This window comes from Paenibacillus pseudetheri (assembly GCF_924513355.1).
GTDB lineage: Bacteria > Bacillota > Bacilli > Paenibacillales > Paenibacillaceae > Paenibacillus_AQ > Paenibacillus_AQ pseudetheri.
Window position 1 is genome coordinate 1 of the sequence record NZ_CAKMAB010000043.1, and the last position, 54796, is coordinate 54796.

A 54796-nucleotide genomic window follows, 5' to 3' on the forward strand; every position below is an offset into this window, starting at 1 on the left:
GAGGAAACCCTTCCCAAATATTGTGGGACGGTTATTTGTTGTACCCTTTTTCCAGTATAACATCCTTCATTCCGTTCATTTATTATTAAATATTGACAGCCTATTAGCTGGTATAGCTTAATGAAGTACAACTAAAATTCTGCATTATCAAGATTGCTTTTTACATAAACCAACATTCGCCACAATGTAGGTAACTTTGTGTCTAATAACGATAATGTAGGCACATTTGTGCATTTTTCTTTAACACAAATGTGCCTACATAAAAAAAGAAAAGCCTGATTTAACAAGCTCTTCTGAAATAAGTTATGTGGGTACTTTTGTGTCATTGGACAAAATTGGTTTAAATAATTTGTTTTTCGATTTTTTCCACATTACTAGCTATTATATTAGACTTTTCGTTCTGAAAAAGTCTTGCGTTGGTGGCATTCTGCGGAGATCATAAGAACCCCGTCTAGCTTACTTAGTGGGGTTCTGTTTTGGGTTATTGTTTAAATTAATATAACGAGCATGTATTAATTCAATTTAGCTCTATTATTTCACCAACCATTAGCAATACGCTCAATAATATTCCTAGTGCTAGGCTGAGTATTATTGAAAATAGAGAAAGAAAAAATAACGACTTGCCTGTTATTTTATAGAAACTTACAACACCTAAAATAAAAGATAATACAGTCGGAATTAATAAATAATAATAAAAATACATAGAATTGAAAGTGGAGTTCATAGTTAAAAAACAGAACCAACTGATAAGTGATAGTATTACGGCTATTAATCTAGTTTTATTCAATTTGCGTCCTCCTTTACCTTTCTATATTCTATTATAACTAATTTACCCAAATTTAACTTTACTTATCATAGTTTTCAATGTAAACTATAATTTTAGTTCCAAATATTTCTAATTATAGGAGGTTTATGTTAAAAAAGGTATAAAATCCATTCTACTGTCCATTGTGTTTTTATTGTCGGTTTCTACTAGTGTCCTTGCAGCAGATATTACACCTTATGAGGATCCGGTAGAGAATATCACTTCCGAGTTCTCAGGGAAAATGCGCAGCAATGCAGCATATATTGCATATTATGCATACACTGAACAACATGACTTTGGAACGTATCCTCTTATGACTGGCGAAGAATTCGTAGCCAAAGTCAAATCGGGAGCTCCTTGGGATTATAAATTACCTTATGGATACAGTAAAAAATGGCTTTTTGGGGGTCTAGTCACAACTGGTGAAGATCTCGGTAATATTCATTATGGTTATGTAGGAAGAGCAGCTGGCTTCTCAGAAAATGTTTTAAAGACTGCAGCTGGAGTGTATCAAATATATTCTGGTACTGCTCATATTGGATGGGCCTCTTCTTATTTCGATGATCCTAAAGATCAAATTGCAATACAACGTGGACTTAACTATTGGACTAACAGCAACCTACCAAGTACTTTTACATTAACTTTAGAGAGACAAGAACTAATTGATACCCTAACTCAAGATCAAAAAGAAGAAATTGAACAAAGCGTAAAAGAAAAAGCAGATGAATTGGGCATAATCTCAAATGAATCTGTTGAATAATTAATATTAAGCTGTTATAAACAACCCGCCAAGTACAAGCCTGGCGGGTTGTTGCATATATGTTCAAATCCTCCAGGTTAAACTTTCTACCAGCATTAGTCATTAGCTCTATTTTATTGGGTAAGGCAACATACTCTGCGATGTTTAATAAGCCATTGACTGGTTAACTACATTAACAAAGATCACATACCTATGAGAACAAACAAATAAATGACCTTCCTGCGTACGATATAGGCAGGCCTTCTTGTATGATAGTTTGATAATGCAAAACTTAGTTGTTATTAAATGGATTAATGCCTAAATTATTTTTCACAAGATAACTCTGAACGTTACCTTAGCGAATTATAGATGCAGAAAGAAACCTGTACTCATAAAGAGTACAGGCTTCTTTCTAGCAGTTTTATCCCTATTCATATAATAATATAAGCATTCATCTATTAAAATATACATTAGTATACTATTATCCTTCGAAAATATTATTAGATAATCAATTTATAGGCATCGGGATCATTTATTTTATCAATAAGATATCTGCTATACATTAGCGCTAATACTATTATCTATTTTGATCCAATCATAGTCATCGTTTGGCCATCTCATTTTGATTTGATTCAAATTTTTATCGATCTTTGTAGCAATTCCTACCATCACTATATTCTCAACAGGGTCGAACATAGTTAATGCAATCGCACTATGATCCTCAATTGACTTAGCCACAATTTGATGGATTTCATCCCATGATTGTGGATCAAGCTCGGGTTTGTAGCGAATCTCTTGATTCCGATGATCTGCAATTATGCGTTGTCCGAGTTCAGGCATGATCATTCGGCTACTCTCCCAAAGACCATTTCCTTCTAGTTTTTTTCTCACTATTGCATCCTCCTAATACTTAGTCCAGTATTCGATATTACCTCCATCCAAGCCCCACCCTACCTCGTGTGCACATGTCTGAGAGGTTTTGAATCTCGGATCAGGACGTTCCCAACCTTCTATGATTACGGCACTCTCTAAGGCGGAGTTTAGCTCCCATTCGATATAATCTTCATCGACCAGTTCTTTAAATTCCTTATAAATCTTATCGGCAGTGCGCCCGCTTTTGATCTCTAGTTCTTGAAGAGTTGGCATATGAGAATGATGGACCGAAGAATGCCTCATAATCATAAAGGTGTTCTACACATTTTTTTGTAGCTCAGTTAAATCAGTTCTTAAATAACCCAAATCTATTTTCAATTCCATTATTAATTGAATAGTATTATCCCGTAATACAACAATATCAGGTGTTATACGTTTATTATTACCTAGGAAGACAATAGGATAATCAACTAGAATACGTAGTTTTCATGCAGAATTTTATGTAACAATAAAATTATCTGATTCTCAAAAACACTGGAATTGGATACATTTGTTCCTCGAATGACCTTTTGACCAGGTACTAAGACTTTTTCTTGGTTTTGATCTACTTATGCCTTGAAAACCTTCGATAAATAATTCTGACATGGGTTTTTGAAACATGGCTACTCCATCCTCATTTCCGAATAATCTACCCAATAGTAAGTAATCGAATTTTAACTTTTGAAAGCGTTCAGCTTGGTATTCCTTTGTTACTTCTATCCATTTGTCATACGAGAGAGTAATTTCCATCTTCTTTTCCCTAGATCTCTCGCAACTGGATAGATCTACAGGTTCACATTGGACTTCAAAAGGGTAATCAGAATCAAACTCAAAACCTGACGGATACGCAACCAACTTCATTCTTTTATCTGTGCCCCAGCGCCCCTCATCTTTATTACAAAATGGGAGATAGATCTGATACATAAAATTACTAAATTGAGAGTAAACCGGCAATAAGGTGCGGCTGTTCTGAATTTTCACGACGAAAATATAAAAAGTATTGAATATTGGTGAATGCTGGTCCAGGAATAAAAGTGTAGAACCTTATTAAGGGGTGAGGTGTTTGTTGACCGCGCGCATTGATCGCTCTCCAATATCCATTGAATCGTATCTTGAAAATGAATAAGTTGATCTTCAGGCATGGAGTAATGGCGATTTTTACTAATATTTTATATATAGCGGCTAGGGTATACGGCTTAACTCTAACACTTATTTAACCTGAATTTCAAAAGCCCATAACATCAAGCCTTATATCAGCCGCACTTGGCTCTATTAACGCATTCAGCCTTCTCATGTAATAACGATACGTAATTACTTTATAAGCTTTATAGATAATTTTAGATAATCCATATTTTCGGATTTTCTTAATTTTTGCTTTCTAGAGTCCTGTTAGATATACTCATTCATACCTAGCTCCTTGAGCATATCTACCATGCTCTTAACTTCTTGGGCATTATCTTTGGAACAGATAAGTAAGGCATCGCTTGTTTCCGCGATAATTAGATTATCCACACCGATTGTTGCGATTAATCGTTCGTCTCCAAAGACAATGCTATTCTTGGTTCTGAGGCCGAGATGCTTGGCTTTCACGATATTTCCTTCGTCGTCCGGCGAGAAGATACTTCCAAGTGCGTCCCAGCTTCCAACGTCATTCCAGCCAAAGTCCCCGGGAACGATAATGACTTCATCACTTCTCTCAAGAATCCCGTAATCGATAGATATATTCTGCAGAGAGGGATATATCTCCGAAATAGCTTCCCATTCCTTATCTGTCCCTAGATGCTCATACACTTGCATAAAGCTCTTGTACAATCTAGGAAGATATCTGCGGAAGTTCTCGATAATAATACTCGTCTTCCACACGAACATGCCGCTATTCCACACGTAATTCCCGGATTCAAAGTACATCTTGGCTTTCTCGAAATTCGGCTTCTCGACGAATTCCAACACATCGAACGCTTCGTCTAATAAATTGCTTTTATTAAAGTTAATATAGCCATATCCCGTTGATGGAAAGGTCGGCTTAATTCCAATTGTGATCAGTTTGTCCTTCTCTTCTGCAATAAGACAAGCCTTGTCCAATACCGCCCTAAAGCTTTCTTCGTTCGTAATATAGTGGTCAGAGGGGAGTACGACCATTACGCAATCCTTATACAATTTATCCAAGACCAAAGCAGCATATAAAATACATGCTGCTGTATTCTTACCGACCGGCTCCCGTAAAATATTATTGCGAGGAACTTTGTCCAATAATATTTCTTCAACAAGTGAAGCCTGAGTTTGGTTGGTCACAATCATGGTGCTCTCAACCGAGATTATGCCCTCGTATCGGAGAATTGTGTCGTTAATCATAATATCGTTACCGCTAAGATTTAGGAGCTGTTTGGGCTTATTCTGTCTGGATAACGGCCAGAAGCGTGTTCCTCCGCCACCCGCCATTATCACCGCAAATCTATTCATTTTGAAACACTCCTATACTCATTACAAATTTTGCAGATAGTTATGGTAAGTGAACTGAATTCCATCTCTCAACTTCGTTTTTACCTGCCAACCTAGCTAATGCAGTTTAGAGACATCCAATAACTTTCGTAGAGTTCCATCCGGCTTTGTAGGATCCTTCGTAATCTTTCCATTTTTGCTATTATGTTGAGTTGTCCAACTTTGTTTGTAGGGATGGGAACTAACTCAAAAACGGCCTCAAAATCCATGGGAGAATGAGGCCACTTTTGAACAATTTTCTGTTAAATAGAGGCTTAAAATGACTTTTGAACAGCCCTTATAAAGTTGTTCCTGCATGAATATCTGAAGAAATTTCGCCCTACTTATGATACGGTTCACCGCGCTGTTTAAAACGGTAAGTTTTACCGCAAAAAAAGAGGGCATGCAACGATCATAGTCTCTGCAAATCCTGCACCCTCTCATTTATAGAATATTTGTTATTTCATCCAAGGTATAGACTGTATAGTCCGGAGCCTGCTCCTGGTTCCAAGATTGCTGTTTTCTATTGATCCAGCAGGCCTGAATCCCCGCCCTCTGTGCACCCAGAATATCCGAGGGGGTATCACCAATATGGATAATTTGCCCAGGTTCTACTCCGTACATTTTGATAATCTCCTGAAACATCATATTGTTGTGGTCGTTCTTGTATGATTTATAGGATTCCGAAGCAAAGAGACGAATCCTATACTCCCCGTAAAATGGCGGCAGCATATCTTCGTCCGTATCACTTACAATACAAACCTCATATTTAGCAGTAATATATTCAATAAAATCCAGGGTCTCCTTGTAAAATTCCGCTTTTGTATGTTCATGCACCAATATACTTACTGCAGCGGAACTATCATACGTCATATTCAACTCGGCAAAAACCCGTTCAAAACATTCTTTGTAAATTTCTTTCGTCAGTACAAATGTCTGTTCAGTTCGGATACGTGACACAATATCAAAATAATGAGCAAGCAGCATAGACTGGTACTTCTGTGCAGTCGCTACATTATATGGATCCCCCAGAATCTCCTCCCACATTTTTAATGTCCGGTTATCCAAATTGACCAAGGTTTGAAACATATCCAGACTGATGACTTTGAAATTATTCATTACGGCTCACCTCTTTCAGACTGTCATGTAGAAGCTCAAAAGGTTCCATCTGCCCGCTAATTTCGGATAATGCTCCATCAACTAACTCATATGCCAATACCGCTTCATCTTTATTCCCCCCTACTATTCCCACATGCGGAACAAAACCCATCTCTTGATAGAAATCCGCATGTCCGCATACAAATACTGTTGCGTAGCCATGTTCTCCCGCCGCCTGCAAGCCGTATTCGATCATTTTTCTTGCTATTCCCTTTTTCTGAAATGCCGGGGCAATAGCCAAAGGGCCAAGCAGAAGCGAGTCATGGGGGATCCCGTTCTCCCTAATGATCAACTTGCTGAACATCAAGTAACCAGCCAGCTCATCATCGGCGTGTGCGATAAAAGCCAATTCCGGTATGTAAAAGGGGGAGCTTCGAATATGCTCAATCACCCATGACTTATTGAATTCAATACTCTTCCACTGTTTGGAATCCATATCAACGATGTGGCTGATCTCGTTAAAGTCAGATTCTTGTTCTTGCCGAATATAAACACCAGAAGCAAATAGTTTCTTTTCATTTGTTTTCATGGGTTATCCTTTCCCTATATGATTCTTGATTCTGTTTGCCATAAATCAACATTCCCACCCGTTGCGGTTTTCAACGGGTGGGTGATTTCCTCCAAACGCCGCTGGGTCTCGGGTCTTAAATGTATCTCGCTCGCATCTGCATTGGCTTTAATTTGTCCGGATGATCTTGCACCCACAAGAACGCTGGTTATCCCTTTGAAAGATAATAGCCAGGCCAGGGAAAGATGGGCCATGGAGATTCCGGATTCCCGGCTGAGTTCCTTCAATTGGTCCAAGGTCAGAAAAACAAGATGTTCAAACCCCGGCTCATGATGTCTTGCTCTCTCCCTATCACTGGAGAATAGTCGCGTACGCGCCCTATTGCCAGGAACTGCATTGGCATTCTGAAACTTCCCCGTCAGCAATCCTTGGGCGAGCGACGAATACGTAATAATGCCTATTCCTTTTCCAGCACACAAACTTTGCAACCCGGTCTCTATAGCTCTCCATAACAGGTTATACGGAAGCTGATTGGTCGAAGGCATACAAACATCAGGGATTTGAGTGAGCAGCGAAGCTCCAAAATTGCACACTCCATAGCTGCGGATTTTACCCTTTTCCTTCAACTTCTGCAGGGCACCCAATGTTTCGGCAACAGGGATGTTCTCGGCAGGCCAGTGAACTTGATAAAGATCGATATAATCCGTTTTCAATCTGCAAAGAGAAGCGTCACAGGCAGATTCCATCGAATATTCAGACAAATGTCCACCGCTGGCTTTAGTGGCAATAACCACCTGATGCCTGGCGATATTCTGTCTGATCGTTGTTCTCAGTAATTCTTCTGCCCAGCCGGAGGCATACGACTCTGCCGTATCAAAAAAATTCACGCCTTCCCGCAAAGCCGATATTATGGTTTCATGAGACTGCTGCGGGTCTTGATACCCCCAAGTATTGCTGCTGAACAAAGAACCGCAACCCAGCCCAATCCTCGATAAAGGCGTATCCACTCCCGCAATCCGGCAATAGTCCATTTTTTACACGCTCCATATTTAAGCTAATTGCACTTTATAGGTCTTGACGGCGAAAGGTTGAATCATTATTCGGATGTATCCTTTATCTGCTGTAATATGGCCGGTTGCTTCCTCTTTGAGGTTCGTTTCCTCTATTTTCGTGAAAACAAAATTAAATTTAACCCTCTGTTCTATGGCATGACTGAACGGGTTGAAAAACCTGAGAATTATTGCTTTACCCAAGCCTTCGTACACCTTTACCGTCTCCAGAATGATTTGCGGGTTATCCATTTCCATCCATGCTTGTGTTGGGATGAAATCCTTGCCGGCGGATGCTGCGGGATTACCGGATGCAATTCCCATACCACATTCATGAGATAGGAGCTTGTATTGATTACCGATGCGGATAAACCTGGAAAATGTATACGTGCAGGATGCGGGAAACATGTACCTGCCTGAATTTCGGAATGAATCCGTTGTACGTTTGAGTGTATCTCAAGTCGGGGACGACAGAATTGAAGACGGAGTACAGAGGATTTCGGAAGGGATTCAGAAGCTGTTGAAATATAAGAAAGAGATCCATTTCATTTAAGCCATAGCCAAGGCTGAATGATTGACAGTTGATTTACTTCTTTAGATCTTTTCGAATCGATTCCAGATGAATATTATCCACTGGATTTGGTATTTTATAGTCATAAACGTTAACATTCATTAAAATGTAATATATATATATAAAATATGAATGAATGCAAAAATATAAAGAAGAGTTCGTTGAAAGATTATGCAGCTAAAAGATTCAGTCAACGGAATAACTGCGATCTTCTCATCATCAAACACTATTACGATATTTACTCTGAACTCCATCTGGACAATATACATGATAAAACAACTTCATCCGCCTCCTGTCTCCTACATAAATTCACAATAAAAAAAGGACGTTCTATTCAAAGGAAACGAGAGTCCTCTATATAATGTGACACAAAATATAAAAATATAGTACTATCAATGCTTTTTCAATAAAACTTGTAATTTACTATACAGTATTTTTCATGAATAGACTGTTGTAATAAATTGAATAATGGAGGTATCCCAGATGACCTTTGGGAACGAATATGAGGAAATAGGTAATTAATTCCAAGCTTATTTGATGATTATCGAATCAGTAATAGGACCATGTTCCTGTCCATTAACGGCTAAGGGATCAAGTTTTTGTCTGGAGTAAAGGACAAGAACTTGATCCCTTAAAATACAAAAACCGCGCGGGGCTCGGGTTCTTATAGGACTATGTTCTTGTCCCATGACAACAATGACACAAAGTTATCTACATTGTTATTAATTCCATCAACATATCCTTCAATCCATTCCACATTCTTTTACCATTAATTAGGTTTGTTATTCATGGTAAGAAGGAATGTGGATTTCGGGCATTTAAGTGGCTATTAGGAATGTGTCAGCTTAGATAACAATAACGTTAACCTCGACTAACGAAAAATTAACGTGACCCCACTTCTCAGTCATCATTATTATCCCAATCCCAATCAAAAGGCTCAGGCTTGAAATTAACGATATTTTCTTCAATTAGATTGATACATTTTATCGACCTCTTCAGTCGATTCTAACTTACTGTATTTTATAGCCCTGTCTGAAGAGCCGTTCACAGAGTGAAGGGCTCCTTGTTTCCGTATCTCCCTTAAGATTTTTAATCCCGCAAAATGCTCTTCATCCGGTAATATTCTTCCTCCGTGATTTCACCTCTTGCAAAGCGTTCATCCAAGATTCTTCCTGGAGTATTGTCAATAAATCGTGAGTTCCCATCTCCCCTAACCCATTTTATCACCAAATAGATTACACCTACGATCAGTAAAAAATTGATGACTAATCCAAATATTCCAAATCCAGAGCCATAACCCATCATCATTTTCTCTCATCCTTTCATCGAATTAATGGAAGACGAACACGAACGGTAGTTCCTTTTTCTATCTCACTTTCAACATGAATAGAACCGGCATGTGCATCCACTATGGCTTTAACAACCGCAAGTCCTATTCCGGCTCCGCCAGTTTTCCGGTTCCTTGACTTCTCTCCGCGGTAAAAACGTTCAAAGATATAGGGGAGTTCATCTTTAGATATTCCCATTCCGGTATCGGAAACGATAACGACGCCTTCTGCTTTCTCTTTTAACACTTCAATATGAACACTTCCAGAACTCGTGTATTTGAAAGCATTGCTTATCAGATTTACAAAAACCTGAAGGAGGCGCGAACGGTCCCCAGTGATCCAAACGTCACTTGTACTTATCAGGTCAGCTGAAAGTCTTACCTGCCCAAACTGGCTGGATACCGAATTTAAAGACTCATCAACGATTTCGTTAAGTGAGACGATCTCCGTTATAAGCTGAACCATTGGATTCTCTACAGCAGCCAGATTTTCCAAATCACTGATAAGCCTGACAAGTCGCAGGACTTGATCATGGCACACTTGTAGTTTATCCGGCGTCGGTTCCCAAATGCCATCCTGAAAGGCTTCCAAATGGCTTTGAATTGTTGTTAAGGGTGTTCGCAACTCATGTGCCACATCAGCGGTCAGTGATTTCCTTAATTGTTCTTGCTTCTCCAATCCATCAGCCAAATGATTGAGTGTACGCCCCACGTCATCAATTTCTGTATTCTGGTTTAACATTTCAACCCGGGAGCTGAGATCCCCCTCCCTCATTTTCGAAGCGATATCTTTAATCTCTAGGAGAGGTTGGCTAATGCTTTTGGCCATATACCGGCTGAACAGATACGTCCCGACAATTACGAGTATCATTGCGGCCCATAATAAGGTATTAAACATTCTCAGAAATTTCTGATTCAGACTTTGCGACGTTTCTTTCACTGGTAGAAATTCCAATGTTCCTACCTGCTGATTTCCTTTTACGATTGTTTTTTTAATGGTGTCTTGCGCAGACTGGGAATTCACTTGTATCTGCCTGCCCATTTGACTAGTATCCCAAATCAAGCGACGGTCTCGATCATAAACACGAACCATATAATCACTAATCATCGCTTGGTGCGAAATGGTCATCCAAACGTTTGTATTCCAGTGGCCGGTAGACACATTATAAGCGTCTTCTAAATCGTCCAGTAAACTTTGTATTTCTGTCTGCTGCTGGTTCTTCTGATATTGGTTAAACGAGATGTTCATTACCAAGTTCACAAGCAAGACAATAGACAGAAGCGCAGCAAGGGCCACACCGACATGGGAAATAAGAAGCTTTCTGCTCAATCCGCCTCTATTAGACATCATGACTCACCAAGAATTTATACCCCACTCCAAATACAGTGCCAATAAAAACAGGGTGTTTAGGATCATCGCCAATTTTTTGTCTAATATTCTTAATATGAACATCGATGGTCCGCTCGAATCCTTCATAGGTATCACCCTGAGTAAGGTTAACAAGTTCAAGTCGTGAGAACACTCTCTTCGGATGCTTCGCTAAAATTTCAAGTAGTTTGAACTCCATAAGGGTAAAAGATACTGGCTCCTCGTGAATTCTCACCTCATATCGTTCCAAATCCATAGTTAAATCGCCTTGGGCATAAGACATCAGTGACATATTCCCCAATTGCGGCTGAATGGTTCTTCTTAATAGACTAATCACCCGAGCGAGCAGCTCTCTTGGGCTGAATGGTTTAGTAATATAATCATCGGCTCCAATCATGAGCCCATTCACCATATCGTCCTCACTGCTTTTTGCAGTCAGCATGAGGATCGGAACATTCGATGATTTGCGTACCATTCTGCATACTTCCTCTCCAGTCATGTCTGGAAGCATCAAATCCAGCACGATCAGATCGGGCTTTAAGGTTTCAAAAAGATGAATCGCGCCTCTTCCTGTATCGGCTTCGTACACAATATATTTATTCTTTTCCAAATAAGCCTTAATAACCTGCAAGATATTTTCTTCATCATCCACCACTAAAATTTTCACCAACTTCATCACCTACTTTGTTGTTAAAATGAGACAGACCTCATATCAATGAGGTCTTATCTTATCATGATCGGATTAGAAGTTCATCATACCCCTGCTATATTGAGAATTTTGCATCATTCCTGACATTTCCGTCCCGCTTGAAGTACTGCAATTTTCATGCATTTTCTTGATTTGTTCCTCTGAAAGGTTGGGGTGCATTTCTTTTGCGAAAGGCAGCATTTTCTCAAAAAAGCCGCTGTTGTTATAATCATTGTTTGCTGCTGCGTAAGCGCCAGCGGTTCCAATCCCCATAACAAGTACCAATGCCGATAATCCAATCCAAAGTTTTTTCATTTGTATCTCCTCCTTATAGTTACACTATATATTGTAGTTATGAAGAACCAATTTGCAGCTTATGAAGAAGTTATGAAGATAGCAGAGGATATGAATACGAGAAATAAGCCTTTCACCCAACTTTTTCCAGAGAAGGGATCTTTTAAGTAAGAGAGGACTTAATTGATTTCGAGCGGGCTTAGCTGCTTGCACTGCTATAATTACGCAATCCTTTATTCCACATTAATCTCATCAAGGATATCAATATAAATGGAACACCGGCTGCCCAGAAAACATCTGAGACTTTCAGTTCATCATATAAAAAGAGCGGTCCGAAATTGGTGATGATAAAAATCGGTATAAGGTACATCCCAATAAAATGCGCCCATTTAGGGTATAAAGTCATAGGCATATTATTGAAGTCCCATAGTGAATTGGAAACATCGTCAATGGCTGACGTTTTGACAAACCAAAACGATAAGATTTGTGGAATTAAGAACAAGAAATAGGTAATGATTACTCCAATAACAATAAAGAAAATGAATCCACCCACGTTGTAGAAATTAACATCCAGATTTACTTTATTCCATGATATGACAATCATTATAATTCCACCGATGATATTGGGTAATGCCAGACCCATATCAACATGCCTCAGGGTAACTAGAAATTGTAGCGAAATTGGCTTTGTCATTAGCAGCTCAAGCGTGCCATTTCTGATGTGCTCCGGCAATTTAATAAAGTTAATTCCAAACAGTCCCCAATAGATCCCTGTTAAAAATGTATACGTCCCGATAAACATCAATATTTGGTCAGGACCGATGGAGCCGATATGTAAATCAGTTTGATACACTACGATTACATATAAGCATTTGGCAAACAAATATGCCGTCTCCACCAATATTCCGGTGATGAAATTTGTTCTATACTCCATTTGTGCGATTATCGAGTTTTTTATGAAAAGAGCATATAACCTAATGTATTTCTTAAGTAGTTGCGCTAAACTCATTCCGATTACCCCCCCACGGCGATGTACCTGGTCATTGCACGTCTCCAAACCAATTTGGCTAACAAGTAGATAACAAGTATCCACATCCATTGAATAAACAACGAGCTTGTAATAGCAGCCCCGGATAAATTGCCGTTAAGAGTATTCACGGGAAAATAAATAGTATATTTGAACGGTAAAAAATCAAATATCCGATTCACGGTATTTCCGAATATCTCCAATGGAAATATACCTCCACTTACAATGTTGACCAATAGAGTAGTGACCACAAATAAATAGGAGACATCTGTTAACCAAAAAGCTATCGCGCTAATGATATATGAAATCAAAAAATTCAGAATACATGAGCTGATCAAAATAAAAACAGACACCAGGATTTTATGAACACCCAGTTCATATTCATCTGTATAAAAAGAGGCTCCACTTACAATGATCACTATTAATATAGACAATACAATATATTGCAGACATTTACTGCCGATAAACACGCTTAGCTTATACATAAAATAGTTGATTGGACGTATTATGTATTTGTTTAATCCGCCGTTCTTTATATCTTCATTAATCTCATATTCAATGCCTGTCGCGACCAAGCGCGAAATTAACGCTGCTAACAACGTATAAAGCAACATTTGAGTAAAATTATATCCGTATAATGTCGACTCACTGGAATGGTTAAATGCCGCTATCCAAATGGAAGTCTGAATAATAATAGGAAATACGATGCTGATCAAACTCAAAAAGAAGTTGAATCTATATTCGATAGCATTCTGAATTCCCATATTGAAACTCAGCAGATACTTTTTCATTGATCTTGTTCACCTTTCTGATACATAAGAGATATGCCTTCTTCAAGTGGAATATCTTCAATTGTGAGATCTTGAACAGGATATTGTTCCAATACAAGATGGGCTATTTCTTTAAAGCGTTCGTTCTCCACTTCTAGTACTACATCATAGCCGTTGTACTCTTTTATAGAACCCAGCTTTTCAAATTGTTCCCTTGCCAGAAGCTCCGACAACGAAATTTTCATTCTTTTTTTCCTTTGAAAAGCGCTTTGGATCTCACTTATTTTCCCATCATAAATCAGTTTGCCTTTATTAATGATAATACTCCTGTCACATAAATCTTCTATATCCTTCATGTAATGACTGGTCAGTATGATAGTGGTTTTTGTATCCCTATTATACTTTTTCAGAAACTCCCGAATGTTCTTTTGAGAGATGAAATCCAATCCAATCGTTGGTTCGTCAAGAAACAGAACCTTTGGACTATGAAGCAAAGCTGCTATGAGCTCAAGCTTCATACGTTCCCCCAACGAAAGCCTGCGGACCTGTATATTCAGTACATGCTTTACATCCAATAGTTCAACCAGTTCATTTAGGGTATTATTGTAATTCTCATCGCTTAAATCATATATATTTTTCAAAAGATAAAAGGAATCAATCGCCGGAAGATCCCACCACAACTGGCTTTTTTGTCCCATAACAATGGACATCGCTTTTTTAAACTCATTTTTCCGTTCCCAGGGGGTAAATCCCATGATACTTGCAGCGCCCTCAGAAGGATGCAAAATACCTGACAACATTTTTAGAGTCGTAGTTTTACCTGCTCCATTTGGACCCAGAAAAGCTACCATCTCACCTTTTTTGATTTCGAATGAAACTTGTTCAACGGCTGCCTTTACCATTTTCTTTCTGTGAATCAAGTTTCGGAACGAACTTTTCAGCCCCTGCTCCTTTTCATAGTATTCAAAATGTTTAGTCAAATTTTGTACAGAAATCAATGTCATTTTGTTCCCACCTCTGAATTTAACGTCTCTTTTGCAGAATGGTATATTTTCCTCATCATATCAATCCGTTCAAACGATTCCTTTAAGGATATATTTTCTGCTTTGCCTTGAATGACTTCTATAAAGAACTTCATTTGATTGACATAATAGTTTTCAGGTAAAAACTCCATGACAGAATGCTCACCTGTTTGGTGATCTTGAATATTAAATTTAATTTTATATTTGCCATAACAGGGTTTAAAAAAATTATGGATCTTTATTTCCCCATTTTCGAACTCCAACCAATGGGTTGCATTGGAGGCCCGGTCAAAAGATGCATTAAATTCGGCTTGCACACCCTCTGCATAGGTTAGAAACGCATCAAAATTCCAGTCACAGCCATTGACTCCGTCAAACTTGGAACTCCCTTTATAATCTACCGGGTATAGACCGACCATATATTGAATGAACTGAAGCCAATAGGAAGATTCATCTATAAAACAGCCTCCACCATTCTCGGGCTGGAAGCGGTAATTATCCGCCTCAAATTTACCACCCATGATTTCAAACGAAATCCTTGTTTTAATTTTCTTTAGGTTTCCGTATTTTTGGCTTTTAATAATGTCTTTTAGCTCTTTCTGCCAGGGATGATGCTGCACCATTAAGGCTTCCAGAACATGCACATGGTTCTCAGATGCAGTTTTTTCGATTTCTCTAACTTCTTCAGGGAACAAGGTGATCGGTTTTTCAACCAAGACATGCTTTTTATGCTTTAATGCTTGAATGGCCCACTCCTTATGTTGGGGATTGGCAAGCGGGATATAGACAACATCCACATGCTCATCTTTAAGGATGGCATCATAACTTTCATAAACCTTTTCTATTTTGTGCTGATCAGCATATATCTTTGCCCTTTCAAAACTGCTTGAGGCTATGCCGCATACATCTATTCCATCTATTTCTTTTACGGGATTTAAAATTGAAAAGGGGGCTATTTTAGAACAACCTAATAAACCAATATGAATAGTATTTTCCATTTCAAATACTCCTCTGAATTAATTTCCGTTTAAATATAGAAGGATGCATTTTGAGCATACTGGCATTAGTCCACAATTAATCGTTTTTCTGACCTCATTAAATTCTTCACCCTGCCAAACGGCTTTAATATCATCGGCAAGATTTAAATCAGCGACAGCTAGTTCAGAGAAATGCTTGCATGCTGTTACTTTTCCATCCGCCAATACATCCATTCTGCTGTTCAAAGCCAAACATTTCTCTTTATTTTGCACTGGTTCACTTGAGCCAACGATATAATCTTTTACTTGATTGGTTTCAAGTCCAGGCTGATAGCGAACCCTAATGGACCAGTTCTTTTGATTTATTTGTTCCATCTGTTGAATCAAAGGCTCAACGAAATCAGGTTCCAAATTGAATTTGAATGAGTGCCAACTATGTCTATGGTGTTCGTCAATATTATTCGCCAGCCATTTAAAGTTCTTATTATAATATTGATCCATTTCGTTCGAAACTTCCTCAGGCAAATACCAAGGGAGTGTTAAATAAAGCGTATCTATATCCTTATTTTCAAAAAAGTCGACAAAGTCATATAATTTATCAACCATGTATTCACTTATTGTCATATGAACTGAAACTCTTCCCTTGTATATCCCTTTTCGCTGTAAGTCCAGTAAAAGATCAATATTCCTCATTACGTTTTGGAATGTTCCTTTACCTCTAATGCGGTCATTTTCTTCTTCAAATCCTTCAAGGCTGATTAAGCAGGCCAGATTCTCCGAAATTTGCAGCAGTGATTCGATTTTTTTCTCAATCAGCAGACCGTTTGTGCAAAGTACCGTCCATCTGGGGTCTTCAGTTAACAATTCAACGAGCTCATTCCATTTATTATAGATAAGAGGCTCTCCCCCCCATAAATAGAGATTGGACTTCACGGATTGCGTTTGCTTCAATATTTTTTTTATGATATCAATATCCAATTGAGCTTTTTGTTCCTGGAGATCCATATCCCGATGAAAACCTTCATCATTCCACTCAAAACAATGTTTGCACCTTAGATTGCAGCCGTTAGTCAGCTTCAACCCAATCTCTACAGGCAGGTCCGTACAATAAGAAGGGTCATTGATGATACTTTTTCTGCTGATTGACATATGTTTTATCGTTTTTTTCAAGCGGTTTAAACAATCCTCATCTAGTTTTTTCGATGTTTTTGGTTGTGACATTATTCATTCCCTCCTGGATTGGTTTAATTTTTTCTTGATACTCCAGCAAATTATTGTGAAGCTCACTCAATATAGAATTGGAAAAATGGCTTTTCTCCCAATCCTCTATAGATATTCCAAACCCATATTTCATCCAGATTTCCGCGTTTCGCTGCTCATGCTCTCCCAGCGGTTCTAACATAATCAGGGGTGTGGCTGAAAGGATTGAATCCAATAAAGTGGCTCCCCCTGGTTTAGATACAATTCCTTTACTGCGTCCGCTAATTTCCAACATGCTGTGGTAATTCCGAGCGTCCATCTTGGACAGATTACTTCCTTTACCGTAAAGCATAGGCGGAAACTCATAGCTCTCCCATGGAACCCACGCCGGATCTATCCTATAGTAAGATCCATCATCTTCATCCATTTCATATTTAACGATATCCAATTCGTATTCACAGTTCGCCAGACAAGATGCTTTTTCCTTAAAATTCCCCATCCCCCATCCTCCGCCATGAACAATCAACCTGTTCTCCCGTTGCTCATAAGCAGGAATTTCAAAGTCACTGCCGGCCGGAATGGTCTTGATGCATTCGTCCCCCCAGATCCAGAAATTGTGATATATATCACATGATTTAGCGTAAGGCTTCCACGATGGCGACAAGCCGGCGTCCATATGAATACACTCCACTGCTATATCTTCCCGGCCCGATTTACCGATGTATTCTTCCAATAAAGGAATCCAGAATCCGGAGAAGACGGTAAAGTGGGATCTTTTTTCATCCATCCACTTCTCCAGCAAGTTATCAACCTTTTGCTTATCATATTGTTGCGACATTGCAGGAGGCAGGCGGTGGGCGAGTTTAGCAAGCTTGAAATTCTTGTGGAACAAAAGCTTATTTCTCTGTATTTGCTCCTGTTTTTCGGTTAAAAAAATACTTTCCAAGGCCACGATATCCGCCGTTTTATTCTCATTTTCTAAATTTTTTTTAAACAATAACGCAGGAGTATATACGCCTAATGCAATTCCGGAACAAAGTATTGTGTTCGTATCATTCACACGTCAATCTCCTTACCTAATATGTTTTTATATTCATCTCATTCATCAATACTTTAATGTCTGACAAATATTCAGGGGATTCGTTCGGCTGATAGGGTATCGATAAATATAATCTGCCTTTGCCAGAAGAACCATTACTCATGACCGTATTGGAAGTTAAGGGGATCACCCCTCTTTCGTTTGGACTGAATAATAGTTTATTCCGATGAAGCACCTCCAAAAATTGCTCGTACGTAAAGTGCGCATTCCATTGTAAATCTAAGAAAGTTAAGTAACTTGAATATCCATGCTGAGTTAAGTAATGATCCAGCTTCGTATTAATAAGTCCCATTGATTTGCGTGCGTTGATCTCAACTACCGGATATATTGAACCGTCTGCTAATATCATTGAATCAATACATACTTCCCCATGATATCCATGTTTATAAATGGACTTACAAGCATGAAATACGGTGTCAAAATAGCCTGCTGCGTCCAATTTGTCAATAAAGGAAGAGTTGTGCACATGCCTTGAACCTTTGTAACTTAAGCCATTGTTATCGATATATTGAACGGACAATATCTCAGGTTCGCCATTCACATCAATGCTTAGGTGGCAGGAAAAATCTGTTTCTTTTTGTAAAAAGGGTTCCACAATCAGTTGTGTAGCCATCCCTCTGTCTTCTTGTTTCTTGATATGCCTAAAAACGCTTTCTAAAATGCCCTTTGAATGGACCACCAAATTGCCTTTACCGGAAACTCCGAAAAAATCTTTTATTATGATGCCGTTAGATAATGAATCCTGGCTAATAGTTAACAATTGATCTGCTGAATAGCATAATACACCTTTATAGTTGGCATCCCACTGTTTGCTAATCTCATATGAAAATAATTTGGAGTTTACCCTAACCGCTGCTTCATAGCTTGGCAAAACATTTTTTAGTGTGTATTTCTTCTCAACTTGTGAAGTATTATCCAAAATTGAGTAAGGTGTTATCTCAGATACGTTAATGTAAACGTTCTCTTTTATAAGCATATTTTCGAGCGATTCTTCATCATGGCGGGGGCTGGCTGCAATATTTTCAAATGAAAAACCAATACTGCGCAAATAATGGATATGGGCTAGATTCATTTTGCGTCTAGTGAACAACTTGTCATCTCTATTACAAAAAACAAATAACAGCTCGTCCATATGTTTAACATAATCTGCGCTGTAAGATTTTATCGCAGGGAGCGAAGCTATGTTTTTTTCTCTCCATAAACTTTCAGAATCGAAAATACCATATACCAGTTTCGCCCTCATCTCAACGCGTCATCCTTTTGCTTAAATTCCCTTTCTTGGATACTCTTAATGTAATTAAAAAAACGCTCCACACTTGTCAATTCATCCATCTGAAACTCATCAAAATCGATCTCCACATCGAACTCATCTTCTACTTTCAGAATCAGATTAATGAGTTGTAGAGAATCAATACCGATATCATTAATGATATCAGCATCGCTAGAAATGGAATCTCTAAGTTCGGGAGTCTCCCGTACTTCAACAATTATTTCTATTAATTTATCCAGTGTCATTAATAACGTCTCCCTTTTTTTAACAATTTACCTTCATATTGTATTAAATTGAAATCATCCTAACAAGTGTAAAAAGTATATATCTAATGTACTTATCCAACATATTTCCAATCAATCATTTCAGTCCCTTCCGTATTGTTGTAATTCCTATCATACCAATTCCGACCGTTATCTTGACTACTACCGGATGTAAGGAATTATTCCGCTCTACTGAAAGTATGTGATCTTGTGTTTATGCTTAAAAATAGAAATAGAGGGTTCAATCAGCGAAAAATCCCTGTTCCGATCGTCCAGAATTCCCTGATTAGAACTGGAAATTTCAGCGTGTGAAATCCTCCGGGTCATTCTGAAATTTCGCATAATTCTCCTTGTTACGCAAGGAGGAAAAAGGATGACGAAGAGCATGGGAGCAGGTTCATCCCATTAAATTGGGTATGGACCCCAATATCGTACGCAAGTAAATGGAGCAGGAGGGTTTTTCACACCCCATCCCTGTAAAGACTATATTCCGTAACTCCCGCATTATCTGTAGAAGGGCTCCAGTTAAACACTGTGACGGTATCTGCAAGCGACAAATAAACCAGAACTTGAGCGCGTAGCGAAGTGTAATCACGGGTCTCTTCTTTAAGCTCCTGCCCCACTTGGAGTCCGTTCGCGTCAAGACATTTTACTGAGAAAAGGGTATACTTCAGAAAGCAGACCCTCCGCAGACCTATACACCTTCAGCTGTTTAAAAACGATGTAAGTAGTTGTTCTTCAGCATCCTTCATTTCTTCCAAGCCTTTTAAGATACTAATAATCTCTTTGGTCTTTTTTGATAAACTATATTTCAAAAATTTACACCGTTGAATTAACGCCTTATTTTCAATTTCTTCATAGCATTTAATATAATTTGAAAAATCCCCTTTGAAATTTGCCTTCATAAACATAAATCGTTCTTTCATTACTACCTTATGTTCCCATAATATGTGCAGGTTTCTAACATCAAGTTCAGCCTTTTCTTCTATTAAAGAACTTAAATACACTTTTAACTGGTTATAAACAGCCATACCAAATACACAGTTCTTATCTTCATAGATATGGTTAGTTTGTGTTTTGAATTTCACCAAAGAATTTTGAGAACTCAAATAGTCTTGTATATATCCACGAATCAAATCAAAGTCGAAATCATACGTAGAGCCTTGGCCTATAAAATATAAAACATCCAGCCTGAAATCAGGAGGACAGTTGGTGAATGACTTTTCTAAATCACTAAACGTGGTCTGTATTATTTTGAATCTTTCTAATGAATCATATCCCAAAGTGTAAAACACTTTCTCATCTTTGTTATACCCAAATATAAAATTACAGTGAGGATAACTTCTTTTTTGATAGGAGTACTTTTCTGGAATATAAAACTCATCAACATGCAAGTAAATATACCCTTCCGTATCAATAGTGCTAATAATAAAATCCACGATATTCTTTTGGATGCAATGATTAAAAAAAGGTTCAGGGATGTCCAAGTAGTTGATCCAAGGGCAAGAGTTTAAGTAAAATCGCCCGTCATCCCACAAAAAATTCATATCCAAAGTGTTTTGGGGATGTATATTTTTCAAGCAGCTCAATTGTATAAAATTGCTAAAGAACCAGGGCATTGTTTCTTCGTGGGACGTTATAATGCTTAAAGGGTAAGCATGGTGCAATCTTCCGTAAATTAGAGGTTTTTCATTAAGTTTAAGAATTTTTTTTGCTGCCATTTTCATTTTCCCCGTATGTTTTTAAAATGGGTCAGACAACTTTGCGCACCATCAAAATTGTTAAACAAAAGCTTGCTTTCATATTCAATGATGAACCATTCGGTTCCGATCGCGTTTTTAATAATCGATTGATAGTTCAGACTATCTTCACCCAAAACCGTGTTAAAGCCCGTTTCCAATGAATATGGCTTAATATGTACCGTGTTGAACTGGTAAGGATATTTTCTCAAAAAACTTTCCGGGGCTGCTCCTGCAGAAAGCATGTTGCCAACATCCAGTTGTATAATGATGTCTTTTTCTATGTTGCTGCAAAAAGCATCGAATACATACCCGTAATCCGTTCTTGCAAATTCTTCCTGATGATTATGATAACCTATCTTCATGCCATAATTAGACAACTTTCTGCTTAACCGATTGAATTCTCCCGCAGTTCTTGCCCACGCTTCTTCAGTATTAGTATCTTCATAGGGTAAATTCGGAATGATCAGCCGCGAGTTTTTTAAGGTCTGCATATAGTGGATCGTTGAGTATAGAAATTCGTCATTCAAATAATGTTTTTGGATATGCCAGCCGGCGACTTCCAAGCCTGTTTTATTCAAAGCGTCCACTAACTCATGGACATCATGGCTAAAGCCCCCTGCAAATTCAACTCCCTCATATCCCATTTCTTTTATTTTAGTCAACGTACCCAACAAATCACGGGACAAATCCTCAATAAATGGAAATAAAGCTAATGCAATTTTACTCATATTTGCTCACACCTTTCCATATTTTTTACTTCATCGATTCCAAAACCATTGCTGGCCATTTTTCATAATGGATCCCGTATTGGCACATAAATGCCAGAACCCATCTTTCAATCCCAAAGCCAATGCATCCAGTTACTGTTCTGGAGCAGTTTTCCACTTCAATATGAAATGCTTTGGTGAAAGAGATGCCATGTAAATTAAAAGAAGCACAAGCCAGGCTGTTTTCTTCTGAGGTGGAGAGCCGAAGCTCATATTTACTTTTTTCAAACTGTTGTATTTTTTTATAGGACTGCATTTCCGGAATAATAAAAGGATCCGAAGCGGCGGCGATTTGCCCCGACAGATTCAACTGCTGCATAAGGGATGCAACTTTATCCATGATTCTGTTTCTTTGGTTTAGTACATACTGCGCATCTCCAATAAAAACGATTTCTCTGACATGGTAATCTCTTAATCTCCCAAATTCGTTCCAGTTAAATCTCCCTTCATTTCTGAATACCTTTTGCGTAAACGTTAAGCTTTGGGATGTTTTCAAAGATTGATTCTCAAGCTCCTTATAGGTATGAAAGCAGGCTGATGGCGAGAGGGCCAGAGCCGGTTCAGATAAAACATGGTGAACATCAGAGTGACCCGCCAGCTCATTTAAATCGGAGATCGAGTCCATACTTTCCAAGACGTCACAGCAAAACATAGAGTACTGGGGTGACGATTTTAAATACCCCGTCTTTTTATAGACTTCCATCGGTAGCAATGTTGGATATATACGCTCTTCCGCATGTTCCTCAATGGCGAAGGTCCTGAAAATAGAGGAAAAATAATTAAATAAATGAACCGCTTCTTTTTTAAATCCAATTAGACCTTTTTCAAAACTCTCTATCCTGTCAGATTCATAGATGGAATGAGTATTATAATACTTCTGATTTTTTGAATGCTTATGTTGAAAATAAATGTACTCGTTTTCTTTCGGACTACAATATTTTTCCATCAATTGGTTGAAATTGAATTCTATTTGCTCCAAATCACCGTTATCTTGTACTTGCAAAGCAATTTTATGATCCCTTTCTTCAAAACCGATAATATCGGCAGAAACAAAGCTGATTAATTTAAGCAATTCTCCTTTTTCGAGATCCCTGCGGTAATCGAGTAATAGAATTTTCATGATCATACTCCCCTTCCCTGGAAGCTTAACCGCTTACACTTACATAATGCTTCATTGCTTTATTCCAGAGTACCCTGCACAGGATAAAGAAAAAGATAGGCGCTATAATACTCCAGACAATCATAAGCGGGCTTAGCTTATCTAATATAAACAGCCCTCCTATATTTGTGATTAAAAAAACGGGGATTATAAAAGTTCCAATAATTTTAAAAACACCGTTATAAATGGTCATCGGCATATTATTGAAATCCCACAGCTGATTTACAAATTGGCTTATGCCATTCGCAGAAACCGTCCAGAACGAAATAATATTTGGAATAAGAAATACACTGTAGGTAAGAAACAATCCCCATAAAGTAAACCCTATATACCCTATAAGATTCACAAAAGTAAAGGCGACATCTGCACGGTACCAGCCAATCCCTACCATCGTTCCTCCTACCACTAATGACACTGCAGCAAAGGCCAGATCAACATGTCTCAGAGTGACCATAAACTGCAGGGAAATGGGTTTGACTATTAAAGTGTCGAGGCCCCCGCTCTTAATATGGCTGGAAAGAGAGCCGAAATTAATGAGGAAAAATGAAACGAATACACCCGATAAGGCACTATAGGTTCCAATCATAATCATCATCTCATCCGGTGTGAATCCGTTGATGTTTATCCCTACATTGTAAAGCACAATGACATAAGTAAGCTTTATTCCCATATGCGCCAACTGAACACATGCCGATATAATGAAATTAACTCTATACTCCATTTGGCTCATCAGGCTGTTTTTTATAAACATCCAGTAAATAACTAAATACCTTTTAAATTCTCGAAGCATCGGATTGTTCACCCTCCGGCAGCAATATATTTTTTCTTTCCATAGTTCCAGACTAAACTGCAAAAAATGCCCAGACATAAAACCCACATCACCATAATCGATAACCCTGCTGTAATCTCTGATCCGCTTATTTTACCGATTAGCACGTTGGCAGGAAAATATGTAATGTAATAAAAAGGGAATAGTCTAGAAATGGCAATTACTCGGTCGCCAAAAATATCCAAGGGAAAGATCGCTCCGGATATAATCAGCGAAATAACGTTTATCACTGTGAAAATGCCGCCACATTCGCCAATCCAAAAGGCTATATTCGCAAACAAAAATGAAATTAAATATTGTAAAACAAAAGCCATTACAGCAACTGCGCTAAATTTGACGATCTGCATAACGTTCATTTCAATCATTTGGTTTGCATTAAAGTAAACAAGCACTATCCCCATTCCGACAACAATTACAATCATATCCGAGATTTTGGAACCAATGAATTGAAAGGCTTTATAGAAAAAATAATTTACCGGCAATATAAGATATTTGCTCAGCATCCCATTTTTAATATCTGAAGAAATGCTATATTGAACATCCACAGATACCAGGCTCGACACAAAAATGGAAAGCACGGTATACAATATCATCTGATTGTATGTATAATGCAAAATGATTGTATCGGGTGAATTTGCAAATATCGCCGTCCACATAAAAAACTGGATAATGGCAGGGAAAAACTTGGACAACAATCCAAACACAAAATCCAGTCTGTATTCAAGCGTACTGATGAAAGAGGTCGTGGATATATATAAGTACTTTGGCTTCATTGGGCACCTGCCTCGTACAGCTTCAAGATTTTATCCTCAATAGGCAGATCTTCTACGGAAAAATCAGTAAGCTCATACTTGTTTAAAAGATACGTCAAGCAGTTCCTGACCTGATTATGAACAACCTCAAGGGAGACACTTCCTTCTTCTTCTTTACGAATCTTGCCGAAATGTATGAGTTCATCTCTGTCAAAGTTTAAGTGATCTACGCTGAATGATAAAATTTTAATGTTGTCCCTTTTGATATCGCTGAGCGCTCCGTCATATACTTTTTCACCCTGGCTTATGATCATGGCTCTGCTGCAAAGCTCTTCAATATCCTGCATATAATGACTTGTAAGAATGACAGTAGATTTATAGTGTTTGTTATAGTCTTTAATGAATTTTCTCATATCTCTTTGCGCCATTAAATCAAGCCCTATAGTAGGCTCATCAAGAAATATGACTTTGGGCTTGTGAATAAGGGAAGAAATAATCTCAAATTTCATTCTCTCCCCCAATGAAAGCCTGCGGACTTGGACAGATAATAAATCCTTTACGCCGAATATTTCTACCAGATCACTTAATGTTTTTTTATATTCGGCATCAGGTATTTCATAGATATGCTTATTAAGCAATATACTTTCATTGGCAGGCAGGTCCCACCAAAGCTGATTTTTTTGAGCCATCACTACCGCTATTTCCTTTTTAAATAAAGTCTCCCTTTTCCAAGGGATGTATCCGTTGACCCGCATTTCTCCGCTTGTAGGATAGATTATTCCTGATAAAAGCTTGAGAGTAGTCGTTTTTCCAGCGCCATTCGGTCCAAGAAACCCGACGATTTCACCTTCCTCCACTGAAAATGATAGGTCTTTTACTGCATCTTTCGTTAGTTTTTCTCTATGGAAAAGATTTTTAAATGAACTTTTAATGCCTTCCTCTTTTTTATAAAACTCAAATTTTTTGGATATATGTCTAGCTTCAATAATCGGCATGGTCAACACCCTTCTCCAAGTTCTTCTTGTGTACAAACCTTAGACCCGGAAACAGCCTCTGCTATTTTGATGCTTCCGTTCGTAATTTGCAGTTTGGAAATATTCTCTTTCAAAGCAAGAAGCGTATCCGGCCTGATCATTTCTTTACATTTTGCCGCCAACGCCTCCAGATCATCAAATATGAAACCTACGTTGTTTTCCTTGAGGAAATGGACGACCCCCTCCTCTTGATACAGAAATCCATTCGTAGCATCAATAAGTACGGGTGTGTTTGTATATAGACACTCGTAGAAAGTATTGGCTCCCGCTTTCGTTATACATAAATCGCTGATTCTCAAAAGCTCTTGAATATTATCGACATACTCCAACACGCTGCACCTAGGGTATTTATTCTTGCAAATCGTATAGAGAGATTTATTATTACCGCATAACACGATAACGTTAGCCTCATCCTTTAATTGTTCAGCTACACTTCTAATAATGCTTAAGTAATGCATGGAGCCCTGCGCTCCGCAATTGATAAGCACGGTTGGTTTATCCTTGCAGAAATTGTCCTGCTTAACAAACTCTGGTGTATCCTTGCCGTTCACATCAAACTTCTTATGCAGGGGATAACCGCTTACAATGATGTGTGCAGCCGGTATGCCTTCTTGTTCAAGAAGAGCTTTCGTTTCATCGTTCGGACAAAAATAGCGATCTGCTCCCTCCGCAGCAAATCCCGGGTACATCGGCCTGAAGGGATCGGTGACAATAATATAGAATTTCTGCCGGCTGTTGGTTTCTTTTAGATACCGGATAATGTATTTATTAATGAGCGGAGTTGTAGATACGATTACATCGCAAGGATGATTGCTAAAAAAAAGATTCAGGGGTTCAACCCAATAAGAGTACATCTCATTGAATTTATCCGGTTTCTCCAACAGCGACATCTGTGTGAATAATTTGCATAAATCGGATGAGGTCATTTGTAATAAGTTATAGAAGTCGCTTAATACTTTGTTGCTGGGCATCAGCCGCTCATAAAAGTGTGGAAATAACTTTACATCACATGCTTTATTTTCCAAATAGGAATATATTGAATTCATTACGGATATGTGACCTTGCCCGGTGTTGGCCGCCAAAATGACCACCTTCAATTTCGTCCCCCCTAAAAAGGATATTTGACGACTATCGTTCGGCTCTCTCATATTTCAAAGAATTAGGAGAAAAATATACAGAAGGCAATAAGCCTTCGGACTCGTGGGTACACTGCAAACAATGCTGATTACAGTTGACCTCATTTCGCCGTTCATTAGCTGCGCGGTTATTCCACAATTCCTGAAAATCCATATTGTAATCTCTTAAATTTCCAATTGAAGGCAGCACCTCGCAGACTCCAACATCTCCGTTATAATCTATAAATCCGCCATGAAGGCCCGCATAGCAAGTAAAAAGCTTGTTCCCGCAGCGTTCTCCTTCATAAATATAATTATTAACGGAGGATAATAAATACGATTGCGGTTTTTCCAATATCGAAGGCTCCTGTTGATGCGTATATTTTTCTAAAGTTTTTATGCATGACAGGTAGTTATCCAAGTCTATGGCCTTTATGTCCTCTCCTGCTCTCGGATCTTGACGCGTTTTGATTAAAGAAATTTTATCCGGCTTCAGATGGAGCATCGCCCAATCGATAAAATCATTCATTTCATTCTCGTTGATCGTATTCATTGCCGTGCATATATAGAGTTCAAAATTCGGATAATATTTCTTTAAAGTTTGGCAAGCATTCCACGTTTCAAGGGCCCTCTCAAAGGTTCCTGCACCTCTGATTTCATTGTGTGTATCTTTGAAGCCATCCAGCGATATGCCCAGCGAATAAGATTGTCTCGGTGCAGCCTGTAGAATCTTCTCAACCTGAGACACGATTCTATGAGTTAGCTGGCCATTGCTGGCGGAGTCGGCCAACATCATTTTATTGTTTTTCTGGAAGATATGTATGATCTCATGAAAGTCTTCTCTCAGGAACGGTTCACCGCCGCAAAATATGCCGGTCAAAAAATTGTCCATGCTTAAGGATAATTGTCTGTATTCATCAATCGTCAATCCATCTTTTACATTTCCTGTGTCAATTGTTTCATGATAAAAACAATGTTTGCACCGAAGGTTGCATTTATTGGTTACCAGAAAAGAGATAATGAGCGGAGTGCCTTTTAGAATAGAATGGCGGGCATTGTATTTTTCCAGATAAAAGTTTAATTTGGCCATATTTTGATTATAGTGATCTACATTCATCGTTCTCTCTCCTATAAGCATAATTTACATAAATCTCCAATCTTGTCGCACTCAAAAATGTCTATGATCGAGATCTCCCTGTCGCTGTATTCCTCCAATATGATCAAGAGATTGATTTTATCAAACGAATCCAGTTTGTCCTTATCAAAAGCGGTCTCCTCAGTACTTCCTTCAGGAAGCATTAAATATTGCGATAAGACATCGAATAGTTCATCTGCTTTTGTAGCCATGTTATCCATATCCTTTCTCCCTCCATTATCTGATTTCACGAATTAATTCATTTGCGGTTGCCTCTTCCGTCTCGGAAATATACATAATTTTGTCCTTTAGTTTTTTCTCCAGCGTTTCGTTATAGTTCGATAAAATGTATTTCAGCATCAAAGCACTTGTCTCTGACCACAGCCTGGATGCTTTGATCAATGGCTCTGAAAACTTAGGGAAATCTATATCCTGCTGAATGGTCATTAAATAATCCAAGTACCTGCTGTAACATCTCCTGCCATCGGCAACATTGTTTAATCTTAATAACATAGGGTAAAATACAAGGCTATCGTATTTCTCAACTTCAAATCTAATGCGGGCTTCATCAATATCATCCGAGAACTTCCGCATTTGCTCAAAATCGCTCAACCCATGACTGCCTGCAAACAGATCCGTTAAATTTTTGTTCATATTATCTTTCCACTCGTATTTTCCGCTTATATCTTCAGAGATTAAAAAGATACGGGTTGCGCTTTGAAAGAATAGTTCAAAGGATATCCTCTCGGGTGTTTTACTGATGTACGGATCAATGCAGATCAGACCGTCGCTGGATAATCCGGTTAACAGCACAAAGTGACTGCCATGATATTTCTTGTAGATTCTATGCCATTCACAATAATAGGGATCGATTTCCAAACCAACCATTCTGCCTTCTTGAAGCTCGTGGCTTATAATATCCAAGATCCTTCCCGAATCTCTAAAGCAGTCGTTGAATTCAAGATAAATGCCGAAATTATAAGATAGAGAAGCAAATAACTGATTAAAGCCAGTCCGATAAAGATCAATCCCCCATTCATCAGTTCTTTTCATGCCAAAGCTCCAGGTGTGGTCAAATACTTTGCGGTAATCATAATTTTTCCACTCTAAATAGGTAATAAAAATATCCTGAATACAATTACTGTATAGATCATGTTTAAAATTAATCTTAATTTCGCATTTTTCGGATTTCAGATTATACATTAAGCATTCCCCTAATTTGAGTATTCGGTTTTGAATTCGTTATACTGGCATGATTGAGAGTCTATGCTTAAGATAATCCGCTATCTCTTCAATCGTATTGAAAGCTTTAAAAACCAATTTTTCATCTTCGAATTCCATATCAAATTCGGCTTCAAAAGCAACAATGATACTGACAAAGGTAATAGAATCAATCCCCAGGTCTAAAAGCCTACTGTGCAAATTTAATTCGTTGTTTTTATTTTCGCCCATTATATTTCTAAAAACGTCCAGGATTTTATTTTCAAATGTATTATCCGAAGTACTTTTAATCACGCTGGAAATAGCATTTGTTTTAAAATTGTTGACAATCTCCTTTCGGTCAATTTTCCCATTACTGGTGTGAGGAAAGTCCAAAACCTTCAACATTCTGCCGGGAATCATATATTGAGGAAGCCTAAGCTGCAGATCATTAATGAAATCGTTTTCGTCTATCTCCTTTTGACATTGATATAATCCAACCAAATGGCTTTCTTCCTGTTGATTTAGGCAAATCACAACTGCCTGGTTTATATTTTCAAAAGAGCACATGGCTATTTCAATTTCTTCAAGTTCTATGCGATGGCCTCGGACCTTCACCTGATGGTCTCTTCTGCCAAGAAACTCTATATTGCCATTCTCAACATATCTCCCCCGATCTCCGGTTCTGTATATTCTGGTGTTGCCGTTTAAATTCACAAACGCTCTCGCAGTTTGTTCATCCTTATGGATATAGCCTCTCGCCAAACCGTTTCCGGAAATACAAATCTCTCCAATATCCCCGGCTCCCACTTCTTTTAAATTTTCATCCAAAATGTAGATAGCGGTATTTTTGATGGGTGTACCAATATGAATATGATCGCTATTCGTTAGATCGCTTACCGTTGACCAAATGGTTGTTTCAGTTGGACCATACATGTTATATATTTTGGCATTTGTTTTTCTTTGAAGTTCTTGCAGTAAATTTAAAGGGAATTTTTCTCCTCCTACTAGAATCTCGCTCACATGTCTCAAACATAATAAGTCAGGATCGTATTTGTATAAAAACAGCAATCTGGAAGGGGTAAATTGAAGCATATCCGGTTTACTGCTTTTAATTAAATTAGCCATAAGACGAGGATTTTTCTGTTCATTCTCATTTGCCAATATAACCGTCAAGCCTTTGCAAATAGATAAAACACTTTCCAGGAAAAAAATATCAAACGTTGCAACCGTAAAACTGGCTATTGCCTTGCCTCGTGAAAAGTTAATAATCTCAGACATTCCGTCTATAAAATTAAGAAGAGATTTTCTGTAAATTTCCACTCCTTTTGGAACTCCGGTAGAACCGGATGTATATAGAATAAAGCCAATCTCTGAGCTAATAGCTTCATTGGTTTCTTTTTTTTCGCTGTATTCTGCCAGGTTCTCAATAACAATCATTTTTTGTCCCGAACATCTATTACAATACTTTTCCTCGGTAATAATGAGATCTACTTGGCAATCCTCAAGAATATAATTGATCCTTTCCTCAGGATAGGCAGGATCCAAATACACATAGGGAACATTGATTTGCAAGGCTGCTATAGCCGCTAAAATTTGAACCGGGCTTCTGTCTAGAAAAATCCCTACAGGATTACAATTTTTTTCACATAATAAAGCATGCGAAATCATTCGTATACAATCGTTCAAATCTTCAAAAGATAATCTTTCATTTTGAAAAATGATTTCACTGGTTCCGGGTATTATAAAATCTTTTGCGGGTACTTGATTCACTGCATTCCCACCTTCCTTTAAGATCAATGTCCTGCTCAGCATCCTTAATAAAAGTGAAATAAATCACAATTGTAAAAATTGAAAAATATGGGTCACCCATTGACACACCTTTTTTCCCATATCATTCCATTGATATTTACATCATATTCAATGAAAGCACTTTCTTGTAGTGTAAAAATCTAATATAAGAGGGTACAAATCAAAGAAATAGGAAAGATAACTTAGTTTCACAGGGCAAACGACTCTTTTTTTCAACGTCAAAATATTTCTAAGATTATCCTATAGGTCCATGGTTGAACTCTCTTGAAGGTTTGTGGTCTTTCATGAAATTTGTTATGAAATTCAAATCGAATATACTTTTAATTATCCTTGTTTCTTTTTTCCTTACTGGATGCTGGGAAAGGGAATATTTAAAAGACCTGCACCTGGCTTATGGTACAGCAATTGATTATATCTGGTTCATATTTCTCACATTCATCAATAAGCCATTCCCCAGATGCCACCTTACTAACTACCTTAAACCCTAAATCATGAGCATAATGCGCTAACTTTTCTCGGTCCAACAGCTTATTTTCAGCGACAATTGCCGTTAGTTGCATATTCATTGGTAGCGTCAAGAAGTTTGTGTAAGAGAGCAGAGTGTAACTTCTCGGGTGTTCGTTAGTGGGTGCAGATGTTCTTTGGGGCGGGGGAACCCCACCCCAAAGAACAAGGGAATTCAAGCTATTTCTCTTGCACTTTCTACACAGGATATCGCTCTTCAAACATCTCATTTAGTTTCTTTTTTACCTCCACATCACCGAAGCCGCGAATGACCCGTTCGCTAAAACGTTCATTGTAGTCTATTACGTCGAGGTAGATAATTTTTTCAGCCGCATCCATATTTGTGAGGCTGTTCATGGGTTTCAGGCGCTTCCGGATTTCCTTATTCATTCGCTCAATCGGATTGGACGTGTAGATCTCTTCTTTTATGAGCGCGGGATACTTGTAAAAGGTCAGCAGCGTCGGCAACTGCTCTTCCCAAGACCGCATTTCTTTGGGGTAGAGCTTGCCCCATTTGGTCTTCACCGTGTCAAACGCAGCCAGGGCCAGATCGTGGTCTGCAGCCGTGTAGATGGTCTTCAGATCCTCAATGACTTCCGTTTTGTGCTGAACTCGAATTTTCGGGAAGGTCGAACGCACCTTGTGGACGATACAATGCTGCACATCCGCCTTTGGATAGGTTTCACGGAACGCTGCATCGAGTCCTGGCAATCCATCAAACACTCCCAGCAAGACTTCCTGGACCCACGGTCGTAGAGGTCTTTCAAGACCTCGCGCCAGCCGTTTGCGCTTTCCTGACCGCCTACGTAAAAGCCAAGGATCTGACGGTGACCGTCTTCGTCGATACCCATGGCGAAATAAACGACTTCACCACTGGTGAATGTCGTCGAGTACCGTAGCTGTAATGTTGCTGATGGTCGTGGGAGAGTAGTGGCTGCCAAACATACTTTCAATAAAACGGGCCACATCCCGGGTTCCCATACCCGATTTATACATCTGGATCACCGCCTCCAAATCTTGGTACACAACTTATTTTACGCCATCAGAGGTTGAGAACTTCGAAATAAATAGCAGATTGATTGAAAACAAAGACTTTATAATCCGGTCTGGAGTTTGCTTTTGAAAGTGGTTATTTTGTTGATGTACCGACTTTTATAAATAATGGAGAAGAATCTTTTACATCTGCATATTTAGTGATTGTGGACGGGGATGAATCTGAACATCTACTCTTCAGCACTGAATATATTGTTAGTCTCATTCCAAAAGGTGAATATGTATGTATTACATACAATGAACAGAATAAGGAGAACAGATTCAAATAGATGCAGAATTATCTTAACGAACGCAAAGTGGAGAAAATTGAATTTGTATTAGTTTCTGAGTTATATGACGATTTTACAAATCAGTCTCATAAAATACAGGTGTTTTTTACATCCTTATTGAACTCTCCTTCATATAGAAATTTTACAATTGCATTGAAGATGATTCCAATGTGAAATTCATCTTTTTTGACTGTACCATCTTTTTTAAAAATAATAGCCTAGTTGCATCTAGGATCCCTTTTGATTTCCCCCTCTGCTTATGCTTTCATTCCGATAATCGATTGAATATCTAATCGATTATCGGACCATGCTCTTTGTTTTCATGGATTTATTGAGTATATTTTACAGATTCAGGCTGGTGCTCAAAGAGAAGAACGTCCATTTTCCAAGGTCCTTCGTTTCGTTCCCCCCCTTCACAATCTTCGTATTTAAGCGCTAAAAATCAATTAGATTGTCATCAAATCGCAATAGTACCAAGTTCTTGTCCTGAGCAAAGGACAAGAACTTGATCCCTTAAAACAGAAAACCCGCGCTGGGCGCGGGCTGTTATGGTGCTATGTTCTTGTCCACCGACATGCAACAATTAAGCTGATTAATATGACCCGTCTAGTCTTCATATCATTCCTCCCTAAAAAAATCAGGCCCCGGTAGTGTATAAATGTTCATTTATATTCCAAATACACTTTCATAATTAATAACCACCTTTAATTAATTCAACAGCTCTCTCAATATACTCGTCTCTGCCTTCCATAATCCCTTCAATGGTAGGATCAAGACGAATATCTGGCTGCAATCCTATTCTTTGCGTTGGATTTTTATCTGGATTAAATATACCGAGTCCACTTATAGCGGTTTTTATTTTTCCTGGAAGCATAATGATACGTATATCACCATCAGTTCCAGCAGACGGCCTACCGAGAACTATGGAGTTTTCTGTATTTCTAAGAGACATCGTTGTAAACTCGCCTTGACTAGCAGTATGTTCATTGATTAGAATCACTACTTTCCCTTTATAAACGGCATTTGTTTCTTGGGGCTTCCCTGAAACTATAGGCTCAAGGAAATAAAATTCACCGGGTATTGCACGATTGGGGACCGATACTGTGGCAAACTCTTTTTCAGAAGCAATCAGATATTTGGCTAATTCATAAGTAAGTATGCTAGAAGGGTAGTTTCTAAGATCTACAATTAGCCCTTTAGTGTTCCACCACTTTTTCATGATTTTATCAATCTCTCCATCTTTCAGAAGACCAGCATTAATATAGTAGATTTCTCCACTCTCCATTGCTTGTGATTTCGTATCAACCAGGAAATTAATGTCTTGCTGATTGCCTACTGCACTAATGTTTATCTTATTTCCCTGCCGAATTACAGTAACGTCCGTATTCTTCTGTTCAGTTCGGAATAAATCAATAAAAAATAAACTGGCCGTGTCTTCTCGCGACTGTGATATATATTTTCTTCTATCTTCTAATAAGTCATCTATATTTTTGTCGCCTACTTTTAATACAATGTCTCCGACCTCAAGTCCACACTTGTTAATTACTTTATTTATAACAATCTGATTGTTAATTTCGATAAAGTTTACGGGAAGCCGATACGTTCCAAAATAATCAGTAATCGTCTCTCTATCTTTGCCCACCAAATATGCATGAGAATCATGTATTCTAGTTGTCAGTTCTGCTAAGGTCATGAAATAGGAGTCATAATCCGATCCATTTACCATTTTAGGGATAAACTCCAGAAGCACTCGATCCCAATCTTCTCCGATGACATCTTTATACGGATAGTAATATTCAATAATATTCCAGTAGCGGAATAAACCTAGCAACCTGTAGCCTGTATCATCGAAATTCATATTAGAGTAAGGGTTTTCATTTCCCATAGACGGAAAGATTGAATTTTCCTTAAAACTAACATATGCATATTCTCGTTCTGAAATATTAGAATCCAGAAGCTTCGATAATTCAAGACTCAAGTCCGTTCCGAGATATTCTTCATCCTTGGACCAATCTGTAGATGGACTGAGCTGTATAGAATCTTCGGAAAATTGATGTTGATCATCAAGCTCTCCAGAAATGGACTCGCTGCCTAATGAATGAACCCACTCATAGAGAATTGAATTCACATCTGAATTTTCTTCTAAAATCGAGGGTACCACCCGAAACAGCTCATAATCCCAATTTACATCTCCAGATACAACCTTAGGATGATAGTATTTCACCACTCCCCATACCTTACTGAGCTTAGCAAAGTCCACGATCTTTTGTTCAGAAAGGCTGGAAAATTTCATTCCACTTCCTTGATCAAATTCCTGCTCCTTCTCTCTCCCGAGTTGATGAGTCTCTTGTGATGTAGAACATCCTGCAATAATAAAAATAAGCAATACACTGAAAAACACCAGGGACCTCCAGTTCTTTCTTTTTCCTTTTCCCACCTTTTCCCCACCTTTCAGCTCAACAATTTATCTTTTTGTCATTCTTACAAATCTAGGACCTGCTTCACCTAGCACTGCAAATTTACATGTCGTTTTTCACCAATTTTATAAACTATCCCTCAGAATCACTAGTGTAAATAAAAAAAACCAGCCTTATAGCTCTTATCCTAGGCTGGGGCGTATGTTGTCTGAGCTTTCACCCTGATTATACATCTAATAACCAAAAAGGTGATAGCTCAGCATCAAATAATGACAGATTAGATTTGCGTGTTGTTCATTCAGGCATTAATGTTCCTCATACAATTCATTCATAAATTTCCCGGCAATAATGATCCCTTCTTTCGCTTCCTCCAGAAAGGAATGACAGCACAGCCAACCGTGAAACAATGTCTCTTAATGATCTTGCTTGATCTCATAGAGCTTTCCATTCTCATTCTTTACCACCATTTGACTATATAGAGGTGCCGACAGGCATCGCATTATTCCCTGCAGATATATAGTTTTTTGTATTTAGTAAATCAAAATAGACACCTATCAAATCGGCAATAGTAACAAGTTCTTGTCCATTATCGGCAATCGGTACAAGTTCTTGTCCTGAGCAAAGGACAAGAACTTGTAAAAAACGGTGCCCAGCGCGGATTTCAATAGGACTATGTTCTTGTCCTCTTACAGCTATCCTGTCGGAGGACAAGAACTTGGTCCATTGCCGATTTCCCCTTTCTAATGCAAAAAAACAACCGGTTAATCACGGTTGTTTACAGTCGTTAAATAGTGTTCTTACAGCAATTTGATTGGAGTTTAGTCATGTTTTTTTACAAAGGAATCTACGTAATCCTTTAAGGCCTTGTTTCTTAGAGCATACAGAAGCGACAGAATAAATGAGAAACTCTCAGAAATAGAGTTTCAAAATCTAAGATGTTCTTATTGAATACTATAAAAATTCAAGTGTCTCTCTCTAACGTTAAAAAAACGGTGGCCAGTTACTTTAACTGTGTTATAGCTTTTCCAATTTGGAGTAAAACAGTAGGTGCTCTTATCAGTGGTGGAAGCGTAATTAGAAGAAAAGTTAGCTATGGCCCTTGCTTTACTAATTGTTTCATTCTCTATAACATTTTTAATTTCATCAATAAAGACAGCACTTGAATCAATTTTATTGATGCAATCAAACGAATTAAATAAAATGGTTTCGACTTGACGATGTCCGTCAGAGATCGGTCATTTTGACGGAGGAAGGAGCAAAAAAGCGCCGTGAAATGGCTCCTGCGTATAACCCCTAGACTCTCCGCTAATTGCGAAGGCAACTCTTCTCCATCGTTATCTTCAAGGTCTGCCAAAAAACGATAGCGCCCTGTTGATAAACCGAATCTAGAGAAATGAATCTCCACGGCATATCCAAGCTTGGCTCCCGCTGCCATAGCCTAGACGCGACGAGTATAGCCTGTGCGTCTATGTCTAGGTTATAGCGATCAATCTGACGCTTGGATTGGTACAAGCGAGGGAATAGCGTTAATGTCATTTGTTACATTATTATTATTGTTCATATATTTATGTATGTCCCCTAATTACTTTTTCCAACACATTTTTCTATCAATGCCAATAAAAACTAACGGCAGAGATCCTTAGAGTAAAAAAACGACAGGCTGAGTTGCCTCTTGTAACTACCATCTGCACCACATCTCCGTGCCCCTTGTACAGGTAATAATAGTCCTATTGCAGAAAGACTGCCGGCAAATTTCTCCGACAGTCTTTCTCTTAAAAAGTAGTATTCTTATCTTCATATTCGCTGGACAATCCCTTAAGCGATTTGATTTTACCATGGGGATGCTGTTCTTGCTTTCGTGACTTCCAGGCAGCTTCCTTCCTTCTCTTCTGGTGAGCCATAAAAGATATCCTCCTCTGGAAAATGAGATGTATACTACTTCCTTATGATGTCATTCCAGGGCTACGTTCATTCATATAATTATTTTATGTTTACAGGCATAATACACTAGGGTATTTGTTTTTTTGCCACATTGTAGCCAGTTTATGGAGTAATAGTTCCTTTGTTACGATTGGCCGTTTATAAAACCGTTATTCTACGTGGTATCATAATTACAAAAAAACTTATCCATCATCACCCCATTGTTTGATATCAGCAAAACAAATTAGATGAATATTAAATCGGCAATGGGACCAAGTTCTTGTCCCGAGCAAGGACAAGAACTGGTCCCTCAAAATACAAAAACCGCGCTGGGCGCGGGTTCTTAAGGACTAAATAGCAGGAATGGTGCGATTTCTCCTCAAATGTGAATGTAGCAAATGTTTTTTCCTAGATATATTAAGGTTGTTTTTTTTTGTAATTTCGATCCATTTTTTCGATTATTTCTGATCACCTTTCGCATTATTCATATGTACGAATCTCCCTTTAACAATCTTAGTGCAACAATCATTTTAGTGGTCAATTAAAAGTCACGGAATTTTTTCCAATTTTAAAGCTCGTAAATATAAAAAAAGAACACCGGATAACTTTGAGCAAGCCCAAATTAACCGGTGTTCTTGAAATTACCCAAGTTCGCTACGTTTTGGCTGCCATTGTTATCTGACCATAGAGCAAGACGTACATCACTGTTTGCCAACTATATCACTCCTTTTCTAGAGTTGATATAATACATTAGCAAATTCAAAGAACGGTATAAGACAAATACACCCGTTTAAAAGTTTGTTTTTCAGATTTTCCCCTGCTGTGCGGTTTTACATTTTCCTGAGAATCCTTATTATGTTAACAAAAAAATATAATTCTCCAAAATCAACGATCGTGGAACTCCCTCGGGACTAAGACTGCCCTGTGATTTATTATTCTGCAAATAGTTTCGCATACGGGTTTTCGATCTTTTTTTCGCTGCTGCTCTTACCTGCGTTATTCAGAACATAATATTGATAGAAATGGTTTGAAAAATTCAATGATTCCATTGCTTTAGCCATAAATGGATCTTCCGTCTGATCACTCATTTGGTCCCCTGTCCAAAAATAATGCAACATGAGACGATTCTGGTTATACGGATGTTTTATAATGTAGGCTCCGGATTGATTAGACTTATTCATGATTTGCTGCCATTTAAAACCGACTGTATCAGCACGCTTGATGATGCCGGACTTCAAGGCTTGTACAAACCCATTCGCATCCGGCTTGCCGATGACAATGATATTACTGTCCCCTAGCTCCTTCTTAAGCTTGTTTTTTAATACTTGACGTTCCGTTATAATCGTTGGCTTTATTCCTGCTATTTGGAAGAAGCCTTGAAACTGGTTGAGCAGTTGATCCTGTTGTTTTGTTGCTTTGTCCGATGTCAAACGGTCGCTCAAGATAATCAATGGGACTATGTTCTTGTCCACCGACATATCCGGACTTCGTAACTTCATCCATCGAAGCAAACCACAGTGTTGCCGTCCACTGCCCATTACTCACCTCCGTTTTATATGATAAGCAATTTCCTAAGATAATCATTCACTTATATCAATTGTTCCAACATAAAAAAACCATATCGACCCTATTTCTAGGGCGATATGGGCGCCTGCCTTGAGATGTTATTTTTTAATTGCAGCTTTCAGAATTCCAATCTTCTCTTGTCGTGATAGATCCGATGAGGTTGAAATGCTATATCCAAATTTACCACCATCTTGCCAAAAAACGTATTTCGGGAAAACATTTGCCGGTAAATCATCGTCAAAAAATCCATTATTCTTGCTTCCATCAGCGTCCACAGTATACTTCGTAATCGCAAGCGTATCTTTCCCGTTCGTGTATTCCAGGCGAATATCGTCTGCTTCTTTCCAGTCCATTTTTTTCGTGAAGACCGGCTTGCCGCTCTTCTTCCCTTCAGCTCTCAAATCATCGATGAACTTACCACCCAAGGGTCCTCCGATTCTCGCTTTGGAGAAAGTGTAGCCTTCTGGCAGGTTGGAAGGCTCTTGCAAGACAGTGCCTCTTAAGGTTGCTGCTTTCTGAAGATATTCATCAAAGGAAGCATATTCCTTCGTCAGCCCCCAATAGCTAAGATTAAGTCCGCTGTTCAACGCTTTATATTTATGATAGATGACATATGTGTCACCCGTCTCTTTAACCAATTCCTTCACGCGATTGATTTCATCGTCGATATATTTTTTATCCTCTGCAGGAAGTGCCTTAGCTGCATCCGCCGCTAGTTTATTCATTTTATCCATTTCTTGCTTATACAACGCACGGTCTACCTTAGACCCATTGAATTCCTCAGGATAGGTGATATCTAATTGACGATCCCCAGCTTCTGATTGTACCGAAACAGCTATCGTTGCGTTCCCATCATCATTTTCCTTGGCATTGACCAGCGTCACGCTGCCAAGCGCGAGAATGATTGTCATCCCTAAGATAGAAAGGCGATATGATTTTTTATTGAATTGTTTGATCATGATAAGTCTCCTTTTCATTTGTTTATGTGTCGCAGATAGGCCGGCAAGTCCCGGCAGGCGATGGTCTCCCGAGAAATGTTCCAACACTTGGATGATCGTCTGCCCATACGCATTATTTTGCTGTGGTCTCATCCGATCCAGCACGAAGGCATCACAGGCCATCTCTTGATCTTGTCGCGCTCTGTTCACTGCAAGCCATACTAGTGGGTTGAACCAATGGAGAATCAGAATCAAGTGCATGATCCAATTCACGGCTACATCCCAGCGACGGACATGAGCGAATTCATGCGCCAAGATATACTGAAGCTGTCCTTCGTGCAGCGACATCAGTAGACGTGGAGAGATGACGACTGTCGGCTTACAAAACCCAACGACGGCCGGACCGGGAATACGCTCGCTGGAAACAAATTCAACTTTGCGCTTCACGCCGAGCTGCTGCCGTGTCTCATGGAACAAGGCCAATAACAAAGGCGTTTCTATACGGCTACCAGCGCGCAGAGCATGTTTCAATCGCAGCTGATCGTATATGGTTTTCGCGACGAGAAGCAGTACACCTGTAAGCCAGATCAGTACCAAGACTGGAACAAAGCCCATCGATGTAATTTCATTCCACCAGAAATGGCTCTCCGGCTTGCTTCCCGATGTATCCATGGGTGCGGTTAATTCCGTTATCCCAACGACAATTCCATGTTTCTCCGCCACAGAACCCTTTACTTGTTCTCCTGTCTCGCTTGCACTTATCGATGGATCTTGCATTTGCTGGTGAATGCCAGGCATGAAGGATTCCAGAGACAATACATTATAAAGGCTAAGAGAAGACTCTGGTGCCCAAGGAAGTAGCAAGCGGATCGCCACGGGTATCCAGAGCAAATATTTCCATCTGGCTTCCAGTTTGTTTTGGAATAAGAATTGCAGAATCAAGATCAGCATGACCAGAATGCCTGCCATGAACGATCCCTGGATCACCCAGCCGAAAAATGACACAACAGTTTCGTATAAGCTTGGACTCATTCGGATTCTCTCTTTTCTAGTTCCCCAATTCTGCCGTTATTGTCGAATAACGTCTTCAAATCCTCAATTTCCTGCGAATTCAGCATCTTATCTTGGAGAAAATTAGCCAACATCGGCATAATGGAACCACCATACATCTTCTCCATGAAGGAAGTAGTCTCGGAACGCTGATATTCTTGCTCGCTGAACCGAGGATAAAATAATTGCATACGCCTCGAACTCTGCTCCAGCTTCACGCCCGCCGCATCCTTTTGCACCAGTCGGCTAAGAAGCGTTCGGGTCGTATTCGAGCTCCAGCCCATTCGATCCCTCATTTGTTGAACAACTTCACTAGAATAGCAACCTGGATTTAGCCACAATACCCGTACAATTTCGAGCTCTGCATCCGTTATGGATGGTATTCGGTTCATATATACAACCTCCAAATCTACCTTGCGCAGAATGCATAGGATGGGCGAACTGCTGCGCATGCTCGAGGCAACCTATCACTTCTTGACCGCTGCTTTAAGAATTTCAATTTTCTGTTCTCGGGTGATATCGGATGAAGTTGAAAGGCTGTATGCGAATTTGCCGCCATCTTGCCAATAAATATATTTCGGGAAAATGTTTGCCGGAAGGTTATCGTCAAAATAACCTTTCTTCTTCCCTTCCTTCGCATCCACCACAAACTTCGTAATCGCAAGCGTATCTTCCCCGTTCGTGTATTCCAGGCGAATATCGTCTGCTTCCTTCCAGTCCATTTTTTTCGTGAAGACCGGTTTGCCGCTCTTCTTCCCTTCGGCTCTTAAATCATCGATGAACTTGCCTCCCAAGGGTCCTCCGATTCTCGCTTTGGAGAAAGTGTAACCTTCTGGCAGGTTGGAGGGCTTTTGCAAGACAACGCCTTTTAAGGTTGATGCTTTCTGGAGATATTCAGCAAAGGAAGTGTATTCCTTCGTCAGCCCCCAGTAGTTAAGATCAAGTCCGCTGTTGAGTGCCTTGTACTTATAATACATGACGTAGGTATCTCCTGTCTTGGCGGTCAAATCCTTCACTCTCTTAATTTCTGCGTCAACCACCTTTTTTTCCGCTGCCGTTGGAGCTTGGTCGGCTGCTTTTTTAGCCGTCGACTTCTGGGTTGGCTTGGAAGAAGCCGCGTCTACCACAAGGTTCATCGATGAACCCAATAGTAGAACACTGCTGAGGGTTGCGATGGCTAATTTTGATGCTGCTTTCATGTGAAAAACTCCTTCCTGTGATCCTTTTTGTAAAACTACACGTGTAGTTATAAATCAATACTACAGTTGTAGTCTTAAATTGTCAACACTATTTTATCGGACCCTTTTTCGAGTATCCCTGAAATAAAAAAAACTCCTCCGGAGAGCAGTTTGATCGTACGACGGATTCGTTATTGCTGTTGTAGGATCTGGCTGGATCTGCTCGAGCAGCTTCTTTTTGCCTAAGGCAAAAATGCTTCGTTGCAATTCTGTCTGCTCGTCATCCGGTACACCTTCCCGGATTTGAAGGCTTGCATACTGCTCCAAATGTTACTCTGCTCTAGCACGTTCTGATTATTGTCCGCCAACAGGATGACATAAACCGGATTGAGGCTGGACAGCGCTTTGAGACTAGTTACTTTTCCACCCCAAGGTTCCGGTTTCGGTGTACCTGGCGTTGGAAGCAGTCCAAGGTCGTGGAAGATTAAATCGGCGATGCCGGTCTTCACATAGATTCGTATTTCTTTAGGGGGTGTTACATCGTCTGATAATAGTATGCTGGGTAATTTTGTGAAATTATACTAATAAAAAAACCGCGATTTACGCGGCGGTTCGACGTTAGGCTGAATGGTTCTACCTTTAATCAATTTTCTTATCGATCATCGTTGTTGCGACTCTCGTCAAACAAAGCTTTCAAGTCATCAATTTCTTTCTCGTTCAGCTTTTTATCCTGCAAAAAATTAGCGAGCATGGGCTTCAAGGCGCCGCCATACAGTTTCTTCATGAACGATTTGGTCTCCGACTTCAAATATTCTTGTTCGCTGATGAGTGGATAGAACAAAAAGTTCCGTTTGGAACCCTCTTCCTGTGTTGTTCCCGCCGCTTCTTTCTGCACTAGACGGTTCAGGAGCGTCCTTGTCGTATTCGGGCTCCACCCCACTTGTTCCGCCAATTGCTTGACGACCTCACTGGAAGGACAATTCGGACTGGCCCACAATACGCGCATAACCTCGAGCTCCGCATCCGTGATGGGTGGTATTTTTGTCATGCCTAAACCCTCCAAAATCAAGTTATGACTACACCTGTAGTCGCACTTAAATAGTACAATTGTGGTCTGATCTTGTCAACCTGCATTGTGTTTCATTCTAAAAATAAAGTTTTGCCGATCGATATAGCCTTGACCTTTAGGTCTGACCTAAGGTATATCTTGGATATATTCCGAGCTATTATCTTAGGAGTGAACGTGATGAAGCATGAAATTACGATTAGTGAATTAGCCAAATTGATGAACGTATCCGTACATCAAATTCGATATTTCGAAGAGAAAGGTGTTCTAGAGCCTGCTTATACAGACAATAATCTATATCGGATATACGGCATGGATCAAGAGTCTACCAACTGGCACACATTCTGCTGCTACGCAAATTGGGTGTGTCTGTCCAATCCATTAAAGAATGCATGTTTTGTTTTATAGTATATTAAATCTATTAATGCTTCAGGATAATGGCTAAGTAACAATCGTTCGGCACATTCTCTTTTTTTCTCTATATTTAAAGTAATTACATCTGAATTTTTTTATCGTTATTATCAATTGATAAACCAGTCAAATGCAGGTTAATGGTTATATTCTCATCTTGTCCTTCGTTTGTCCATGAAAACATAGCTTCCTCTTCTCCATTCTCTTGCTCAAAATATTCCTCTATGAGAGGTTGAAAATGACTAGGAATTTGGACCACTAAGTAGCTGCGGGTATGATTTGGGAACTGTATCCCTGTAGATCAGTAGCTTGATTACAATCGAGTAGAATGCCGAGAAGTGACTTATCCTTACTTTGATTAATCAGATGTTCAGTCGGTCCGTTGCCAAAGCACTCACCCCAAAACTGTGTCAGCGGTTTGTTCTGGGGGGAAATCGTTGAGGGCTGTAATATGGATGCTTTCTTTACCAGATAAGGAGCTCGCGTCAAAGGGGCAATTCGCAAGAATCTGCTTATTTTCTCCTCAGTGCGCAACATGAGAGTGATGAACATTCTGAGATCGGGCTTTAAGGATGGACGATTTTACTGAGTCGCTCCAGTTCCTTATACAGGCTATATGCCAGTCTTTACTTCCACATATAACTATTGGGGGGCATAAAAAAACTGTGGTTTTACATCTTATGATGATTTCATTAATCAACTTAAATATAAGTTCTTCTCTCTCTACGATTTTTCAAATGTCCGTTTATTTAAAATAAGAACCGCGACTACATATTGTAATTGCGGTTCTTATAATTGGATTTTTTTCCTTTGTTCATTATCCCTTCATCGTATTGACTAATTCCAGATTTGCCTTCTAGAACTCTTGGAAAACTCTTGGTTTACCTGCCCTTTTAGCGGCAGCCCTCATGATATTCAACTATCTTTCCTCGTTAGTTCAGCGACTTCACACTCTTTATGATGCGGTTCATCGTGAATTATCCTACAATTTATCGGAAAGATTAGCTTATTTCGCATTTCAGATGTTACTAATAGACTAATAGACTAATAGATGTATGAAACATTTCAAATCCAATAGGTAAACTTTCTGACACTCCTACACCCTCGAAGTTATTAATAAATCTGATCTCAACTATTCGAAAATTAAAGTGCACAATCTTCCAAAAAAAATGTATGTGTTGCGTATTCTTTACTGTTGTCTTTTACTGTGATTGTAGAGTTAATTTTCATGGGAGTTTAACAGTCTGCCGATCCCGAAAAAATCGGCTAAGGATACAAGTTTTTGTTCTCTGAAACTAATAACAGGTCGGCAGTTTTGATCACGTCCAGATGATGCTCAACGAGAAATATGAAATGGTCGCTATCCGCCAACTGCTTATGGATTTTGGCAAGGTGAAGGCCAGTCGTCGGATCGCTTATTTCCTAAGGTCATTTAGCAAATATTCAGTGCCTATAGAATGGTTTAACTTTACCAAATCAAGGCTCGTGGCAATAGGATCATGTTCTTGTCCTCTTACATTGTCGCACACTGAATTGTCTGGTGACACAAACTTGCTTACATAAATAACTTAGGTTCTTATTATTGGATGAAATAGAAAGGGATAACGCTTTGCTATCGACTGGCTCTGTACTGTTTTACTCATAACCAGTATCAAAAAAAGATAGATCGGCTGCTTAAATTCGTGTTGTGTGAAATTCTTTATATTATTCTTTTACTTTTGTAAGAACACCATCTTTATTATCGTATTTTCTTTTTTCGTTTTTTTCCATTTTATGCATTATCTCTTCTTCCAAGTTAATTCCTAGAAGTTCCGAAAGTCCTATTAAGTAGAGTGCAACATCAGCCAATTCTTCACCCAAATCGTCTTTCTTTTTCAGATAAGCTTCGCAGGCTTCTGATAATTCACCATATATAAAACAAAATTCTTGAAAAATATCAGTAACATTAAATCCTTTCGCAATTTTATTCTGATAAACTCTTTTTTGTAACTGTAATAAATCAATCATTTTATTCACCTATCCTATATATAATTTTTATTTGTAAAAGAGCATGCAAGGCGATCTATTAAGTTCTCGTATAGCAATGATTTCAGTGAAGGAGAGCGTGTTCCCTCCATCAATGAACCCCGAAAGAAGTGAGTTGCATTAATCATTTCTAAGTTTTTCGTGCAAGTTGTAAACTATTAGCATCATAAATATTAATTTCATCTACAAAACATTTAATGACATCCTTTAATCCATTTTTAAGTAATGTAAGCTGCGTTTCTCCCAACGTTATATAATGATGATAAGTGCTGCATAACCGTCTGCATTAAACGTCCTTAACCCATAATACAACTTATAGTTTATATCAACGAATCCATATTTCGCGGCTATCTCGGCTGTATTTTTACCCATCTCTTCAGTTTACTCCCGTAAAGCGAATAAAATGAAGTATAATGCTTTTTATTGCAAACTAAAATCTTTAATGTAATTAAATGGATTTTATGAATTACATTATAAACTATAAAATCTCTGTTATATATGGCTCGAATTTCGGATAGGGGTACCATATTTCGGCTACTAAATTTTTAATAACGCTTTATAATGCTGAGAGAACCTATGACTACTATCTCCAGCATTTTGGCCACAACAGTCTGGACAACGACGGGCTACAGATCCGCTCCACGGTCCATTACAACACTTCCTATAACAACGCCTTCTGGAATGGAACTCAAATTGTTTTCGGCGATGGAAATGGGTCTATCTTTACTCTGCTTTCCGGTGATTTGGATGTAGTGGGCCACAAATTGACCCATGGAGTGATCGAGAAAAATCCAATCTTGAATACATGGTGAATCCGGGGCACTGAATGAATCCTTCTCCGACAGTTGGCGAAAATACTTTTCCTCAGGTGCTCACGATAAAAAACTTGATGCAGAAAACTCAGATGCTGTTCCTTCTGATTTTAATAATATAAAAGTTTTCTTTGCTGAAGCAGATAAAGTGCTAGATAAATTGGCTGATTTCTCTATTCCTGCGGTCACTCACAACTTGCTTCAAACGCTAGAGTTCTTAATACCAGTGGATCCGGTTGAAGTTTTCGTGCGTATAGTTCGCACAATACATGCTGGTCAAAATGGCAGATATCAATTTGAGTCGATGGGATCGAACCTACTTGTCAAACTCGTAGAGCGTTATCTGGCAGAATATCGTGTTATCTTCCGCTATAATCCTGCTTGTCTTCAATCACTAATAAAGATACTAAAGGTACTCGACAAATTTGTTAAAGCTGGTTGTCCAAGTGCACATAGATTAACTTATCGTATGGAAGAGGTTTTTAGATAAGATTAAACTTTATTGCTGTGAATTCTGCAAAAAGAGAGCTGTTCATCATTTGAAGTAACACTTATGTAATTTCAGGTCCAAGGATTAAACATAGCGTCATATTTAGATAATCATCAAATTGGTCCCTTAAAACAGAAAACCCGCGCTGGGCGCGGGCTCTTATGGGACTATGTTCTTGTCCACCGACATCGGAGGACAAGAACTTGTTCCGTTAGAAGACAAGAACTTGTACCTATGGTTACCTCTTTCACTTAAGTATGATTATTAAAACACAAAAACCCGAAAGACGGGCACTTTTATTAAGTGTCTATCTTTCGGGTTACAGTTCACTCATGAATAAAAGACGGTTTTCTATATGTGCGGGATTAGACGTTCACCGTCTTACCACCTGAAATATACCCGACGGCTACAAATACAACTGAAATTGGCGAACGAGTTCATGAAGAGAAAGCACTTTTACTTCGACGGGAAAATCATTCCGATGCAGGCACAGGCTCAGTTTGTAACGCGGGTCTAGCGGATATTGCCGAAAGTAACATCGTTTATGATCAAGCGTGGTCTGCAATCTGATTTCGCTGTTTTCCTCAAATCGAAAGGAAAAGGCATTTAGCGTGCACGATAGTCCCTTGCCCTGCGCTTTGATATAGCTCTCTTTCAGTGTCCAGAAATCGAAAAATCGGTCAATTTGCTCTACCGTCGGTAGGCTCGCCAAATAATCCGCTTCATTAAGTGAGAAAAAACGCTCCGCTATCGTCAAATCAATCGGAGTGATATACTCAACATCCACCCCAACCGGTTCGGAATCAACTGCGCAAACGACCCAGTCCCTCGCGTGAGAAATGTTATAATGATAATGCTCTATCCCCACCACGTACGGTTTACCCCACTCGTTCGATTGGAATTCCAACTGCCCGTTGAGCAGAGACAACCCGCTGCAAGTCATAGTTCGTACCAACAGTTCAGCCACCATCGACCGAAGCGCATCTGCAGAATGATAATAACGTCGGATTTTTGCCTGCTTCTGCGGATCAAGATAAACGAGCAAACGCTCGAATATATCCTCTGGTAGCGGCTCCGTTACGGACACCGCATGTAATTGTGCCAACTAACTTCCCTCCCCGCTCACTTCATCGCTTAACAACAGAGAGACATCTTACAACGAGAGGTCTATATTGATCTCCGGTGTACAGACTGCCTTAAGCTCAATGATACAATAGTCGGTACCAGAGAAATTCACGTAAAGATTGCAGTACGCTGATGAGAGGATACTGTGTTCCTTTACTGGCTTTCTACGATTTTAGGCCTCTCTTGTCGTTGCAGACGTCACGCTGCTTCTTCCTTAGATAGCCGTAATATACTCTTTCCACATGTCTTGGTGTGCGGTTTGTTTGTCGTACTTAATTGTATCTAGCCAATTCCGATATTTTTTTTCCCAGCGACGCTAACGGTAATGAGCGGGTTCGGACGAGATCGTCAAGCGCTTCATCATCTCGAGTTGGTACATAAATGGCGGTGAGCTCACCAGCTCGAAATAACCTTAATAAAAATATCCGGGCTTCACAGTTTTACCGCTCGCCATGGTCTACAGGGCAAGGTTTTATCCGTTCAAATCAAAGACAAAGTATTGCAGGAGATACTCGTTTACCATTTTCAATACTTCCTCTGCACAGTCAAAGATAAAAATGTATCCTCCGTTAAAATCTTTGAAAACTACGTTTTGGCTGCCATTGTTACCTGACCATAGAGCAAGACGTACATCACTGTTTGTCAACTATATCACTTCTTTTCTGGGGTTGATATAGTATATTAGCAAATTCTAAGAACGGTATAAGACAAGTACACCCGTTTAAAAGTTTGTATCCTTAGTATGTTAAAAAAATATAATTCTCCAAAATCAACGATCGTGGAACTCCCTCGGGACTAAGACTGCCCTGTGATTTATTATTCTGCAAATAGTTTCGCATACGGGTTTTCGATCTTTTTTTCGCTGCTGCTCTTACCTGCGTTATTCAGAACATAATATTGATAGAAATGGTTTGAAAAATTCAATGATTCCATTGCTTTAGCCATAAATGGATCTTCCGTCTGATCACTCATTTGGTCCCCTGTCCAAAAATAATGCAACATGAGACGATTCTGGTTATACGGATGTTTTATAATGTAGGCTCCGGATTGATTAGACTTATTCATGATTTGCTGCCATTTAAAACCGACTGTATCAGCACGCTTGATGATGCCGGACTTCAAGGCTTGTACAAACCCATTCGCATCCGGCTTGCCGATGACAATGATATTACTGTCCCCTAGCTCCTTCTTAAGCTTGTTTTTTAATACTTGACGTTCCGTTATAATCGTTGGCTTTATTCCTGCTATTTGGAAGAAGCCTTGAAACTGGTTGAGCAGTTGATCCTGTTGTTTTGTTGCTTTGTCCGATGTCAAACGGTCGCTCAAGATAATCGTTAGCGGCTCGCCCTGCAACGTTTTATCGATAATTCGGCTCATCGTTTCAGACGGAACCTCTGGAAACTGCACAAACACCGAATGGTATATTGATTTAAATTGCTCGTACATATAAGCGGCTTCCTCGTCCGCTGTTAGACGATATTCAGACTTCAAAGAATAATTAGGCTGGCGTAAATCCGCTTCCCAATCATCTCTGACCTTTTTGCCCGCTTTGTTCTCAACAACCTGAAGCAGTCCTTCGATCGTCGCATTTTTGTATACATACTGGTCAAAATATGTCTGCATCAACTCATCAAACTTCTCTTCGCCAAGCGTACGATACAACTCATAGATGGCTTGACGGCCTTTTTTATAAAAAATGGCGTCGGGAGAATCCCCAACCTTATCATTGGTCGCATCAAGCGGACTATCCAACGATACTTCATCGAATTGAATCACCTTGAATCCATTTAACGGATTTCCTTGTTTCTCATAGAAATAAACCATAGAGAAATCAGCAAATCCTTCATCTAGAAATGATTCCTTCTCGGAATTATTTCCAATTAATGCGTGGAACCATTGATGCGCAATTTCATGGACAAATGCTGAATGGTTTGAAATATCTGGCTGACCCTCGATCATGCCCATCTGAATCATTCGTGAAAATTCAACAGCGATCCCTTCAACGTACGATTCAACAATTCTGAACTCCGGATAAGGATATTTACCATATTTTTCGCTGAAGAAGTTAATGACTTTAAACGCTTGATCAATATATTGATCGATAATCTGTTTTTTGTCTTTCTGATTATCAAAGTAATAGTATTGTATGGTTAGACCATCTCGTGTAACACTTTCTACTTTAAAATCCGGACTCGTGAAGAAGACAAATTCTCTCGTATTATTCGCAGTGGCCGTTACCATCTTGCGGCCTGCTTCGGCATCCTGTACGGTCAGTGTTCCAGGCATGGAGATCTGGTAATCGGCGGGTACATTCATGGTTACCTGATAATCCGCAGAATCATAATAATCGGATTCAAATGTAGTGCTGTAAGGAGTTTTGTCCCACGTATGATCTGCAGGATTATAGACTGAAAGCACTGGGAACCAATGAGCGCCATTGATGATATTCTTGTAATGGGACAACCGCTGTGAGCCATAAGGAATTTTTACGTCGAATTCAAGTTCCAGTGTGATAGATTGCCCGGGCTGCAATGCTTGTCCCAATGCAACCTTAAGTGACTGATTCGTATTATCGAACTTCAAGGGTTGACCTAACGACTTCACATTGTTAATGTCAATGCCGCCCAAGAAATCTTCAGGTTTCTTATCCGGATTTTCCTTTGCCATTCGTTCATTTGAATTTTCGAACATACCCGACTGTGTTTCCTTTGAACGGTTTGCATCTGCAAAAGTGTGAAATACAATATTGTCCAGTATATCCTTCGTGTTGTTTCGATAGGTCACAGTTTCTGTACCGTGAATCGTCATCTTCTTCTCATCAAGCCTTGCGTCTACTTGATAGCGTGCAAGCTGATGAACAGCCGCATCGGCTTCTAGCAACGAATCGTTCTGAATCGTTGGTTTCGCAGCCATCGCTATCCCCGTCCCGAAAACAGGGCCTGTACTTAATGCGACAACAAGACTGCCGGCAATCATACACTTCTGTAGTTTAGTATTCCAATGTTTAAGTTTATTCATGTTGCTCCTCCTAATGATAAGTTCCTAATCATGATCGTAGATCTTCGAGTATGTACAAAGACTAGTATAAAGCTCTTACTTTACACGAGTTTTAAAGGAACCTTACATTAACCTTAAAAAGGAATCACTTATAGTTTTTCAAAACAGATACTCTGCACAAGTGTATTCCACAAACACGACTGTTGAGAGAATAGAAAACGGCCCATGGGTGAGTGGGTAAATCGATAAAACAGCGCCCCAAGGAGGTCCGCTCCCACACTTGGCTTGACAATACATCTAGCCCAACAGGCTGCCGATATAATAGCGCCTGTTGGGCTTCAAAAAAGGGTCTTATGTGGATCTTGAACTAAAAACTTTAATTTTAATCATGATTCCACTCCATATGAGCTGATGTATCCCCCATTGAGAGATAAACCAATCACCAATGGAAGCTCACAACGTAATTCCAAGATTTGAAAATGAGATAAGCAAACTGTTACCGAATTCAGGAGATTCTTTCGCTTCCGTTGTAAGCCATGTTTGAATGACAATTAGCCCGCCAGAATGCACTTTTTACTCCTTTCATCATTTGATAACACGACGAAATAAATCGTGCTTATAAAAAGGTGGAATGCGGCTTCCGTTCTTCTATTACATACGCATATCCGTACCGAGAAAATAATGAAGGAGCTCACCGATCTTTTTAAGAAGCGCCTGGACAATTTCGAAGACCTTAAATACTTTTTGATTGACGGTCATGAAAAAGATGTGAAATTTTGTTACGGCAAAGGCGAAGCATATCGCAGGTACATCATTGACTTACTTATTGCTTTTAGCCTCACAGACACGGAACTATATAAACAAAATGATGATCGATTTGAGCTACTATATTTAAAGGAACGGGAAAAGGTACGCAATGACAATTTGGAATAATTCAGCTTCCATATATGCCAGGATTCGAACTCGGAGAAAGCCGCCTCATCTAGCTCGGTTAACCTGTGCAAGTCTCCTTTCAGGTTTTCTTGCAGCAAGACGTTCTTATCGGCTTCTGAAAAATAAAAAAGATAATCTCCGCCATGCAGAGTGACTCTCGCTTCATTCAATTTTCGGCGAATGATCTTCTCAGTCAGGTCTTGTCGTTGATAAAGGCCTACCTTATCGGCCATCAACATGCATCAGGACCGCCATAACCCGGCAATCGGTGGTTTCCCGGACCATAACCCGCCTGTCTTTATCCAGGTTCGGGTTGATGGCGACAGTAAAGACTTCATCGGTATAGAGGATGTCTCCGTTCAAAAATTGCGTCCGCCAAAAGTCAGTAATCGTTTGTGAGAATAAAGACATACTTCATAATTAAAGCTTTCATAATCGATTCAACTCCCTAAGATTCAACATTCTCAGCAGTACCGTCACCACATCCGCCCACGTAGCTGTATCGCCTGGCATGAAATGGTCCCGTACCCGCATCTTAATGATTCCGTATCAGGCTGTTCTCTTCGTTTTTTAATTCCATGTTCAATCGGTTCACCCCCGGCAAATGCGGAATGCTGTCTCCCGAAGACAGGAGCAAACACTCCGACATCTCGGATTTGTTAGAATACAAAAGAATGGATTCCTTATGTCGACACATCTCACGAATATGCATAGAAACATCTTTGTAGCTATTTTTATATACAGCATTCAATATTCTCCTAATGAAAAGCATCAACAACATGATCCTTTTCATTAGGAGAAGTAAACAAAACGACATCCGACCTTAAATGTTTTAGCAAGATTTCATCCGAAAGTAAAACAATCTGATGCGATGAGGAGCCGGCTACAGCGTGGAATTTCGTGCCGGGATTGTATAATATCCCTTTCTCCAATCCACTTCCTCTCACTTAGGAGTTCAGTTCTCCAAAGGGGTGTAGCGGAAACACAGTCCACATCACCTATGGGCTGGGCAGCTTAAAGTCTCGACCGAACCCCAAATAACGATCGCAGACCGTTCTGACGAAAACTTGACACCGGTTAGGACGCAGCCGTCTTTGCCAGGTGCCTCACCAATAAACAGATATTCTGGATTATTCCAGAAAAGCATATTGAAATAATTCGTAAGGTTCAGTTGTTTCATGCTGGACAGAGGATTCAGGCTATTCCGTTTTTCCGTAGATTGGATCTGTGTTAGCACCAAGTTCCCTTCCCTTAAAGTAAGTGCACACTTTAAAGTACGTACTTTTGTGCCATACGAAAATCAACCTCAGATCGAATGCAATCAAACTGAGGCTGATTTTCGTTATTTATGTTCTTTAACAGGCGTTTTTTTGTAAAAAAATAACCACAAATGATATTCAATTCTATGGGATGTATAATCCCCAGCTAGAGCTTTATCACATATAGTCACTCTACACAGTCATAATAGAGTCTATTTTTTTTGAAGATTGCTCTTTTTTTCTTTTCTAATGGTCTTTAATGCTTCTGATGTCCCTTATTCTTACTTTTTTCTCAATTGCCTTTTCGCGAATATGCTCATGATGTTGGCAAGGTGAAGGCCAGTCGTCGGGTCATTGAGTGTGTGTAAATAGTGCGCCTCCTTCTTGATCTTCGGCAGCTTCACCCGTTGCTATTTTCTCCTGACTGTGTTTTGGAGCTTATTTCCTAAGGTCATTTAGCAAATATTCAGTGCCTATAGGAATGGTTTAACTTTACCAAATCAAGGCTCGTGGCTATAGGATCATGTTCTTGTCCTCTTACAGAAGGCAAATGACAATATTGTCGGATGACAAGAACTTGTACCTATTCCCGATAAATCTACCCTCCGCAATGAAAAATACTGATCCAGGGAAGATCAGTATTTTTATAAAGATTTTAAATGATAAAGATCTTGAGAAAACTCTCCAAATGGCTACTTAACGAAGTATGAAGTGCGGTAACAAGATATATTCAGGATTCTGTTCTGCATACAAAGTGGAATTAAATGCACAACACAAAAAAGGACCCTCCCAGAAAAAACTAAGGAATGCCATTTATTTTCATTAAACCAAAAAACTTATTCCTTATAATTACTAATCAGCTCTTCTTTTAATGGTTTATATTACCTATTTGTTGATTTAACAGACTTACTATTTCCTTTGAATTATTACTCATTCCGTCGTCAATATTCTGATTCTTATTAGAGTTGGAAAGTAACCGCGAATAGTTTTCTGTGCTTGTAGCTTCGTCCTCAGCTTGTTTTGTTTCACTCAATAGAACTTTTGATCCGTCTGAATTAACAAGATACTGTCTAATATAAGCGCCTTCCCTTGCTGTAACCAGTTGCCCCTTTTTTTCTACCGATTTGTCCTTCTTTTCTTCGTCTTCTTTTTTTTCAACTGTTTGTATGAGAAGCGTTGATTTAAACAACGCTTTGTTGTTTGATAGATTGTTGCGTTGGTTAATGTGATAAACGCTAGGACTAGAATTATTAATACGCATGACTCCACATCCTCATCGAATGGAATTTTTTGAAATAGTTGTAACATATCATTTAATATCGGTATCTTTTGTTGAGAGAAGAATACAAATTGCGATTTGGACAAAAAAGGGACGCCCGCGGCTCTGAAGTGCTCCCTGTCAAGTGGACAGTCTAAAAAACAAAAATAGTTCTTTAAGATACCTCAACTCGTATTACCAGAGCTGAGGTATCTTCGTTATGCAGCTCGTCGGTATTCGTTAGGTGACAAGCCATTCAAACATTCTGTGTAGCGGTAATTATTGTAGTAGTGAATGTATTTGCTAACCTCTTTGAGGACATCTTCATAGGCATCATACTTTGTAAGATAATAGCTTTCTGACTTGTAGGTACCCCAAAATCGCTCAATAGGTTGGTTGTCCAGGCATCGGCTCACACGAGACATGCTTTTCTTAAATCCGTATTTCACATGAA

55 protein-coding genes and 5 pseudogenes are annotated in these 54796 nt (G+C 39.1%); 6 read left to right on the forward strand and 54 right to left on the reverse strand.

The genetic code is table 11. The features are described 5' to 3' along the window. The first annotated feature begins 950 nt into the window (after positions 1-950). Positions 951-1565, forward strand: coding sequence for a polymorphic toxin type 44 domain-containing protein (locus tag L1028_RS25910; protein ID WP_234540847.1), 615 nt, complete (start codon positions 951-953; stop codon positions 1563-1565). Between the two features lie 534 nt (positions 1566-2099). On the opposite strand, the gene L1028_RS25915 is transcribed toward L1028_RS25910, so the two are convergent. The 8 genes from L1028_RS25915 to L1028_RS25950 all read right to left on the reverse strand — a co-directional run bounded on the left by L1028_RS25915 (position 2100) and on the right by L1028_RS25950 (position 7973). Beyond that, a complete protein-coding gene (locus L1028_RS25915; RefSeq protein ID WP_234540848.1) occupies positions 2100-2435 on the reverse strand; it encodes a YolD-like family protein in 336 nt (111 codons plus the stop codon). Between the two features lie 12 nt (positions 2436-2447). Next, positions 2448-2690: a hypothetical protein gene (locus L1028_RS25920; protein ID WP_234540849.1), complete on the reverse strand. Its 243-nt coding sequence runs from the start codon at positions 2688-2690 to the stop codon at positions 2448-2450. Between the two features lie 252 nt (positions 2691-2942). Next, the gene (locus L1028_RS25925) at positions 2943-3437 is read right to left on the reverse strand and encodes a hypothetical protein (RefSeq protein WP_234540850.1); all 495 of its coding nucleotides are present in this window, start codon (positions 3435-3437) and stop codon (positions 2943-2945) included. 408 nt (positions 3438-3845) lie between these two features. After that, positions 3846-4916, reverse strand: a complete 1071-nt coding sequence (locus L1028_RS25930) for a mannose-1-phosphate guanylyltransferase (protein ID WP_234540851.1) — start codon at positions 4914-4916, stop codon at positions 3846-3848. Between the two features lie 462 nt (positions 4917-5378). Continuing rightward, the gene (locus tag L1028_RS25935) at positions 5379-6053 is read right to left on the reverse strand and encodes an HAD family hydrolase (RefSeq protein WP_234540852.1); all 675 of its coding nucleotides are present in this window, start codon (positions 6051-6053) and stop codon (positions 5379-5381) included. Then, complete coding sequence (locus tag L1028_RS25940; RefSeq protein ID WP_234540853.1) at positions 6046-6621, reverse strand: GNAT family N-acetyltransferase; 576 nt, start codon at positions 6619-6621, stop codon at positions 6046-6048. The genes L1028_RS25935 and L1028_RS25940 overlap by 8 nt, the downstream gene beginning before the upstream one ends. Before the next feature lie 14 nt (positions 6622-6635). Then, entirely contained in the window at positions 6636-7631 is a 996-nt protein-coding gene (locus L1028_RS25945; RefSeq protein ID WP_234540854.1) for an aldo/keto reductase, read from the reverse strand. An 18-nt stretch (positions 7632-7649) separates the two neighbouring features. Beyond that, a complete protein-coding gene (locus L1028_RS25950) occupies positions 7650-7973 on the reverse strand; it encodes a glycosyl hydrolase-related protein (RefSeq protein WP_234540856.1) in 324 nt (107 codons plus the stop codon). 82 nt (positions 7974-8055) lie between these two features. On the opposite strand from L1028_RS25950, the gene L1028_RS25955 reads away from it, so the two are divergent. Next, positions 8056-8202: a hypothetical protein gene (locus tag L1028_RS25955; RefSeq protein ID WP_234540858.1), complete on the forward strand. Its 147-nt coding sequence runs from the start codon at positions 8056-8058 to the stop codon at positions 8200-8202. A 1107-nt stretch (positions 8203-9309) separates the two neighbouring features. Here L1028_RS25955 and L1028_RS25960 read toward each other — a convergent pair. The 36 genes and pseudogenes from L1028_RS25960 to L1028_RS26140 all read right to left on the reverse strand — a co-directional run bounded on the left by L1028_RS25960 (position 9310) and on the right by L1028_RS26140 (position 43014). Then, a complete protein-coding gene (locus tag L1028_RS25960) occupies positions 9310-9528 on the reverse strand; it encodes an SHOCT domain-containing protein (RefSeq protein WP_234540859.1) in 219 nt (72 codons plus the stop codon). 14 nt (positions 9529-9542) lie between these two features. Further along, entirely contained in the window at positions 9543-10898 is a 1356-nt protein-coding gene (locus L1028_RS25965; protein WP_234540860.1) for a sensor histidine kinase, read from the reverse strand. Next, positions 10888-11592: a response regulator transcription factor gene (locus L1028_RS25970; RefSeq protein ID WP_234540861.1), complete on the reverse strand. Its 705-nt coding sequence runs from the start codon at positions 11590-11592 to the stop codon at positions 10888-10890. The genes L1028_RS25965 and L1028_RS25970 overlap by 11 nt, the downstream gene beginning before the upstream one ends. Before the next feature lie 66 nt (positions 11593-11658). Continuing rightward, a complete protein-coding gene (locus tag L1028_RS25975; RefSeq protein WP_234540862.1) occupies positions 11659-11919 on the reverse strand; it encodes an FAD/FMN-containing dehydrogenase in 261 nt (86 codons plus the stop codon). Positions 11920-12097: 178 nt separating this feature from the next. Continuing rightward, complete coding sequence (locus L1028_RS25980; protein ID WP_234540863.1) at positions 12098-12907, reverse strand: ABC transporter permease; 810 nt, start codon at positions 12905-12907, stop codon at positions 12098-12100. A 5-nt stretch (positions 12908-12912) separates the two neighbouring features. Then, positions 12913-13716: an ABC transporter permease gene (locus tag L1028_RS25985; RefSeq protein WP_234540864.1), complete on the reverse strand. Its 804-nt coding sequence runs from the start codon at positions 13714-13716 to the stop codon at positions 12913-12915. Beyond that, positions 13713-14699: an ABC transporter ATP-binding protein gene (locus tag L1028_RS25990; RefSeq protein ID WP_234540865.1), complete on the reverse strand. Its 987-nt coding sequence runs from the start codon at positions 14697-14699 to the stop codon at positions 13713-13715. Before L1028_RS25990 ends, L1028_RS25985 begins: the two co-directional genes overlap by 4 nt. Continuing rightward, positions 14696-15715, reverse strand: coding sequence for a Gfo/Idh/MocA family protein (locus L1028_RS25995; RefSeq protein WP_234540866.1), 1020 nt, complete (start codon positions 15713-15715; stop codon positions 14696-14698). Before L1028_RS25995 ends, L1028_RS25990 begins: the two co-directional genes overlap by 4 nt. 18 nt (positions 15716-15733) lie before the next feature. Beyond that, positions 15734-16915, reverse strand: a complete 1182-nt coding sequence (locus L1028_RS26000; protein ID WP_234540867.1) for a radical SAM protein — start codon at positions 16913-16915, stop codon at positions 15734-15736. After that, a complete protein-coding gene (locus L1028_RS26005; protein ID WP_234540868.1) occupies positions 16881-17954 on the reverse strand; it encodes a hypothetical protein in 1074 nt (357 codons plus the stop codon). Before L1028_RS26005 ends, L1028_RS26000 begins: the two co-directional genes overlap by 35 nt. Before the next feature lie 16 nt (positions 17955-17970). After that, the gene (locus tag L1028_RS26010; RefSeq protein WP_234540869.1) at positions 17971-19236 is read right to left on the reverse strand and encodes an ATP-grasp domain-containing protein; all 1266 of its coding nucleotides are present in this window, start codon (positions 19234-19236) and stop codon (positions 17971-17973) included. Then, on the reverse strand, positions 19233-19508 hold the full coding sequence (locus L1028_RS26015; RefSeq protein ID WP_234540870.1) for an acyl carrier protein: 276 nt from the start codon (positions 19506-19508) through the stop codon (positions 19233-19235). Before L1028_RS26015 ends, L1028_RS26010 begins: the two co-directional genes overlap by 4 nt. Before the next feature lie 479 nt (positions 19509-19987). Beyond that, on the reverse strand, positions 19988-20149 hold the full coding sequence (locus L1028_RS26020; RefSeq protein ID WP_234540871.1) for a hypothetical protein: 162 nt from the start codon (positions 20147-20149) through the stop codon (positions 19988-19990). A gap of 81 nt (positions 20150-20230) precedes the next feature. Then, positions 20231-21247 (reverse strand): hypothetical protein, encoded by a 1017-nt coding sequence (locus tag L1028_RS26025; RefSeq protein WP_234540872.1) that lies wholly within the window; start codon positions 21245-21247, stop codon positions 20231-20233. A 2-nt stretch (positions 21248-21249) separates the two neighbouring features. Next, positions 21250-21996 (reverse strand): sugar phosphate isomerase/epimerase family protein, encoded by a 747-nt coding sequence (locus L1028_RS26030; RefSeq protein WP_234540873.1) that lies wholly within the window; start codon positions 21994-21996, stop codon positions 21250-21252. A 25-nt stretch (positions 21997-22021) separates the two neighbouring features. After that, on the reverse strand, positions 22022-23155 hold the full coding sequence (locus tag L1028_RS26035; RefSeq protein WP_234540874.1) for a class-II aminoacyl-tRNA synthetase family protein: 1134 nt from the start codon (positions 23153-23155) through the stop codon (positions 22022-22024). 25 nt (positions 23156-23180) lie between these two features. Then, positions 23181-23945 carry an ABC transporter permease gene (locus L1028_RS26040; RefSeq protein ID WP_209445752.1) on the reverse strand — a complete coding sequence of 255 codons (765 nt, stop codon included), beginning with the start codon at positions 23943-23945 and terminating at the stop codon, positions 23181-23183. 47 nt (positions 23946-23992) lie between these two features. Beyond that, positions 23993-24796 carry an ABC transporter permease gene (locus tag L1028_RS26045; protein WP_234540875.1) on the reverse strand — a complete coding sequence of 268 codons (804 nt, stop codon included), beginning with the start codon at positions 24794-24796 and terminating at the stop codon, positions 23993-23995. Continuing rightward, the gene (locus L1028_RS26050; RefSeq protein ID WP_234540877.1) at positions 24793-25770 is read right to left on the reverse strand and encodes an ABC transporter ATP-binding protein; all 978 of its coding nucleotides are present in this window, start codon (positions 25768-25770) and stop codon (positions 24793-24795) included. The genes L1028_RS26045 and L1028_RS26050 overlap by 4 nt, the downstream gene beginning before the upstream one ends. 2 nt (positions 25771-25772) lie before the next feature. Next, positions 25773-26900, reverse strand: a complete 1128-nt coding sequence (locus tag L1028_RS26055) for a glycosyltransferase (RefSeq protein WP_234540911.1) — start codon at positions 26898-26900, stop codon at positions 25773-25775. Between the two features lie 37 nt (positions 26901-26937). Further along, positions 26938-28041, reverse strand: coding sequence for a radical SAM protein (locus L1028_RS26060; RefSeq protein WP_234540879.1), 1104 nt, complete (start codon positions 28039-28041; stop codon positions 26938-26940). Between the two features lie 11 nt (positions 28042-28052). Next, complete coding sequence (locus tag L1028_RS26065) at positions 28053-28280, reverse strand: hypothetical protein (protein ID WP_234540880.1); 228 nt, start codon at positions 28278-28280, stop codon at positions 28053-28055. A gap of 16 nt (positions 28281-28296) precedes the next feature. Then, on the reverse strand, positions 28297-29262 hold the full coding sequence (locus L1028_RS26070) for a cysteine peptidase family C39 domain-containing protein (RefSeq protein ID WP_234540882.1): 966 nt from the start codon (positions 29260-29262) through the stop codon (positions 28297-28299). A 39-nt stretch (positions 29263-29301) separates the two neighbouring features. After that, complete coding sequence (locus tag L1028_RS26075; RefSeq protein ID WP_234540884.1) at positions 29302-31032, reverse strand: non-ribosomal peptide synthetase; 1731 nt, start codon at positions 31030-31032, stop codon at positions 29302-29304. Between the two features lie 410 nt (positions 31033-31442). Further along, a complete protein-coding gene (locus L1028_RS26080) occupies positions 31443-31637 on the reverse strand; it encodes an ANTAR domain-containing protein (protein ID WP_234540886.1) in 195 nt (64 codons plus the stop codon). Positions 31638-31773: 136 nt separating this feature from the next. After that, positions 31774-32586, reverse strand: a pseudogene (locus tag L1028_RS26085) (IS256 family transposase); the annotation flags it as partial. A 1002-nt stretch (positions 32587-33588) separates the two neighbouring features. Beyond that, the gene (locus L1028_RS26095; protein WP_234540890.1) at positions 33589-35334 is read right to left on the reverse strand and encodes a S41 family peptidase; all 1746 of its coding nucleotides are present in this window, start codon (positions 35332-35334) and stop codon (positions 33589-33591) included. Between the two features lie 451 nt (positions 35335-35785). Beyond that, complete coding sequence (locus L1028_RS26100) at positions 35786-36025, reverse strand: hypothetical protein (protein ID WP_234540892.1); 240 nt, start codon at positions 36023-36025, stop codon at positions 35786-35788. A 571-nt stretch (positions 36026-36596) separates the two neighbouring features. Beyond that, a pseudogene (locus L1028_RS26105) lies at positions 36597-36875 on the reverse strand (MarR family transcriptional regulator); the annotation flags it as partial. Positions 36876-37086: 211 nt separating this feature from the next. Beyond that, entirely contained in the window at positions 37087-37215 is a 129-nt protein-coding gene (locus tag L1028_RS26110; protein WP_234540893.1) for a DUF6254 family protein, read from the reverse strand. Positions 37216-38166: 951 nt separating this feature from the next. Then, complete coding sequence (locus L1028_RS26115; RefSeq protein ID WP_234540894.1) at positions 38167-38772, reverse strand: hypothetical protein; 606 nt, start codon at positions 38770-38772, stop codon at positions 38167-38169. Positions 38773-38898: 126 nt separating this feature from the next. Beyond that, the gene (locus tag L1028_RS26120; protein WP_234540895.1) at positions 38899-40770 is read right to left on the reverse strand and encodes a M56 family metallopeptidase; all 1872 of its coding nucleotides are present in this window, start codon (positions 40768-40770) and stop codon (positions 38899-38901) included. Next, entirely contained in the window at positions 40767-41180 is a 414-nt protein-coding gene (locus L1028_RS26125) for a BlaI/MecI/CopY family transcriptional regulator (RefSeq protein ID WP_234540896.1), read from the reverse strand. Before L1028_RS26125 ends, L1028_RS26120 begins: the two co-directional genes overlap by 4 nt. 75 nt (positions 41181-41255) lie before the next feature. Then, the gene (locus tag L1028_RS26130) at positions 41256-41987 is read right to left on the reverse strand and encodes a hypothetical protein (protein WP_234540897.1); all 732 of its coding nucleotides are present in this window, start codon (positions 41985-41987) and stop codon (positions 41256-41258) included. Positions 41988-42208: 221 nt separating this feature from the next. Further along, positions 42209-42475 carry a TroA family protein gene (locus tag L1028_RS26135; RefSeq protein ID WP_234540898.1) on the reverse strand — a complete coding sequence of 89 codons (267 nt, stop codon included), beginning with the start codon at positions 42473-42475 and terminating at the stop codon, positions 42209-42211. Between the two features lie 143 nt (positions 42476-42618). Then, positions 42619-43014 carry a BlaI/MecI/CopY family transcriptional regulator gene (locus tag L1028_RS26140; RefSeq protein ID WP_234540899.1) on the reverse strand — a complete coding sequence of 132 codons (396 nt, stop codon included), beginning with the start codon at positions 43012-43014 and terminating at the stop codon, positions 42619-42621. Positions 43015-43212: 198 nt separating this feature from the next. Between L1028_RS26140 and L1028_RS26145 the strand changes: the two are divergent. Next, positions 43213-43427 (forward strand): annotated as a pseudogene (locus L1028_RS26145) (MerR family transcriptional regulator); the annotation flags it as partial. Positions 43428-43525: 98 nt separating this feature from the next. On the opposite strand, the gene L1028_RS26150 reads toward L1028_RS26145, so the two are convergent. Both L1028_RS26150 and L1028_RS26155 read right to left on the reverse strand, forming a co-directional pair. Then, the gene (locus tag L1028_RS26150; protein WP_234540900.1) at positions 43526-43702 is read right to left on the reverse strand and encodes a YcdB/YcdC domain-containing protein; all 177 of its coding nucleotides are present in this window, start codon (positions 43700-43702) and stop codon (positions 43526-43528) included. Positions 43703-45147: 1445 nt separating this feature from the next. Then, positions 45148-45450 carry a MazG-like family protein gene (locus tag L1028_RS26155; RefSeq protein ID WP_234540902.1) on the reverse strand — a complete coding sequence of 101 codons (303 nt, stop codon included), beginning with the start codon at positions 45448-45450 and terminating at the stop codon, positions 45148-45150. Positions 45451-46031: 581 nt separating this feature from the next. Between L1028_RS26155 and L1028_RS26160 the strand changes: the two are divergent. After that, positions 46032-46311 (forward strand): annotated as a pseudogene (locus tag L1028_RS26160) (peptidase M4 family protein); the annotation flags it as partial. 117 nt (positions 46312-46428) lie between these two features. Further along, a complete protein-coding gene (locus tag L1028_RS26165) occupies positions 46429-46770 on the forward strand; it encodes a hypothetical protein (protein WP_234540913.1) in 342 nt (113 codons plus the stop codon). 406 nt (positions 46771-47176) lie between these two features. Here L1028_RS26165 and L1028_RS26170 read toward each other — a convergent pair whose 3' ends face one another. The 4 genes and pseudogenes from L1028_RS26170 to L1028_RS26185 all read right to left on the reverse strand — a co-directional run. Continuing rightward, positions 47177-47875 (reverse strand): 4'-phosphopantetheinyl transferase family protein, encoded by a 699-nt coding sequence (locus L1028_RS26170; protein WP_234540903.1) that lies wholly within the window; start codon positions 47873-47875, stop codon positions 47177-47179. Between the two features lie 492 nt (positions 47876-48367). Further along, the gene (locus tag L1028_RS26175; RefSeq protein WP_234540904.1) at positions 48368-48541 is read right to left on the reverse strand and encodes a hypothetical protein; all 174 of its coding nucleotides are present in this window, start codon (positions 48539-48541) and stop codon (positions 48368-48370) included. Between the two features lie 170 nt (positions 48542-48711). Further along, on the reverse strand, positions 48712-50913 hold the full coding sequence (locus L1028_RS26180; RefSeq protein WP_234540905.1) for a M1 family metallopeptidase: 2202 nt from the start codon (positions 50911-50913) through the stop codon (positions 48712-48714). A gap of 330 nt (positions 50914-51243) precedes the next feature. Continuing rightward, a pseudogene (locus L1028_RS26185) lies at positions 51244-51462 on the reverse strand (MFS transporter); the annotation flags it as partial. Positions 51463-51504: 42 nt separating this feature from the next. Between L1028_RS26185 and L1028_RS26190 the strand changes: the two are divergent. Continuing rightward, positions 51505-51825 (forward strand): hypothetical protein, encoded by a 321-nt coding sequence (locus L1028_RS26190; RefSeq protein ID WP_234540906.1) that lies wholly within the window; start codon positions 51505-51507, stop codon positions 51823-51825. A gap of 222 nt (positions 51826-52047) precedes the next feature. Here the strand turns inward: L1028_RS26190 and L1028_RS26195 are convergent, their stop codons facing one another. The 4 genes from L1028_RS26195 to L1028_RS26210 form a co-directional block, all read right to left on the reverse strand. Beyond that, entirely contained in the window at positions 52048-52236 is a 189-nt protein-coding gene (locus L1028_RS26195) for a hypothetical protein (RefSeq protein WP_234540907.1), read from the reverse strand. A gap of 583 nt (positions 52237-52819) precedes the next feature. Beyond that, positions 52820-53005, reverse strand: coding sequence for a hypothetical protein (locus tag L1028_RS26200; RefSeq protein ID WP_234540908.1), 186 nt, complete (start codon positions 53003-53005; stop codon positions 52820-52822). Between the two features lie 947 nt (positions 53006-53952). Next, a complete protein-coding gene (locus L1028_RS26205; protein ID WP_234540909.1) occupies positions 53953-54345 on the reverse strand; it encodes a hypothetical protein in 393 nt (130 codons plus the stop codon). Positions 54346-54560: 215 nt separating this feature from the next. Beyond that, on the reverse strand, positions 54561-54796 hold a 236-nt coding region (locus tag L1028_RS26210), incomplete at its 5' end, for an IS3 family transposase (protein ID WP_234540910.1).

Excerpts from the sequence above, each read along its gene's own strand:
- L1028_RS26060 (WP_234540879.1), bottom strand. The coding sequence starts at position 28,041 with ATGAATGTAGATCACTATAATCAAAATATGGCCAAATTAAACTTTTAT.
- L1028_RS25935 (WP_234540852.1), bottom strand. The coding sequence starts at position 6,053 with ATGAATAATTTCAAAGTCATCAGTCTGGATATGTTTCAAACCTTGGTC.
- L1028_RS25950 (WP_234540856.1), bottom strand. The coding sequence starts at position 7,973 with ATGGGAATTGCATCCGGTAATCCCGCAGCATCCGCCGGCAAGGATTTC.
- L1028_RS25965 (WP_234540860.1), bottom strand. The coding sequence starts at position 10,898 with ATGATGTCTAATAGAGGCGGATTGAGCAGAAAGCTTCTTATTTCCCAT.
- L1028_RS26125 (WP_234540896.1), bottom strand. The coding sequence starts at position 41,180 with ATGAACCGAATACCATCCATAACGGATGCAGAGCTCGAAATTGTACGG.
- L1028_RS26000 (WP_234540867.1), bottom strand. The coding sequence starts at position 16,915 with ATGTCACAACCAAAAACATCGAAAAAACTAGATGAGGATTGTTTAAAC.
- L1028_RS25985 (WP_234540864.1), bottom strand. The coding sequence starts at position 13,716 with ATGAAAAAGTATCTGCTGAGTTTCAATATGGGAATTCAGAATGCTATC.
- L1028_RS26025 (WP_234540872.1), bottom strand. The coding sequence starts at position 21,247 with ATGGCAGCAAAAAAAATTCTTAAACTTAATGAAAAACCTCTAATTTAC.
- L1028_RS26015 (WP_234540870.1), bottom strand. The coding sequence starts at position 19,508 with ATGACACTGGATAAATTAATAGAAATAATTGTTGAAGTACGGGAGACT.
- L1028_RS26200 (WP_234540908.1), bottom strand. The coding sequence starts at position 53,005 with ATGAAACAACTGAACCTTACGAATTATTTCAATATGCTTTTCTGGAAT.
- L1028_RS26065 (WP_234540880.1), bottom strand. The coding sequence starts at position 28,280 with ATGGATAACATGGCTACAAAAGCAGATGAACTATTCGATGTCTTATCG.
- L1028_RS26040 (WP_209445752.1), bottom strand. The coding sequence starts at position 23,945 with ATGTTTATAAAAAACAGCCTGATGAGCCAAATGGAGTATAGAGTTAAT.
- L1028_RS25995 (WP_234540866.1), bottom strand. The coding sequence starts at position 15,715 with ATGGAAAATACTATTCATATTGGTTTATTAGGTTGTTCTAAAATAGCC.
- L1028_RS26030 (WP_234540873.1), bottom strand. The coding sequence starts at position 21,996 with ATGAGTAAAATTGCATTAGCTTTATTTCCATTTATTGAGGATTTGTCC.
- L1028_RS26205 (WP_234540909.1), bottom strand. The coding sequence starts at position 54,345 with ATGCGTATTAATAATTCTAGTCCTAGCGTTTATCACATTAACCAACGC.
- L1028_RS25945 (WP_234540854.1), bottom strand. The coding sequence starts at position 7,631 with ATGGACTATTGCCGGATTGCGGGAGTGGATACGCCTTTATCGAGGATT.
- L1028_RS26080 (WP_234540886.1), bottom strand. The coding sequence starts at position 31,637 with ATGAATATGCAACTAACGGCAATTGTCGCTGAAAATAAGCTGTTGGAC.
- L1028_RS26070 (WP_234540882.1), bottom strand. The coding sequence starts at position 29,262 with ATGTATAATCTGAAATCCGAAAAATGCGAAATTAAGATTAATTTTAAA.
- L1028_RS26035 (WP_234540874.1), bottom strand. The coding sequence starts at position 23,155 with ATGAAAATTCTATTACTCGATTACCGCAGGGATCTCGAAAAAGGAGAA.
- L1028_RS25970 (WP_234540861.1), bottom strand. The coding sequence starts at position 11,592 with ATGAAGTTGGTGAAAATTTTAGTGGTGGATGATGAAGAAAATATCTTG.
- L1028_RS26155 (WP_234540902.1), bottom strand. The coding sequence starts at position 45,450 with ATGATTGATTTATTACAGTTACAAAAAAGAGTTTATCAGAATAAAATT.
- L1028_RS26195 (WP_234540907.1), bottom strand. The coding sequence starts at position 52,236 with ATGTCTTTATTCTCACAAACGATTACTGACTTTTGGCGGACGCAATTT.
- L1028_RS26115 (WP_234540894.1), bottom strand. The coding sequence starts at position 38,772 with ATGGGCAGTGGACGGCAACACTGTGGTTTGCTTCGATGGATGAAGTTA.
- L1028_RS26130 (WP_234540897.1), bottom strand. The coding sequence starts at position 41,987 with ATGAAAGCAGCATCAAAATTAGCCATCGCAACCCTCAGCAGTGTTCTA.
- L1028_RS25940 (WP_234540853.1), bottom strand. The coding sequence starts at position 6,621 with ATGAAAACAAATGAAAAGAAACTATTTGCTTCTGGTGTTTATATTCGG.
- L1028_RS26110 (WP_234540893.1), bottom strand. The coding sequence starts at position 37,215 with ATGGCTCACCAGAAGAGAAGGAAGGAAGCTGCCTGGAAGTCACGAAAG.
- L1028_RS26050 (WP_234540877.1), bottom strand. The coding sequence starts at position 25,770 with ATGCCGATTATTGAAGCTAGACATATATCCAAAAAATTTGAGTTTTAT.
- L1028_RS25990 (WP_234540865.1), bottom strand. The coding sequence starts at position 14,699 with ATGACATTGATTTCTGTACAAAATTTGACTAAACATTTTGAATACTAT.
- L1028_RS26140 (WP_234540899.1), bottom strand. The coding sequence starts at position 43,014 with ATGACAAAAATACCACCCATCACGGATGCGGAGCTCGAGGTTATGCGC.
- L1028_RS25920 (WP_234540849.1), bottom strand. The coding sequence starts at position 2,690 with ATGCCAACTCTTCAAGAACTAGAGATCAAAAGCGGGCGCACTGCCGAT.
- L1028_RS25955 (WP_234540858.1), top strand. The coding sequence starts at position 8,056 with ATGTACCTGCCTGAATTTCGGAATGAATCCGTTGTACGTTTGAGTGTA.
- L1028_RS25975 (WP_234540862.1), bottom strand. The coding sequence starts at position 11,919 with ATGAAAAAACTTTGGATTGGATTATCGGCATTGGTACTTGTTATGGGG.
- L1028_RS25960 (WP_234540859.1), bottom strand. The coding sequence starts at position 9,528 with ATGATGATGGGTTATGGCTCTGGATTTGGAATATTTGGATTAGTCATC.
- L1028_RS25930 (WP_234540851.1), bottom strand. The coding sequence starts at position 4,916 with ATGAATAGATTTGCGGTGATAATGGCGGGTGGCGGAGGAACACGCTTC.
- L1028_RS26045 (WP_234540875.1), bottom strand. The coding sequence starts at position 24,796 with ATGAAGCCAAAGTACTTATATATATCCACGACCTCTTTCATCAGTACG.
- L1028_RS26120 (WP_234540895.1), bottom strand. The coding sequence starts at position 40,770 with ATGAGTCCAAGCTTATACGAAACTGTTGTGTCATTTTTCGGCTGGGTG.
- L1028_RS26180 (WP_234540905.1), bottom strand. The coding sequence starts at position 50,913 with ATGAATAAACTTAAACATTGGAATACTAAACTACAGAAGTGTATGATT.
- L1028_RS26010 (WP_234540869.1), bottom strand. The coding sequence starts at position 19,236 with ATGAGGGCGAAACTGGTATATGGTATTTTCGATTCTGAAAGTTTATGG.
- L1028_RS25980 (WP_234540863.1), bottom strand. The coding sequence starts at position 12,907 with ATGAGTTTAGCGCAACTACTTAAGAAATACATTAGGTTATATGCTCTT.